Origin of the sequence: Hansschlegelia plantiphila (assembly GCF_027922265.1) — a bacterium.
Lineage (GTDB): Bacteria > Pseudomonadota > Alphaproteobacteria > Rhizobiales > Methylopilaceae > Methylopila > Methylopila plantiphila.
Window position 1 is genome coordinate 554140 of sequence record NZ_BSFI01000007.1, and the last position, 57671, is coordinate 611810.

At 68.6% G+C, this 57671-nt stretch carries 47 protein-coding genes, 1 tRNA gene and 1 other RNA gene (2 of these 49 only partly in view); 25 read left to right on the top strand and 24 right to left on the bottom strand.

The window, feature by feature from the left end; all coding sequences use genetic code 11:
• The 4 genes from PKE75_RS09045 to PKE75_RS09060 all read right to left on the bottom strand — a co-directional run.
• Window positions 1-4020, bottom strand: partial view of an apolipoprotein A-IV repeat region-like domain-containing protein gene (locus tag PKE75_RS09045; protein WP_271168382.1) — the 5' portion only. 2787 nt of this gene lie to the left of the window's left edge; the window shows 4020 of its 6807 coding nt (coding positions 1-4020); the start codon lies at window positions 4018-4020; the stop codon falls past the left edge of the window.
• Window positions 4021-4377: 357 nt separating this feature from the next.
• A complete protein-coding gene (locus PKE75_RS09050) occupies window positions 4378-5406 on the bottom strand; it encodes an NAD(P)/FAD-dependent oxidoreductase (RefSeq protein ID WP_271168542.1) in 1029 nt (342 codons plus the stop codon).
• 136 nt (window positions 5407-5542) lie between these two features.
• Complete coding sequence (locus PKE75_RS09055; protein ID WP_271168383.1) at window positions 5543-5863, bottom strand: 2Fe-2S iron-sulfur cluster-binding protein; 321 nt, start codon at window positions 5861-5863, stop codon at window positions 5543-5545.
• Between the two features lie 129 nt (window positions 5864-5992).
• The gene (locus tag PKE75_RS09060) at window positions 5993-6370 is read right to left on the bottom strand and encodes an Hpt domain-containing protein (protein WP_271168384.1); all 378 of its coding nucleotides are present in this window, start codon (window positions 6368-6370) and stop codon (window positions 5993-5995) included.
• Between the two features lie 339 nt (window positions 6371-6709).
• On the opposite strand from PKE75_RS09060, the gene PKE75_RS09065 reads away from it, so the two are divergent.
• From PKE75_RS09065 to PKE75_RS09075, 3 genes are read left to right on the top strand one after another with little or no spacing between them, the layout of a single operon-like run.
• Window positions 6710-7237: a SixA phosphatase family protein gene (locus PKE75_RS09065; RefSeq protein WP_271168385.1), complete on the top strand. Its 528-nt coding sequence runs from the start codon at window positions 6710-6712 to the stop codon at window positions 7235-7237.
• Entirely contained in the window at window positions 7234-8706 is a 1473-nt protein-coding gene (locus PKE75_RS09070) for a YcjX family GTP-binding protein (protein WP_271168386.1), read from the top strand. The genes PKE75_RS09065 and PKE75_RS09070 overlap by 4 nt, the downstream gene beginning before the upstream one ends.
• A gap of 10 nt (window positions 8707-8716) precedes the next feature.
• Window positions 8717-9799: a YcjF family protein gene (locus PKE75_RS09075; RefSeq protein ID WP_271168387.1), complete on the top strand. Its 1083-nt coding sequence runs from the start codon at window positions 8717-8719 to the stop codon at window positions 9797-9799.
• A 188-nt stretch (window positions 9800-9987) separates the two neighbouring features.
• On the opposite strand, the gene aroC is transcribed toward PKE75_RS09075, so the two are convergent.
• A complete protein-coding gene (gene aroC / locus PKE75_RS09080) occupies window positions 9988-11073 on the bottom strand; it encodes a chorismate synthase (protein WP_271168388.1) in 1086 nt (361 codons plus the stop codon).
• A 122-nt stretch (window positions 11074-11195) separates the two neighbouring features.
• Here aroC and PKE75_RS09085 point away from each other — a divergent pair, with 122 nt between their 5' ends.
• A complete protein-coding gene (locus tag PKE75_RS09085) occupies window positions 11196-11729 on the top strand; it encodes a 3'-5' exonuclease (RefSeq protein WP_271168389.1) in 534 nt (177 codons plus the stop codon).
• Window positions 11730-11797: 68 nt separating this feature from the next.
• Here PKE75_RS09085 and PKE75_RS09090 read toward each other — a convergent pair whose 3' ends face one another.
• From PKE75_RS09090 to PKE75_RS09135, 10 genes are all read right to left on the bottom strand, one after another.
• Window positions 11798-12757 carry an alpha/beta hydrolase gene (locus tag PKE75_RS09090; RefSeq protein WP_271168390.1) on the bottom strand — a complete coding sequence of 320 codons (960 nt, stop codon included), beginning with the start codon at window positions 12755-12757 and terminating at the stop codon, window positions 11798-11800.
• 115 nt (window positions 12758-12872) lie between these two features.
• Window positions 12873-13823, bottom strand: a complete 951-nt coding sequence (locus tag PKE75_RS09095; RefSeq protein ID WP_271168391.1) for an alpha/beta hydrolase — start codon at window positions 13821-13823, stop codon at window positions 12873-12875.
• An 89-nt stretch (window positions 13824-13912) separates the two neighbouring features.
• A tRNA-Leu gene (locus PKE75_RS09100) sits at window positions 13913-13997 on the bottom strand.
• Window positions 13998-14049: 52 nt separating this feature from the next.
• Window positions 14050-14793 carry a competence/damage-inducible protein A gene (locus PKE75_RS09105; protein WP_271168392.1) on the bottom strand — a complete coding sequence of 248 codons (744 nt, stop codon included), beginning with the start codon at window positions 14791-14793 and terminating at the stop codon, window positions 14050-14052.
• A 136-nt stretch (window positions 14794-14929) separates the two neighbouring features.
• On the bottom strand, window positions 14930-16354 hold the full coding sequence (locus PKE75_RS09110; protein WP_271168393.1) for a DEAD/DEAH box helicase: 1425 nt from the start codon (window positions 16352-16354) through the stop codon (window positions 14930-14932).
• Window positions 16355-16588: 234 nt separating this feature from the next.
• Complete coding sequence (gene pgi, locus PKE75_RS09115) at window positions 16589-18238, bottom strand: glucose-6-phosphate isomerase (protein ID WP_271168394.1); 1650 nt, start codon at window positions 18236-18238, stop codon at window positions 16589-16591.
• A 168-nt stretch (window positions 18239-18406) separates the two neighbouring features.
• Window positions 18407-20215: a phosphogluconate dehydratase gene (gene edd, locus PKE75_RS09120; protein ID WP_271168395.1), complete on the bottom strand. Its 1809-nt coding sequence runs from the start codon at window positions 20213-20215 to the stop codon at window positions 18407-18409.
• A gap of 61 nt (window positions 20216-20276) precedes the next feature.
• Window positions 20277-20984, bottom strand: coding sequence for a 6-phosphogluconolactonase (gene pgl / locus PKE75_RS09125; RefSeq protein ID WP_271168396.1), 708 nt, complete (start codon window positions 20982-20984; stop codon window positions 20277-20279).
• Entirely contained in the window at window positions 20981-22465 is a 1485-nt protein-coding gene (gene zwf, locus PKE75_RS09130) for a glucose-6-phosphate dehydrogenase (protein WP_271168397.1), read from the bottom strand. The genes pgl and zwf overlap by 4 nt, the downstream gene beginning before the upstream one ends.
• A gap of 132 nt (window positions 22466-22597) precedes the next feature.
• Window positions 22598-23404, bottom strand: a complete 807-nt coding sequence (locus PKE75_RS09135; protein WP_271168398.1) for an enoyl-CoA hydratase/isomerase family protein — start codon at window positions 23402-23404, stop codon at window positions 22598-22600.
• A gap of 190 nt (window positions 23405-23594) precedes the next feature.
• On the opposite strand from PKE75_RS09135, the gene wrbA reads away from it, so the two are divergent.
• Window positions 23595-24194, top strand: a complete 600-nt coding sequence (gene wrbA / locus PKE75_RS09140; protein ID WP_271168399.1) for an NAD(P)H:quinone oxidoreductase — start codon at window positions 23595-23597, stop codon at window positions 24192-24194.
• Window positions 24195-24198: 4 nt separating this feature from the next.
• Here wrbA and PKE75_RS09145 read toward each other — a convergent pair whose 3' ends face one another.
• Window positions 24199-25338 (bottom strand): FAD-dependent monooxygenase, encoded by a 1140-nt coding sequence (locus PKE75_RS09145; RefSeq protein ID WP_271168400.1) that lies wholly within the window; start codon window positions 25336-25338, stop codon window positions 24199-24201.
• Window positions 25339-25345: 7 nt separating this feature from the next.
• On the bottom strand, window positions 25346-25594 hold the full coding sequence (locus tag PKE75_RS09150; RefSeq protein ID WP_271168401.1) for a zinc-finger domain-containing protein: 249 nt from the start codon (window positions 25592-25594) through the stop codon (window positions 25346-25348).
• 168 nt (window positions 25595-25762) lie between these two features.
• Between PKE75_RS09150 and PKE75_RS09155 the strand changes: the two genes are divergently transcribed.
• The 3 genes from PKE75_RS09155 to PKE75_RS09165 all read left to right on the top strand — a co-directional run bounded on the left by PKE75_RS09155 (window position 25763) and on the right by PKE75_RS09165 (window position 30489).
• Window positions 25763-26515 carry an alpha/beta fold hydrolase gene (locus tag PKE75_RS09155; RefSeq protein ID WP_271168402.1) on the top strand — a complete coding sequence of 251 codons (753 nt, stop codon included), beginning with the start codon at window positions 25763-25765 and terminating at the stop codon, window positions 26513-26515.
• 118 nt (window positions 26516-26633) lie between these two features.
• On the top strand, window positions 26634-27458 hold the full coding sequence (gene cysE, locus PKE75_RS09160) for a serine O-acetyltransferase (RefSeq protein WP_271168403.1): 825 nt from the start codon (window positions 26634-26636) through the stop codon (window positions 27456-27458).
• 88 nt (window positions 27459-27546) lie between these two features.
• Entirely contained in the window at window positions 27547-30489 is a 2943-nt protein-coding gene (locus tag PKE75_RS09165; RefSeq protein ID WP_271168404.1) for a bifunctional [glutamine synthetase] adenylyltransferase/[glutamine synthetase]-adenylyl-L-tyrosine phosphorylase, read from the top strand.
• 19 nt (window positions 30490-30508) lie between these two features.
• Here the strand turns inward: PKE75_RS09165 and PKE75_RS09170 are convergent, their stop codons facing one another.
• The 4 genes from PKE75_RS09170 to htpG form a co-directional block, all read right to left on the bottom strand.
• A complete protein-coding gene (locus PKE75_RS09170; RefSeq protein WP_309298810.1) occupies window positions 30509-32698 on the bottom strand; it encodes a PAS domain-containing sensor histidine kinase in 2190 nt (729 codons plus the stop codon).
• A 296-nt stretch (window positions 32699-32994) separates the two neighbouring features.
• A complete protein-coding gene (gene pepN, locus PKE75_RS09175) occupies window positions 32995-35634 on the bottom strand; it encodes an aminopeptidase N (RefSeq protein WP_271168406.1) in 2640 nt (879 codons plus the stop codon).
• Window positions 35635-35713: 79 nt separating this feature from the next.
• Complete coding sequence (locus PKE75_RS09180) at window positions 35714-36445, bottom strand: isochorismatase family protein (protein ID WP_271168407.1); 732 nt, start codon at window positions 36443-36445, stop codon at window positions 35714-35716.
• A complete protein-coding gene (gene htpG, locus PKE75_RS09185) occupies window positions 36445-38343 on the bottom strand; it encodes a molecular chaperone HtpG (protein WP_271168408.1) in 1899 nt (632 codons plus the stop codon). The genes PKE75_RS09180 and htpG overlap by 1 nt, the downstream gene beginning before the upstream one ends.
• 430 nt (window positions 38344-38773) lie before the next feature.
• On the opposite strand from htpG, the gene PKE75_RS09190 reads away from it, so the two are divergent.
• The 5 genes from PKE75_RS09190 (at window position 38774) to PKE75_RS09210 (ending at window position 42734) form a co-directional block, all read left to right on the top strand.
• Complete coding sequence (locus PKE75_RS09190) at window positions 38774-39082, top strand: hypothetical protein (protein ID WP_271168409.1); 309 nt, start codon at window positions 38774-38776, stop codon at window positions 39080-39082.
• A 170-nt stretch (window positions 39083-39252) separates the two neighbouring features.
• The gene (locus PKE75_RS09195; protein WP_271168410.1) at window positions 39253-39567 is read left to right on the top strand and encodes a hypothetical protein; all 315 of its coding nucleotides are present in this window, start codon (window positions 39253-39255) and stop codon (window positions 39565-39567) included.
• A 212-nt stretch (window positions 39568-39779) separates the two neighbouring features.
• Window positions 39780-41411, top strand: a complete 1632-nt coding sequence (locus PKE75_RS09200) for a S8 family serine peptidase (RefSeq protein ID WP_271168411.1) — start codon at window positions 39780-39782, stop codon at window positions 41409-41411.
• Window positions 41412-41499: 88 nt separating this feature from the next.
• The gene (locus tag PKE75_RS09205; protein ID WP_271168412.1) at window positions 41500-42060 is read left to right on the top strand and encodes a sigma-70 family RNA polymerase sigma factor; all 561 of its coding nucleotides are present in this window, start codon (window positions 41500-41502) and stop codon (window positions 42058-42060) included.
• Window positions 42057-42734, top strand: a complete 678-nt coding sequence (locus PKE75_RS09210; protein ID WP_271168413.1) for a hypothetical protein — start codon at window positions 42057-42059, stop codon at window positions 42732-42734. The genes PKE75_RS09205 and PKE75_RS09210 overlap by 4 nt, the downstream gene beginning before the upstream one ends.
• Window positions 42735-42887: 153 nt before the next feature.
• Here PKE75_RS09210 and ssrA read toward each other — a convergent pair.
• Window positions 42888-43243, bottom strand: a transfer-messenger RNA (tmRNA) gene (gene ssrA, locus PKE75_RS09215).
• Window positions 43244-43426: 183 nt separating this feature from the next.
• The gene (locus tag PKE75_RS09220; protein ID WP_271168414.1) at window positions 43427-44689 is read right to left on the bottom strand and encodes an MFS transporter; all 1263 of its coding nucleotides are present in this window, start codon (window positions 44687-44689) and stop codon (window positions 43427-43429) included.
• 194 nt (window positions 44690-44883) lie between these two features.
• Here PKE75_RS09220 and thyA point away from each other — a divergent pair, with 194 nt between their 5' ends.
• A complete protein-coding gene (gene thyA, locus PKE75_RS09225) occupies window positions 44884-45738 on the top strand; it encodes a thymidylate synthase (protein ID WP_271168415.1) in 855 nt (284 codons plus the stop codon).
• Window positions 45739-45742: 4 nt separating this feature from the next.
• Here the strand turns inward: thyA and PKE75_RS09230 are convergent, their stop codons facing one another.
• A complete protein-coding gene (locus PKE75_RS09230; protein WP_271168416.1) occupies window positions 45743-48031 on the bottom strand; it encodes an FdhF/YdeP family oxidoreductase in 2289 nt (762 codons plus the stop codon).
• Window positions 48032-48307: 276 nt separating this feature from the next.
• Here PKE75_RS09230 and PKE75_RS09235 point away from each other — a divergent pair, with 276 nt between their 5' ends.
• The 11 genes from PKE75_RS09235 to PKE75_RS09285 all read left to right on the top strand — a co-directional run.
• Complete coding sequence (locus PKE75_RS09235; RefSeq protein WP_271168417.1) at window positions 48308-48679, top strand: hypothetical protein; 372 nt, start codon at window positions 48308-48310, stop codon at window positions 48677-48679.
• Window positions 48680-48741: 62 nt separating this feature from the next.
• Complete coding sequence (locus tag PKE75_RS09240; protein ID WP_428979123.1) at window positions 48742-49194, top strand: dihydrofolate reductase; 453 nt, start codon at window positions 48742-48744, stop codon at window positions 49192-49194.
• 164 nt (window positions 49195-49358) lie between these two features.
• Entirely contained in the window at window positions 49359-50606 is a 1248-nt protein-coding gene (hflK, locus tag PKE75_RS09245; RefSeq protein WP_271168419.1) for a protease modulator HflK, read from the top strand.
• Window positions 50603-51499 carry a protease modulator HflC gene (gene hflC, locus PKE75_RS09250; RefSeq protein ID WP_271168420.1) on the top strand — a complete coding sequence of 299 codons (897 nt, stop codon included), beginning with the start codon at window positions 50603-50605 and terminating at the stop codon, window positions 51497-51499. Before hflK ends, hflC begins: the two co-directional genes overlap by 4 nt.
• A complete protein-coding gene (locus tag PKE75_RS09255) occupies window positions 51496-51681 on the top strand; it encodes a DUF2065 domain-containing protein (RefSeq protein WP_271168421.1) in 186 nt (61 codons plus the stop codon). Before hflC ends, PKE75_RS09255 begins: the two co-directional genes overlap by 4 nt.
• 79 nt (window positions 51682-51760) lie before the next feature.
• The gene (locus PKE75_RS09260) at window positions 51761-53215 is read left to right on the top strand and encodes an NAD-dependent succinate-semialdehyde dehydrogenase (protein ID WP_271168422.1); all 1455 of its coding nucleotides are present in this window, start codon (window positions 51761-51763) and stop codon (window positions 53213-53215) included.
• Window positions 53216-53229: 14 nt separating this feature from the next.
• Window positions 53230-53964 (top strand): ribose-5-phosphate isomerase RpiA, encoded by a 735-nt coding sequence (gene rpiA / locus PKE75_RS09265; protein ID WP_271168423.1) that lies wholly within the window; start codon window positions 53230-53232, stop codon window positions 53962-53964.
• Window positions 53961-54461 carry a DUF2059 domain-containing protein gene (locus PKE75_RS09270; RefSeq protein WP_271168424.1) on the top strand — a complete coding sequence of 167 codons (501 nt, stop codon included), beginning with the start codon at window positions 53961-53963 and terminating at the stop codon, window positions 54459-54461. The genes rpiA and PKE75_RS09270 overlap by 4 nt, the downstream gene beginning before the upstream one ends.
• A 25-nt stretch (window positions 54462-54486) precedes the next feature.
• Window positions 54487-55848, top strand: a complete 1362-nt coding sequence (gene gor / locus PKE75_RS09275; RefSeq protein WP_271168425.1) for a glutathione-disulfide reductase — start codon at window positions 54487-54489, stop codon at window positions 55846-55848.
• Window positions 55849-55883: 35 nt separating this feature from the next.
• Window positions 55884-57317, top strand: coding sequence for an MFS transporter (locus PKE75_RS09280; protein ID WP_271168426.1), 1434 nt, complete (start codon window positions 55884-55886; stop codon window positions 57315-57317).
• A 116-nt stretch (window positions 57318-57433) separates the two neighbouring features.
• A protein-coding gene (locus tag PKE75_RS09285) for a class II 3-deoxy-7-phosphoheptulonate synthase (RefSeq protein WP_271168427.1) crosses the window boundary here: on the top strand, window positions 57434-57671 show its 5' end (the start). It continues 1148 nt past the right edge of the window; the window shows 238 of its 1386 coding nt (coding positions 1-238); it begins with the start codon at window positions 57434-57436; the stop codon falls past the right edge of the window.

Consider the following 57671-nt stretch of genomic DNA (forward strand, 5'->3'; position numbering starts at 1 on the left):
CTCCAGCCGCGAGCCGAGCGCGTTGTCGAGCGACGAGACGCTGACGTCGAAGGCGCCGAGGCGCTCTCCAATGACGCGGTCGAGCGTCGCGATCTTGCCGTCGATCCGGCCGATATGCGCGCCGACGGTCTCGTCGATAGCGGTCACCTTGGTGTCGAGCGTCGCCACCCGTCCGGCGAAGGCGCCGTCGAGCCGGCTGATCTGGTCGTCGATCGCCGTCACCTTGTCGCCGAACGCGCCCATACGCGCGGCGATCGCCTCGCCGATCTGCTCGACCCGCTGATCGAGCGACTCGACATGACTGCGCGACGCTTCGTCGAACGCGCCGATGCGGCCGGCGATCTCCTGACCGATGCGCTCCGCGCGCTGGTCGAAGGCGCCGACATGCGACTGAGAGGCCTGCTCGAAGGCGGCGAGGCGAGCCGCGATCTCCTTGGCCGCGCGGGATGCGCTCTGCTCCAGCGCGCCGACATGGGCCTTGGAGGCTTCTTCGAAGGCGCCGACGCGAGCGGCGATCTCCTGACCGACCGTTTCGATGCGCTGGTCGAGAACACCGACATGAACGCGCGACGCTTCCTCGATCGAGCCGACACGGGCGGCGATCTCCTCGCCGACGCGGCCCAGCCGCTCGTCGAGGGTCTCGACATGGCCGCGGGCGGCGTCGTCGAAGGCGGCGAGCTTGCCGTCGAAGGCGCCGATGCGCTGGTCGAGAGCCGTGGCGACCCGGCCGCTTTCCGCCGCAAGCCGGCGTTGGGCCTGGCCGAGGCGTTCGGCGACGGCGTCGGCGAACTTGCCGCCTTCGGCGCCGAGGCGCTCGACAAGCGCCGGTCCGCGCTTGTCGAAGGCTTCGTCGAGCAGGGCGAGCTGGGTCGACAGCTGCTCGCTGAGCGCGCCGCCGCGGGAGGCGATCGCGTCGCTGAAGGCTTCGGCTGCGCCGGCGAGCGCTTCCCCGACCTTCTCGCCGCGGCGCGCGACCGACTGCTCGATCTCGCCGACGATACGGTCAAGCTGCTCGCGGATCGCCGCGACCCGGTTGTCCATCAGGCCGCCGAAGCTCGCGACCGAGCCTTCAAGCGTGGAGCGGGCGGCCGCGGCGCCTTCCTCGAGGCGCTCCGCGACATGGGAGGCCGCGTCGCCAAGCATGCGCTCGGCGCTGGTGATCTCGCCGGCCAGTCGATCGCCGAGCGTCGCGCCGGCGGCGTCGAAGCGCTTCTCGAACGCCTTGATGCGCTCGTCGAAGACGGCGCCCGAGCGTTCGTCCGCCTTGGCGAAGGCTGTCTCCGCCGCGATCGTGCGGTCGCCCAGCGCCGTGACGAGGCGGCTTTCGGCGGTCGCGATCCGCTCTTGCAGGTCGCCGCCCCGCACCACGATCGCGTCGTGAATGCGTTCTGCGGTGTCGGCGAGCGTGACGGTGAGCTGGCCGCCGCGGTCGGCGATGATCTCGGCGACGGAGGCGCCCGTCGAGGAAAGCCGCTGCTCGAACTCCCTGAGCCGGTCCTCGACGCTGGCGTTGATGCGGCCGGTGGCGGCGTCGAGTGCGGACTCGGCGGCGACCGCGCGGGCGTCGATCGTCTCGCCGAGCCTGTCGCCGCTCGATTTCAGGCGGTCTTCGAGGTCGCCGCCGCGGACGACCACGACGTCGTGGATGCGTTCGGCGACGTCGCCCAGCGTGTTCAGCAGGATGGCGCTGCGCTCCGACAGGACGTCGGCGATGGTGACGCCGGCCGTCTCGATCTGGTCGCGGGCTTCCGTCGCGCGGCCGTCGATCGCCGCCACAATGCGGGCGCCAACCTCGTCGAACACCTGCTCGACCTTCTCGCCGCGTCCGACGATCGCTTCGTGGACGCGGTCGCTGGCCAGCGTGATCCGGGTCGCGACGTCCTCGCCGCGCTCTTCCAGCAGGCCGGCGATGCGGTCGCCGTTCTCGCCGAAGCGGCGCTCGAGTTCGGCGCCGTGGACCACGATCGCCTCGTGCATCCGCGCGCTCGCCTCGGCCAGCCGGTCGGACAGATCGCCGCTACGCGTCGCGACCTCGTCCACCAGCCGTCCGCCGGTCTCGTCGATCCGCTGCGCGAGTTCGCCGCCGCGCGCCGAAAACGTCTCGGCGGACCGGTCGGCCGCCGCCTTCAGCGTCTCGGTCACTTCGGCCGTGCGGGCTGCCAGCGCTGTCTCGATGTCGGAGCCGATCACGCGGAGCGTCGCGGTCGCGCTGTCGGTGTTGTCGGTGATCGCGCGGACCACGATGTCCGCCCGGTCCACGAAGGTCTCGGAAAGCCGCGAGCCGGTCTGCTCGAGCCCCTCGGTGAACAGCGCGCCGCGCGAGGCGAAATCGCCCGTCACGCGCGACGCTGTGGAGGCGAAGCGCTCGATGGCGTCGTCGCCGCGCGCGCCGAAATCCTCGGTGACGGAGGCTGCAGTCTCCGAAAGGGTCTCGGCGAGCTCGCGCGAGCGTTCGGCGATCGCTTCCACCAGCTCCCGTGCGCGGCTCTCGATCGAGCCATGGAACTGCGCGCCGGCTTCCGACAGCGCTTCCGCCATCTCCTGCGAACGGATCGCGAGCGTGTCGAGAATTTCCCGCGAGCGCTCTCCCAGGCCGCGATGGAAGTCCGCGCCCGCGGCGTCGAGGGCGGCCGTGACCTCGCCGGCGCGGCCGGAGAACGAGTCGGTGAGGTGCGAACCCGTGCGGTCGAGATGTGCGGTGATGGTCTCGGAGCGCTCGGCCAGACGGTCTGCGATCTCGGCGCTGACCCGGCCAAGCTCGGAGACAACGGCGTCGCCGCGCGCGCCAAGCGCATCGGCGGCCTCCGCGCTGGTGCGGGCGATGCGGTCGTCAAAGTCGGCGCCGGTCGCGGCCATGCGGTCGGCGAGCAGCGTGGCCCGCTCCTCCAGAGACCGGATGATCTCTTCGCTTGAGGTCGCGAGCGCGTTGCGCGCCACGTCCGAGCGCGCCGCCAGCGCATCGGCCAGCTTACGGCCGGTCTCGTCGATGTCGCGGGCGACGTCGGCGCCGCTGGAGGCCAGCCGCTCGATCATCTCCACGCCGCGGCCGCCGATGGCGGCGAGCATGTTCTCGCCGGCCCTCTGGATGGCTTGCGCGATCTCACCGCTCTTCTCGTTGAGCTCGTTCGCCACGCGTTCGCCGGCCTCCGTGACGTTGGAGCCGAGCAGGGTGGCGGCGGCGTTGAGGTCGCGCGCCAGCAGGTCGTGGGCGCCGGCGATGGTTTCGCGCAGACGGTCGGCGTTGCCGTCGATCGCCTCGCGCTGCGCCTGGATCTCGCCGATCAGGGTGCGGACGCGAACCTCGTTGTCGTGGAAGGAGCGCTCGAGAGAAGACACCTCGCCGCGGACCATCGACTCCAGGTCGCCGGCGCGGGCGACCGCGCGCTCGACGCCGTCGCCCATCGCGGCGACCTCGCGCCGCACCGCTTGACCAAGCGAGGCGACAGCCTCCGAAGAAGTCGTGTCGGGCTCGGCCAGCCGCAGCGCGACTTCGGTCATGGAGCGCGCGACGAGACGCATCTCCTGCGAGCGCCAGGACATCATGGCGAGCAGGTAGAAAAACACGATCGGAGCCGCGACGCCGAGGAATACGGCGGCGAGCTGGGCCTGCACGGCGCGGTCGGCGAAATCGATGTCGCCGCGGCCGACGCCCATCACGCCGAACAGATAGACCGCGCCGAGCGCCGCCCACGCCAGCGAGGCGACGGTGGCGAGGACGAAGGGCGCGCGGGAGGGTTTGCGCTGGAGGGCGTAGACAATGTGGGCGAAGGAGCGGGCGTCGTCGTTGGCGGGGGCGCGGCGACCGGAGCGGTCGATGGCCGCGCTCCGATCGGGACCTGCGGGAATGGTCAGCGCAGGTTCGGGCGGCCTGTTCGCAGCCGCTGGCGTCGCGTCAATTCCGGGGGCGGACCTGGCCGGCTCGACCGTGGCGTCCGCTTTCGGAGCCACCAGGTTGAGCGCTTCTTCGATCGCGGAAAGAGCGGCTTCCGCCGGATCCCTAGCTTGATTGACGTTAGCCATTGTCACTCGCCTCGCGTCCGTACGCTTTACCAACCGGTCGCTGCAGAGAGTCCCATCCGCCATCTCGCGCCGCGAACACCGGCGTTAGATCATTGTGCAGACAGGCGAAATCCCCCTGACGATCGTCCGGAAACCCTGGCTTGCGACACATCGCGCCCCGGGATTTTCACTCCGCGGGGCGATGCTATCGGCTGGGCCGCCTCTAGAGAACCGTGGAATCCGCCGATTAGCAAACGTCGTTAACGGCTTGTTCACCATCTTCGTCGCGACGGGCCGAATGTCGGGCGCTCTTGGTCGCGCGGCGTCCCGAAGCGGGACGAGGCCTGTGGACGGCGGACGGGCAGCAGGGAACGCGCGTCAGGCGACGCCGAGCTTCTTCTGCAGGCTGGTCGAAGACGTCGTGTACTGGAACACGACTCGCCGCTCCGGATCGATGCGCCGGGCGGCCGCCTGCGCCATCAGCGCCGCTTCGTGGAAGCCGGATAGGATCAGCTTCAGCTTTCCCGGATAGGTGTTGATGTCGCCGATCGCGAAGATCCCGGGCGTCGTGGTCTCGAACTTCTCGGTGTCGACCGGCACGAGATTTTCGTGAAGCGCGAGGCCCCAGTCCGCGATCGGGCCGAGCTTCATGGTGAGACCGAAGAACGGCAGCAGGGCGTCCGTCGCGATCTCATGAGTCGAGCCGTCGTCGCGCTTGACCTTCACCGCCTCCAGCACGCCGTTTTCGCCGATCAGTTCCGTGACCTGCCCGATCGCAAGGTCGACGACGTCTGCTTCCACCAGCGCCCGCATCTTGTTGACGCTGGCGGGCGCCGCCCGGAAAGCGTCGCGGCGGTGGATCAGCGTCACGCGCGCCGCGACCTGAGCCAGGTTGATGGTCCAGTCCAGCGCGGAATCACCGCCGCCGAGGATCGTGACGCGCTGTGCGCGGAACGCCTCCATCTTGCGGACCGCATAATGAACGGACTTGCCGTCGAACGCCTCCACGCCGGGGATCGGCGGCCGCTTGGGCTGGAAGGAGCCGCCGCCCGCGGCTATCACGACGACCTTGGTCTCGAACGTCTCGCCGCCGTCGGTCTTCAGCCTGAAACGACCGTCCGGCAGATGATCGAGGCTCGTGATCATCTCGGAGAAGTGGAAGGTCGGCTGGAACGGCCTGATCTGCTCCATCAGGTTGTCGGTGAGCTGCTGTCCCGTCACGACGGGAAGCGCCGGAATGTCATAGATTGGTTTTTCCGGGTAGAGCTCGGCGCACTGACCGCCCGGCCGGTCGAGAATGTCGACGACATGGGCGCGTATATCGAGCAGGCCCAGCTCGAAAACCGCGAACAAGCCGACAGGGCCGGCCCCCACGATGACGACGTCGGCGCTGATGTGCTCGGTCATGGCGTCCTGATGCATGGGCGCCGTCGGCCGCCTCGGGACGCGCCGGCGCAGGCGGCCTGAACCGCCTGTCTAGTCCATCGTCGACGGGGTGAGAAGCGTCAGGCCGATCAGCGAACGGTCCAGGCGCGGGCAGGCTTCAGCCCTGGCGCTCGGGGGTCGTGACGGTAAGCCCGTCGAGTTCGGGCGTCACCCTGATCTGGCAGGAAAGGCGGCTGTTGGCGCGGACGTCGAAGGCGAAGTCCAGCATGTCCTCCTCCATAGGCTGGGGGGGGCCGACCTTCTCCAGCCAGTCTTCGGCGACATAGACATGACAGGTGGCGCAGGAGCAGGCCCCGCCGCAGTCGGCGTCGATGCCGGGGATATCATTGCGGATGGCCGCCTCCATCACGCTCGAACCGGCGGCGGCCTCGACCGTGCGCGCTTCGCCGGACTGGTCGATGAAGGTGATGTTCGCCATGAGCGCCGCCGGGTTCGTAAGGGACGTGCGCGCATCGAGCGGCGCGGTCCGACGCCGGCTGTTTAGAGCGTTTCTGATGGACGCGCCAGAATAGGGCGCGCCGGCAAACCTATTCGGGCGAACCCGGGATCAGCTGTCGAGACCGAACCGGAGTTCGATCGCGGAGGTGACTTCGGCGATCGATTCTGCGAGCTCGGCCAAAGCGCGCCCGGTCGGCTCGCCGGACTTGGCGGCGCGCTCGAGCTCGTCGGCCGCGAAAGCGACGCGGTTGGCGCCGACGCCGCGGGCCGACCCCTTGAGCGTGTGCGCTACGTCGGCGCGCTCGGCCGGGTTGGTCAGGGCTTCGAACCGGAAGAGGAGGATGCGGGCCTGGCGCCGGAAGAGCTCCAGGACTTCGTGCTCGAGGGCGCGATCGCCCATCGTCTGGCGGTTGAGGTGGACCACGTCGATCGCCGAGGCGAAGGACGTGCTCGCACGTTGTTCGTATTGTTCCATGATGCTCGACATGATGACTTCACGCTCCGATCCCGCTTCAGTTACGCTGCGGGACGCCTCTTCGTTACTGCTGCGCCCTGTTGTCGAAACTGGGGCGCAAATGGTTCAACATTCGCCACGGTTATTTTCTTCGGCTTTACCGTGGCTATTAGGCCACGCTTGCCAGAATGAAGGCCTCGCGTTGAACTCCCGCGGAACGGTCGGTTCATCGGGCGTTCATTGCATCGCACAATGACCGTGGGCTCAGATCGGTTACCGAGCGATGAAGAAACAGGGTTGAGAAAGCCCTGATCACCCCCCACCTCGGTCGGGACGCGGCGCGCTTCAGCTTCGCCGACCACCGGGAGCCGCATGCGCCGCTTGATCCTCTTCCGCCACGCGAAAGCCGATCTGCCGACAGGCGAGATCGACGACCATGATCGCGCGCTGGTGCCCAGAGGCAGGCGTGCGGCGGGGCCGATGGGCGCCTGGCTCGCAGGCCGCGGCTTCCGGCCCGATCTCGTGCTTTGCTCGACCGCCCTGCGGGCGCGCGCGACATGGGAGATCGCCGGTAAGGCGTTCTCGCCGGCTCCCAAGGAGCAGTTCGAGCAGGGCATTTATGGAGCTTCCCCCGGCACGCTCCTAGATCTCGCGAAGCGCGCGCCGACAACTGTTCAGACGTTGATGATCGTGGGCCACAATCCGGGTCTCGAACAATTCGTCAAACTACTTGCGACGAAAGGCGATCCGGAGGCGCGGCGCGCGATCCGCGAGAAGTTTCCGACCGCCGCCATCGCTGTGCTCGACTTCCCGGCGGACGACTGGGCGAGCCTGGCGCCGGGGGCGGGCAGGCTGGACCGTTTCGCGACGCCGCGGGCGCTCGGGATCGTCGATCCATGAACTTCGAAGGGCTGCTCGAAGAGGCACGGATCGTCGCGCGAAGCCTCGCGGACGCGGCGGCCAGCACGCTCGACCCGACGATCCGCCTTGGCGTCACCGGCCTTTCGCGCGCCGGCAAGACGGTGTTCCTTACGGCTCTCGTCCAGGCTCTCGTTCATGGCGGCAGGTTGCCCGCCTTTCGCGCGTACGCGCAGGGACGGATCGCCGGGGCGCGGCTCGCCCCTCAGCCGGACGACGCGGTCCCGCGCTTCGAGGTGGAGACGCATCTGCGGGCGCTGACCGGGCCTGACCGGACGTGGCCGGAATCGACGCGCCGCATCTCGGAACTGCGGGTCGTCGTCGATTTCGAGAGCCGGGGCTTCTTCAGCGGCACGCGCCCCGGACGAAGGCTGACCCTCGACATCGTCGACTATCCCGGCGAATGGCTGCTCGACCTCGCCCTGCTCGGACAGGATTTCCGCACATGGTCGGCGCGCACCATCCTGTCGAGCGATGGGCCGACGCGGACGCCGCTTGCGGGGCCGTGGCGGGCGCATCTCGCGACGATCGATCCGCTTGCCGCGGAGGACGAAAGCGTCGCGCGCGAGGCCGCCGCGCGCTTCACAGCCTATCTCCGCGCCGGCCGCGCCGACCGGGTCGCGCTGTCGACCCTGCCGCCCGGTCGTTTCCTGATGCCGGGCGACCTCGAGGGCAGCCCCGCGCTCACCTTCGCGCCGCTCGAGATCCCGGCGGAAGGCGACGCGCCCTCAGGCTCGATGTGGTCCATGATGGAGCGGCGTTACGAGGCCTATCGCTCGCATATCGTCCGTCCGTTCTTCCGCGACCACTTCGCCCGTCTCGACCGTCAGGTCGTGCTGGTGGACGCGCTGGCTGCGCTGAACGCCGGGCCGGAAGCGGTCGCCGATCTCGAAGCGGCGCTGACCGACGTGCTCTCCGCGTTCCGCCACGGCCAGAACTCCTGGCTGTCGAGCCTGTTCCGCCCGCGGGTCGACCGTCTGCTGTTCGCGGCGACGAAGGCCGATCATCTCCACCACACCAGTCATGACCGGCTCGAGGCGATCCTGCGCCGGCTGGTCGGGCGCGCGATCGAGAAGGCCGAGTTCAGCGGGGCGGCGGTCGACGTCGTCGCGCTCGCCGCGGTCCGCGCGACCCGTGAAGGGACCGTCCGCCAGGGACGCGAAGAGCTCCCCGTCATCATCGGCGTGCCGGAGCGCGGCGAAGGTTCGGGCGGACAGAGCTTCGACGGCGACGAGGAGATCGCCGTGTTCCCCGGCGACCTGCCGGCAGATCCGGAGATCGCGCTGCGCAGCGGAGGCTATCGCGGACGCGCCGTCAGCGAGGCGGACGGCGACCTCCGCTTCGTCAAGTTCCGCCCGCCGCTGTTGAGCGCCACCGACCGGCCCGCGACGCTGCCGCATATCCGGCTCGACCGCACGCTCGAATTCCTGATCGGCGACGCGCTGACATGACGGCTCGGCCATGACCACAGAAACGCCCCGCAGGCCGGCGGCCTTCCGGCTTAACGACCCATCGGTGACCCTCGCCGGAAGCGACGAGACAGTGACGGCGTCCCGCGGCGGCGTGGTGCTGACGCCGCAGCCGGACGCCTTCGAGGACGTGCTCGATCCCGCGACCGTCCCCGTGAAGCCGCGTCGGAAGCGCTTGTCGCTCGGCGGCCTGTTCTGGAGCGCGCTGGGCGGTCTGGGAAGCTTGGCTGTCGGACTCTGGGCCACCCGGGTCGTCGAGGATCTGTTCGCGCGCTCCGATTGGCTGGGGTGGGTCGCGCTCGGGCTCGCAGGCGTCGCGGCGCTGGCGGCGCTCGCGATCGTCGGCCGCGAATCGCTTGCGCTGATGCGGTTGAACAAGATCGAGGATCTGAGAACCGCAGCCGCCGAGGCGCACCGCGCCGATGATGACGTCGAGGCGCGCAAGGTGATCGCGGACGTCGTCGCGATCTACGCCGCCCGGCCCGAGACGGCCCGCGCACGGGCGGCCGTCGCGAGCCACAAGGACGAGATCATTGACGGCTCCGACCGGCTGCGGATCGTCGAGCGCGAACTGATGGAGCCGCTCGACCTCGAGGCGCGGCGGGCGATCGCGGCCGCCTCCAAGCGCGTGTCGGTGGTGACCGCCGTCTCGCCGCGCGCGCTGGTCGACCTCGCGATCGTGCTGGTCGAGGCGATGCGCCTGATCCGCCGCATCGGCGCGATCTATGGCGGCAGGCCGGGGACGCTCGGCTTCCTCAAGCTCGCAAAACATGTCGGCGCGCATCTCGCCGTCACCGGCGGCATGGGCGTCGGCGACGGTCTCCTTGAGCAGGCCCTCGGCCACGGTCTGGCGGCCAAGATTTCGGCGCGGCTGGGGGAGGGCGTGCTGAACGGGATTTTGACGGCGCGCGTCGGCCTCGCTGCGATGGCCGTCTGCCGCCCGATGCCGTTCGTCGAGCGCCGGCCGCCGACCGTGCGGGAGGTCGCCGGGAACCTGTTCGAGAGCGCGCCCAAACCCCGACCCGCGGGCAAAAAAAGACCGCCGACGCGGGACTGCATCCGCGCCGGCGGTTGACTGAGTCTTGCAGGTGACGCGGGCGCGGTTGGGCGTCCACGTTCTGGCGGAAGATACGGGCCATCAGCCGGGTCGGATTTCAAGCCCGAACTTCGGTCCGAGACGATTTTTCCTATAAGACGTCTAACTTTAGTCGATCTTCCGGGCGCCGCCGCCGGCCCCGTGGACCTTCGGGGCGGGGACCGTCGTCATCCCACCTGGCCGCGGTGCCGCAGCACGTGGTCGGCGAGGACGATCGCCATCATCGCCTCGCCCACCGGCACGGCGCGGATGCCGACGCAGGGGTCGTGCCGGCCCTTGGTGGAGACGTCGACTTCGGCGCCCGTCTGGTCGACGGAGCGGCGCGGCGTCAAGATCGACGAGGTCGGCTTCACCGCGAATCGCGCGACGATCGGCTGTCCGGTCGAGATGCCGCCGAGAACTCCGCCGGCCTTGTTCGAAAGGAACACCGGCCGGCCGTCGTTTCCGGCGCGCATCTCGTCGGCGTTCTGCTCGCCGGTGAGGCGCGCGACCTCCATGCCGGCGCCGATTTCGACGCCTTTCACCGCATTGATGCTCATGAAGGCGCAGGCGAGGTCCGCGTCGAGCTTGCCGTAGATCGGCGCGCCGAGCCCGGCGGGCGCGCCTTCCGCGACGATCTCGATCATGGCGCCGACCGATGAGCCCGACTTCCGGATCCCGTCGAGATAACCTTCCATCTTCTTCGCCGCGACGGGATCGGGGCAGAAGAACGGGTTGTTGTCGATCTCGCTCCAGTCCCAGCGCGTCCGGTCGATCTCGATCTCGCCCATCGCGACCAGCGCTCCCCGGATCGCGACCCGTGGGGCGACGAGCCGCGCGATTGCGCCGGCTGCGACCCGGCTCGCAGTCTCGCGGGCGGAGGAGCGGCCGCCGCCGCGGTGGTCGCGAACGCCGTATTTGACGTCGTAGGTGTAGTCGGCGTGACCGGGCCGGTAGCTCGTCGCGATGTTCGAATAGTCCTTCGAGCGCTGGTCGACGTTGCGGATCAGCAGCGCGATCGGCGTTCCGGTCGTCGTCAGCGTCCCGTCCTCGGCCTCGATCACGCCCGAGAGGATCTCGACCTCGTCAGGCTCCTTGCGCTGGGTGGTGAAGCGCGACTGGCCGGGACGGCGCTTGTCCAGCGCAGCCTGCACGTCCTCGCGGCGGAAGGTGAGCCGCGGCGGGCAGCCGTCGACGACCGCGCCGATGGCGGGGCCGTGGCTCTCGCCGAAGGTGGTGACGCGGAAGAGGTGGCCGAAGCTGTTGTGGGACATGGTCCGGAGCCTATGCCACGGCCTATCCCCGCCGAAAAGCCGGCCTTTGCGGAACTCTCGGGATTGCGTAGGAATTGCGGGCTAATCTCTCGGTCCCGCCGCGATTCCCTCAAGGCCCGAAAATGTCGACGCCTCTAGAAAGCATCGCCGCCGGCGAGACGCCTTACGTGTTCTTCGATCTGGAGACGACGGGGCTGACGCCGAAGCGCGACCGCATCATCGAGATCGCCGCGCTGCGCTTCGACCGCACCAGCGGCGAGATCGAAACCTTCCAGACGCTGGTGAAGCCCGACCGGCCGATCCCGGCCTTCGTACGGGCGATGACCGGGCTCGACGACGCCGCCTTCGCCGAGGCGCCCGAGCCCAAGGACGCGCTCGACCGTTTCTTCGCCTTCGTCGGCGACGACCCGCTGGTCGCCTACAACATCGGCTTCGATCACGCCTTCCTGGTCGCTGAAGCCGAGCGTGAGGGCCTGTCGGCGCCTCCGACCACGGTCTGCGCCATGCGCTTCGCCCAGTCGCGCATCAAGGACGTCCCGAACCATCGGCTCGAGACGGTCGCCAAGGCCCTCGATTGCCCGCGCCCTCGCGCCCGCCGGGCGATGGAGGATTGCCTGACGGGTTTGACGGTGTTCGAAAAGACCCTGGAGCTCTGAGGGCGCTGGTCGCTTCGAAAGCGGCGGACGGCCCTCATGGAGCGCGGGCCTAGGCGCGCCTCATTTTCTCAATGTTCAAGTTCGGTCGCCGCCTGCTGCGTCTTCACGGCGGCCACCGGCTGGCCGCAGGTTGGGTCGAGGCGTGGGCCGAGCCATGCGAGCGACGGGCCGAGCTCGCGCTTCCAAAGCGCCCATTCGTGACGGCCGTCGACAATCCGCAGCGTGCTGTCGACGCCGCGGCGGAGCAGCGCGAGATGGAGCGCCGTCGTCCCCTGAATGATGCCGCCGAGGTCCTTGTCGCCCGCGTCAAGATAGACGGCGGGCTTCGGCGCGCCGCCGAGGCCAAGCTGCGGCACGCGCGGAAACAGGTTCCAGGCGTTGAAGCGCGAGGCCTTGAACGGCGCGCCGAACGCCTTGTCGTAGAAGTTCATCGCGCGCTTCAACCGCGACGTCATCTGCGGATGGATCGGCGTCAGGATGCTTCCCGACAGGCTGATCGCCGAACCGAACTCGCGCGGATGGTCGAAGGCGTAGAGCAGGGCGCCGTAGCCGCCCATCGACAGCCCAGCGACCGCGCGCCCTTGCCGGCAATCCGCAGTCGGCAGCTTCGCGTCGATCGCGTCGACGAGATCGCGGGTGAGCGCGGTGGCCATCATGCCCTCGCCGGTCGCATCCGGATTGTTGACGTACCAACTGTTCCCCGCGATCGGCATCACCACGACGGTCGGCGGCATCTGATGGGCCGCGATCGCCTTGTCCATCGTTGCGGCGAGACCGCCCGCGTCCAGCCAGTCGGCCTCGCCGGGCCCGCCGCCGTGCAGCAGATAGAGCACCGGCCAGCGCTCGCCGGGCGGCGGCGTTTCGGCGGGCAGATAGAGGCTGTACTTGATCGGGCGTCCGAGTGCGTGGCTCGGCGCGGTCAGGTTGCGCTGCACAATGCCGCCGTCCCGCGCCGAAGCCGCTGGGGACAACACTGCGGCGCAGAAGGCGGCCGCGCCGGCGGCTAGAGAAAGGCGGACGAACGACATGATGCGACGCTCGCGACTGGCGGTTCGGAGCGGCTGGGCCGGCGGCGAGGCCGTCGTCGGAGAAGCCTGAGCGAAGTCTAACGCTGCGACGCAGCGGACGTCACGCGTGAAAACGTCACGGCATGATCAGAGATTGTTCGCCCCCGCGTCGGCGCGGCCTCTCGGCGACCTGCTGCTCGCATGTCGGATCGAGTTTCGGGCCGAGCCATCGCAGCGCGTCTGCGAACTGGGCGCGCCAGGTCTCCCAATCATGACCGCCGGGTCCGACGCGCAGCGTGCTGTCGGCGCCGGCGCGGAGCAGCTCGATGTGAAGCCGGGTCGTCGCCTGCAGCAGGCCGCCGCGGTCGCGGTCGCCGACCGCAAGGTAGAAGTCCGGCTTCGGGCCGCCGCCCGTCTTCAGCGTCGGGAGCCGGGTGAACAGGTTCCACGCGTTGAAGCGCTCGCGCGAGATCGGACGCCCGAAGGCGCCATCGTAGAATGGGTTGGCGCGCTTCAGGCGCTCCGGGTCGTTCGCCTCGATCGGCGGGGCGATCGCTCCGGAGAAGCTCGCGGCGGCGACGAACTCGTCGGCGCGGTCCATGCCGAACAGAAGGGCGCCGTAACCGCCCATCGAGAGGCCGCCGACCACGCGGCCCGTGCGGCAGGCCGCTGTCGGGTAGCGGGCGTCCACCGCTGCGATGAGGTCGCGGGTGAGCGCGGTCCGGACCATGCCCGCGCCGCCTGGATCGGGATTGTCGACGTACCAGCTGAACGGCGCCTGCGGCATGACGATCAGCGAGGGCGGAATCACGCCCTCTTCGACAGCGCGATCGACGACCTCGTAGACCGAGCCCATATCGAGCCAGCCGTCGTCCGCCGGCCGGCCTTCCAGCAGGTAGATCACCGGCCAGCGCTCGCCGTCGCGCGGCTCCATCAACGGCCGGTAGACGTTGAACGTCATCCGCCGGTTCAGCGCCTCGCTATAGGCCGTCTGCCCGCGCTCGACGACGCCGACCTGCGCTGACGCAGGGGCCGCCGCGAGAAAAGCGGCGACGAGCAGGGCGGCGCAAAGACGTGCTGACGGCATGGGCGATCGTTGAGCTGGTTTGATCGACCGACAATAGCGCGATCGCAGCGCCGCGAAGACCGGCGACGGTCAGGATGTCGTGAAGGAGCTGGTGCGGACGGCGGGACTCGAACCCGCATGCCTTGCGGCGCAAGATTTTAAGTCTCGTGCGTCTACCGGTTTCGCCACGTCCGCCCGGACCGGTCGTATGGCATGAAAGCGGCGCGTTCGAACAGGCCGGGCTTCGCTAGCCGCGCGGCAGGTCGCGCAGCATCGCCTCGACCGCGGCGGTCGCCGCCGCCAGGCCTGCGGGGTCGCGGGAGCGCAGCACGATGTTGGTGTTGAAGCCGGTCTCGTCGACATAAGGGTAGCTGCCGATCGCGACGCCGGGGTGGGCCTTCTGGACGGCGGCGAGCGGCAGCGCGATGTCGCCTTCCTTGGCGTCAGCCCGGATGGACGCGCTCTCGATCCTCACCCCCTGGCGGAGAGTCGGGCCGACGACGTCCATCATCGCCTGCATGATCGACGGCACACCGGCCATCACCATGACGTTGCCGATCCGAAAGCCCGGCGCCTTCGAGACCCGGTTCGCGATCAGGTCGGCGCCGAAGGGGATGCGCGCCATGCGCAGGCGGCCTTCGTTCAGATCCGCCGGGTTCGCAAACCGCTCCCGCAGCATGGCGACGGCGCGCGGATCGTGGTCGATGCCGACGCCGAACGCCCGCGCGATCGCGTCGGCGGTGATGTCGTCATGGGTCGGGCCGATTCCGCCCGTGGTGAAGACATAGGTGAAGCGGGCGCGGAGGGCGTTCACCGCCTCGACGATGGCGTCCTCGTCGTCGGGCACGACGCGGACCTCACGGAGGTCGACGCCGATATTGGTGAGATAGGACGCGATGTAGCCGCTGTTGGCGTCCCGGGTGCGTCCCGACAACACCTCGTCGCCGATGACGAGGACGGCTGCGGTGACGGCTTCGGTTTCGGCGGGCATCAGGCGACCTCGTGTGCGGCCGCGACGCTAGAACATCACGGGGCGCAGCGGAACAGGCTCCGGCGGAGCCCGAGCCTCCCAAAAGGAAGGGCGCGAACCTTGCGGCCGCGCCCTTCGCTCGGAAGTTCAGACCAGCTCAGCCGCGGTCGGCGGAGCGCCGTTCGCCCAGCGGGCGGCCTTCGCGACGCTTGCCGGAGGGCTTGTTCTGCATGAACGGCATCCCGCCGAGCTCGCCGTCGGCGCGGCTGCCGTCAGCGCGGCGGCCGTCCGGACGGTGCCGGCCTTCGCCGCCGCCGTTCGGGCGCGCGCCGCGGCCCTGCTGGGGCCGTCCGCCGCCGCCGTTCGGGCGCTGCTGGCCCTGGGGCCGGCCGCCGCCGCGGTTGTTCTGCTTCTGCGAAGCTGCGCCGTCGCCTTCCGGCTCGCGCATGCCGGCCTCGGAGCGCCGGTCGGTCGAGGGAATGGACTGCTTGATCAGCCGCTCGATGTCGCGGAGGTAGGCGCGCTCGTCATTGGCGACGAGCGAGATCGCGAGGCCCGCCGCGCCTGCGCGCGCCGTGCGGCCGATGCGGTGGACATAGGATTCCGCCACATTCGGCACGTCGTGGTTCACGACGTGGCTCACCCCGTCGACGTCGATGCCGCGGGCGGCGATGTCGGTCGCGACCAGGATCTTGATGTGTCCGGTGCGGAAGGAGCCCAACGCCCGCTCGCGCTGCGCCTGGCTTTTGTTGCCGTGGATCGCAGCCGACTGGATGCCGGCCTCGTCGAGCTGGCGGACGACCTTGTCGGCGCCGTGCTTGGTGCGCGTGAACACCAGCGCGCGGCTGACGTCTGCAGAGCGCAGGATCTCGGTCAGCACGGCCTTCTTGCCGGACTGCTCGACGAAGATCACGCTCTGCTCGACGCGGTCGGCGGTCTTGGCGACCGGGGTCACGGCGACCGTCTCCGGGTTCGTCAGGATCGTGTCGGCGAGCTCCTTGATCGTCTTCGGCATGGTGGCCGAGAAGAACAGGGTCTGGCGACGCGCCGGCAGCATCGGGACGACGCGGCGGATGGCGTGGATGAAGCCGAGATCGAGCATCTGGTCGGCCTCGTCGAGGACGAAGTGCTCGACCTGGTCGAGGCGCAGCATCTTGCCGTCGACATGGTCGAGCAGGCGGCCCGGCGTCGCGACCAGGATGTCGACGCCGTTCGCGAGCTTGCGGACCTGCGGGCCGGCGGCGACGCCGCCGAACACCACGGCGATCGAGAGCCGGACGTTCTTGGAGTAGGAGCGGAAGCTCTCGGCGATCTGGCTGGCGAGCTCGCGGGTGGGGGAGAGCACGAGCACGCGGCAGCCGCGACGGGGGGCCATGCGCGGGTTCTTGAGGAGCTGCTCGATGATCGGGAGCGCGAAGGCGGCGGTCTTGCCGGTGCCGGTCTGCGCGATGCCCATCAGATCCTTGCCGGCGAGCACGATCGGAATCGCCTGCGCCTGGATCGGGGTGGGGGTCTCGTAGCCGTCGGTCGCGAGCGCCTTGAGGATGGGCTCGGAGAGGCCGAGGTCTGTGAATTTGGTCAAGTGTGGAGTCTTTCGGGTGCAGCCATGCGGTCGCGCTCAAGCCACAAAAGGGCGCGCGACGACGGCGGGTGCGTTAAGACGCGCCCCGCGTGATCTGGGCTGTCGATGGTGGTTCGTGGGCGTCCGGGCAGGTCCGGCTCTAGCCGGCGTCACGCGGCCTGGACGCGAGGGTCGCTTGGGAGCGATGGCCAGTATGTGCAGGTGCGAAGAGGAAAAGTCAAGTCCAATCTGTAGTTAGGGGCGCCGATTGGACGCCAGCGCCGCGATATGCGCGATCAGCCCCCTGGTCGAGCCGTCGAGCGCCTCGGTCCCGGCGTCGCCCTTCACCACCGGAATGAGCCGCGACGCGAGTTCCTTGCCGAGCTCGACGCCCCATTGGTCGAAGGAGTTGATTCCCCAGATCACGCCTTGAATGAACACCTTGTGCTCGTAGAGCGCGATCAGCCGGCCGAGCGTCCGCGGATCGAGCGTGCGGTAGACGATAGCGCAGGTCGGGCGGTCGCCGGGGAAGGTCTTGTGCGGGCTCAGCGCATCCGCCTCTCCGGCGCTCTTTCCGGCCTTGATCAACTGCTCGGCGGCCTCCGCCGTGGTGCGGCCCCTCATGAAGGCCTCGCCCTGCGCAAGCGCGTTCGCGAGCAGCACGGCGTGCTGGTCGCCGACATGCTCGTGCGGGACGGCGGCCATCAGGATGTCCGCCGGCACGATGTCCGCGCCCTGGTGGAGCAACTGGTAGAAGGCGTGCTGGCCATTGGTGCCGGGCTCGCCCCAGACGATCGGGCCGGTCTTCATCGAGACCGGCTGGCCGCTCCGCGTCACGCTCTTGCCGTTCGACTCCATGTCGAGCTGCTGGAGATAGGCCGCGAAGCGCGACAGCCGCTGGTCGTAGGGCAGCACGGCGTGGGTGTCGTAGCCCCAGACGTTGCGATGCCAGATGCCGATGAGCCCCATCAGGGCGGGTATGTTGGTCTCGAGCGGCGCCGTGCGGAAGTGCTCGTCGATTTCGTGGCCGCCGTCGAGGAAGGACTGGAAGGCGTCGGGGCCGATCAAGATGGTCAGCGACAGTCCGACGACCGACCAGATCGAGTAGCGGCCGCCGACCCAGTCCCAGAAGCGGAACATGCGGTCCTCGCTCATGCCGAAGGCCTCGACCGCCTCGACATTGGTGGAGATCGCCGCGAAGTGGGCGCCGACGGCCTCCTCGCCGAGAGCCCCCACCAGCCATTGGCGCGCCGCGTGGGCGTTCGACATGGTCTCGAGCGTGGTGAAGGTCTTCGAGGCGACCAGCACCAGCGTGCGCGCCGGATCGAGCGGGCGCAGCACGTCGGTCACGTGCGCGCCGTCGACGTTCGAGACGAAATGGCCGGTCAACCCGTCCTGAGCATAGGGGCTCATCGCGATCGCGGCCATCGCCGGGCCGAGGTCCGAGCCGCCGATCCCGATGTTGACGATGTCGGTGAACTTTTCGCCGGTCGCGCCGAGAAGCGCGCCGGAGCGGACCGCTTCCGCGAAGTCCGCCGCTTTGGCCCGTTCGGCGAGCACGTCCGGCATCACGTCGCGGCCGTCGACGAGGATCCTCGCGCCCGCCGGCGCGCGCAGCGCGGTGTGCAGGACCGCACGGTCTTCTGTGGTGTTGATCTTTTCGCCCGCGAACATCGCGTCGCGCCGTCCCTCGACGTCGCAGGTTCGGGCGAGGGCGACGAGCAACGCGACGGTCTCGGCTGTCACGCGGGTCTTGGAGTAGTCGAACAGCAGGTCGTCGAGCGTCACCGAGAAGCGCTCGAACCGGCGGGAGTCGTCGGCGAAGAGCCGCCGCATCGAGACGCCCTCGATCGCGGCGCGATGCGCGGATAGCCGGTCGAGCAGGGCGTCGCGGGCGGCGGTCATTCAGGTCTCCGAACTATGACGAGAACCTTGTCATGGTCCGGCTTGACCGGACCATCCATGCCGGGCGTCGAGCGCCCCGTTTGACCATGGGTCCTCCGGGCGGGCCGGAGGACGACGGGTTCTAGCCTGTAATCGCTCCGCATGTCGCAGCGCGGAAGGTTCGCATCATCATATCGCGCTCGCGCCCTGTTCGGCGGAGCCGACGGCCGCGCGGAAGGCAGCGAACAGGTTGCGGCCCATGCCGAACTGCGGCTCGGTCTCAAGCGTGGCGTTCTCGCGCGCCGCGAACTCTTCCGCGCCGACCAGGATCTCCAGCACGCCGCGCTCGGCGTCGACCCTGATCACATCGCCGTCGTGAATGCGGCCGATCGGGCCGCCATTCGCCGCCTCCGGCGTCACGTGGATCGCGGCCGGCACCTTGCCGGAGGCGCCGGACATGCGCCCGTCCGTCACCAGCGCGACCTTGTGCCCGCGCTTCTGGAGCACGGCGAGCGCCGGCGTCAGCCGGTGGAGCTCGGGCATGCCGTTCGCCTTCGGACCTTGGAAGCGCACCACCGCGACGACGTCGCAGTCGAGTTCGCCGGCGCGGAATGCGGCCTCGAGATCGTCCTGGGTCGAGAACACCCGCGCCGGCGCCTCGATCACCCAGCGGTCACGCTCGACGGCGGAGACCTTGATCACGGCGCGGCCCATATTGCCGTCGAGCAGGCGCAGGCCCCCGTCGGACTGGAAGGGCGTCGCGACCGGGCGAAGCACGCTCTCGTCCCCGCTCGACGTGTCGGATTCGCGCCACACGATCTCGCCGCCGACCAGAACCGGCTCCTTCTCGTATTCCGCGAGACCCGGTCCCATAACGGTCAGCACGTCGTCGTGCAGCAGACCCGCGCCGCGGAGCTCGCGGATCAGGAACTGCATGCCGCCGGCGGCATGGAAGTGATTCACGTCCGCCGAGCCGTTCGGATAGATTCGGCAGAGCAGGGGGGTCGCGGCGGACAGCCTGTCGAAGTCGTCCCAGGTCAGCGTGATCCCGGCGGCCTTCGCCATGGCGACCAGATGGATCGCGTGATTGGTCGAGCCGCCGGTGGCGTTCAGACCGACGACGCCGTTCACGAAAGCCTTCTCGTCGAGGATCTGGCCGATCGGAGCATAGCCGTTCCCGGCGCGGGTGATCGCGAGCGCCTGGGTGACGGCGGCCTGGGTGAGCGCATCGCGAAGCGGCGTGTTCGGGGGCACGAAGCTCGCGCCCGGCAGATGGAGGCCCATGATCTCCATCAGCATCTGGTTCGAGTTCGCCGTGCCGTAGAAGGTGCAGGTCCCCGGCGAATGGTAGCTCGCGGCCTCCGATTCCAGCAGCTCGGCGCGGCCGACCTTGCCCTCGGCGTAGAGCCCGCGGATGCGGCCCTTCTCGTCGTTCGACATGCCCGTCGGCATCGGACCTGCGGGCACGAACACCGCCGGCAGGTGCCCGAATGCGAGCGCGCCGATGACGAGGCCGGGCACGATCTTGTCGCAGATGCCAAGAAACAGTCCGGCGTCGAACATGTCGTGGCTGAGCGCGACAGCCGCCGACAGCGCGATCACGTCGCGCGAGAACAGGCTGAGCTCCATGCCGGCGCGGCCTTGCGTGACGCCGTCGCACATCGCCGGCACGCCGCCCGCGACCTGCGCCACCGCGCCCGCCTTGCGCGCAGCCGCTCGAATGATCTCGGGGTAGCGCTCATAGGGCTGATGCGCCGACAGCATGTCGTTGTAGGCGGTGACGATCCCGATGTTGGGCACGACCTGGCCCTTGAGCGCCGCCTTGTCGTCCGCGCCGCAGCCCGCGAAGCCATGGGCGAGGTTGCCGCAGGCGAGCGCCGCCCGGTGAGGCCCGTCAGCCGCCGCCTTGGCGATGCCGTCGAGATAGCGCGCGCGGCCTTCGCGGCTGCGGGAAACGATCGCCTCCGTGACCTCGGCGATGCGGACGTCGAGACTCATGCTGGGTCTCCAACAGGTTCAATTCCGTCTGAACGATAATGGTCGCTCAGAACCGTCGGCGTCACGGCGCCCAGAAGACGTCGAGCGGCCTGGCCGCATTGGCGATGACGGCGCGGATCGGCATCTCCAGGGGATCGTCGCCTGCCAGCGCCTTCTCCAGGACCGCCATCTTGCCGTCGCCCTCGATATGCAGCGCCAGCGATGTTGCGGCCACCAGCACGGGCAGGGTCAACGTTATGCGCGGCTCGATGGCGGCCGGCGCGCGCATCGGGACCACCAGCAGCTTACCGGTCATGTCGATCGCGTCCTTCAGCCGGTCGCCGCCGGGAAAGAACGAGGCGGTGTGGCCGTCGTCGCCCATGCCCAGGATGGCGACAGTTAGCGGGCTGGGCAAATCGGCGACGCGCTTCTGCGCCTCCATCAGTCCGCCCTCCGGCGATCCGGCGTCGGTCACCAATGGCACGAAGGGCGCCGCGGCGGCCCGGCCCTGGATGAGGTTCTCCTTCACGAGCTTGGCGTTTGAGCGATCCTCGGTGTCCTTGACCCAGCGCTCGTCGACGAGCGTCACCGTCACCGACTCCCAGTCGAGCTCCGCCTGCGACAGCTGGCGGAAGAAACGCTTCGGCGTCGATCCGCCGGAGACCGCGAGCGTCGCGGCGTTTCCGGTCCCGATCGCGGCGCGGAGAGCGTCGGCGGTCTCAGCAGCGAGGGTCTCGGCCAGCGCCGTTCGGTCCGGAAAGGTCCGAAGGTTGATGTGCGGCTCGCTCACGACGGGTCCTCGTGCCAAGTCGCGCCGTCGCGCTCGATCAGCGCGACGGCGGCGGAGGGGCCCCAGGTCCCCGCGGTGTAGCTCGCCGGTTTCTGGCCGAGCCGCGACCATGCTTCAAGGATCGGATCAGCCCAGACCCAGGCGGCCTCGACCTCGTCGCGGCGCATGAACAGCGCCTGGTTGCCGCGGATCACGTCCATCAGCAGGCGCTCATAGGCGTCCGGATTCGGGCCCTTGAACGTCTCAGCAAAGGAGAGGTTGAGCGGCACCTCTCGGAACCGCATGCCGCCGGGACCCGGATCCTTGATCATGAGATAGAGCTTCACGCCCTCGTCCGGCTGCAGGCGGATGACGAGGCGGTTCGGCGCGAGAAAGCCGCCGGCCGATCCGAAGATCGACAGCGGCACCTCGCGGAACTGGATGACGATCTCAGACACCCGGCTCGGAAGGCGCTTGCCGGTGCGGAGATAGAACGGCACGCCCGCCCAGCGCCACGTCTGCACCTCGGCCTTCAGCGCCACGAAGGTCTCGGTGGCGCTTTCCGTCACGCCATCTTCGAGTTCGTCGAGATAGCCGGGCACCGACTTGCCGTCGATCGCGCCGGTCCGGTACTGGCCACGCACGGTGAGCGTGCGGACGTTGGTCTCGTCGATAGGCTTGAGCGCGCGCAGCACCTTCAGCTTCTCGTCGCGCAGCGCGTCCGCCTGCATGGTCGACGGCGGCTCCATCGCCACGAGGCAGAGGAGCTGGAGCATGTGATTCTGGATCATGTCCCGCAGCGCGCCGGAATGATCGTAGTAGCCGCCGCGGCCTTCGACGCCGACCTTCTCAGCCACCGTGATCTGCACGTGCCGGACATGGGCGGAATCCCACACCGGCTCGAACAGCACGTTGGCGAAGCGGAGCGCCATCAGGTTCTGCACGGTCTCTTTGCCGAGGTAATGGTCGATCCGGTAGATCTGGCTTTCGGGCAGGACGTCGGCGACTGCCGAGTTGATCTCCTGCGCGGACGCCAGATCATGGCCGAGAGGCTTCTCCAGCACGACGCGGGTCTTCGGCGTCAGCAGACTGTGCTTGGAGAGCCCGTGCGTGATCGCGTCGAACAGATTGGGCGAGGTCGCGAGATAGAACGCCCGCACGCGGTCGAGTCCGTCGGCGATGTGGGCCTTCAGATCCTCCCAGCCGTCGTCGCCGGTGGCGTCGACCGCGACATAGTCGAGCCGGGCGAGAAAGCGTTTGACGATCGCCTTGTCGAGTTCTTCTTCGGGAACATAGGTTTCCAGCGCCTTCTTCACGTCAGCGCGGAAATGGGCGGCGTCCATTTCGCGACGCGAGACGCCAATGATGCGGCTCGGTTCGCTGATCTGGCCGTCGTGTTCCCGTCGGAATAACGAGGGAAACAGCTTTCGGTGCGCGAGATCGCCGGTTCCGCCGAAAACGACGAGATCGAATGGATCGACGGCGACGATACGGCTCGTCATCGGCGGGCGACTCCCGAACGCATATTCACTTTTCGCTTCATATTGTGCGCCTGCGAGATGATAGCGCGCCGACGCCGCTGTCAAACGCGCGATAAGCATCTGGCCGATGCGCGTGATCGCCTTGGCGGATCGTCACCCCGCCGACCTGCGCCACGTGAAGCGGGGCGAACGTTTGTCAAGGAAGGCCCTCGCGCCCTCGACGAGGTCTTCGCCGGCGAAGCCGCCGCGCCAAAGCGCCTCGAGCCCCGCCTCGTCGACGTCGCCATCGGAGATCGCGTCGATGGTGCGTTTGGCGGCGGTGACGGAATAGCGGGAATTCATGGCGATCCTCTCGGCGAGGGCGCGGACTTCTCCGTCGAGCGCGTCGTGCGGCACGACCTTGTCGATGAGGCCGATCGCAAGCGCCTCGCCTGCGTCGATCAGCCGGCCCGTGAACAGCAGGTCCTTCGCCGCCGACCGGCCGATCGCCGCGATCAGCCGTCGGGTGCTGACGACGGGGTAGACGATCCCGAGCTTCGCCGGCGTCACGCCGAAGCGCGCCCCCTCGGCTGCGATCCTGAGGTCGCAGGCGAGCGCGATCTGGCACCCGCCGCCGACGCAGGGACCCTCGATCGCGGCGATCGTCGCCTGCGGCATGCGCGCCACCGCCTCTTCACCGCCCCGGACGGCGTCGGCGAAGTCGTTCCGCCGCTTGTCGTCTGCTGTCGTCAGCGCGACGAACTCGGCGATGTCGGCGCCTGCGCTGAACGCGCCGCCCGCGCCGCGCACCGTGACGACCGCGATCTCGGGATCGGCCGCCACGTCGCTCGCGACCTCCACGAAGGCGCGCCATGTCGCTTCGTCGAGCGCGTTCTTCTTCGCAGGGCGGTCGATCAGGATCGTGGCGCGGTCGCCGTAGCGGCTGAGCGCGAGCGAGCCGTGGCGTGTCTCTGTAGGCATTCGCGTCTCCTCCGCCGTCCGGCCGATCCTATCGCCTGCCGGAGTGCAGGCGCGCAACGATCGCTGCGATCGAATTTGCTTTTGTGCAAACGGACCTTCGCGCGGGATCGGGTTGTCAGTCTCCGCCGCCGGGATCAACTTCTCGCTCGATTTCAAGAGGCTAGACCTCGAACGACGACGGGAGCCGGTGATGGCGAAAGTTCTTGTGCTCTATTATTCGACCTATGGTCACATCGAGACGATGGCGCAGGCCGTCGCCGAAGGCGCTCGCGAGGCCGGCGCCGACGTGGTCGTGAAGCGCGTTCCCGAAACGGCGCCGGACGACGTCGCGCGGCAGAACCATTTCAAGCTCGATCAAGCCGCTCCGGTTGCGACCGTCGAGGAACTGCCGGAATACGACGCCATCATCTTCGGCGCGCCGACCCGCTTCGGTACCGTGGCCTCGCAGATGCGCTCCTTCGTCGACCAGACCGGCGGGCTGTGGTTCTCCGGCGCGCTGGTGGGCAAGGTCGGCTCGATTTTCACGTCGACCGCCACTCAGCATGGCGGCCAGGAGTCGACCATCCTCGGCTTCGTGCCCACGCTGCTGCACCATGGCATGGTCGTCGTTGGGCTGCCCTACGCCTTCGCCGGCCAGATGAACATGGACGAGATCACCGGCGGCTCGCCGTATGGGGCGTCGACTCTCTCCAAGAGCGACGGCTCGCGCCAGCCGAGCGAGAACGAACTCGCCGGCGCCCGCTTCCAGGGCAAGCACGTCGCCGGGATCGCGGCCAAAATCGCGGGTTGACTGGTCAGTCGTCCCGCCACCCGTAGATCCAATCGAGTCCTCCCAGCAGCACACTGGCGGGGGTCGCGGCCAGCGCGAGATTGCGCGCGCGGGCCGCGAGCCCCGACAGGTGATCGATCCTGATCTGCCGGCGCGAGCGCATCTGGAGCTTCGCGCAGCGCATCAGCCGGGCGCGCTCATAGGCGGCGAACGCGTCCGGGCCGCCCTCGGCGACGAGGCGGGCCAGCGTTGCGGCGTCCTCGATCGCAAACGCCGCGCCCTGCGCAAGCGACGGCAGCGTCGCGTGAGCGGCGTCGCCGATCAGGGCGATGCGCCCGTGCTGCATCCGGGCGTCCGGCGCCCGGTCGTAGAGCGGCCACGGCGTCCACGAGGAGCAGGCCGCCACCGCGTCCCGCGCGGGCGCCGCCCAGCCGACGACGAGATCGGCGGGCGTCTGGATTCGGTCGTCGCCGATCAGCACGAGGTTGGCCTCGCGGCCGGCGCGGACGGGATAGACCACGAGATGCGCCCCCGGCCCGAGCCACACGCTCACGCGTCGGATGCCGAAAGCCTCGGGCAGGGCGCCTGCCGGCAGCACCGTGCGCCACGCTCTCAGCCCCGTCGCCTGGACGGTCGCCGGCAGCTTGACCGCGCGGCGGACCACCGAACGCAGCCCGTCGGCGCCTGCGAGCCAGCCGCCTTCGATCATCTCGGCGGCCCCGTCTTTGGCGATTTCGACCGCAGCGCCGAACGTCGTCTCCCGCGCGCTGAGGATCTCGGCCCCGAGCGTAAGCTCCACGCCGGTTTCGCCGCGCGTGGCTTCGAGCAGGATGGCCTGCAGGTCGGAGCGGTGGACGACGCGGTAAGGCGCCCCCCAGCGCCGCTCCGCTTCGGCGCCGAGCTGCAGCGTCTTCAGCGCCCGGGCGGAGACACCGTCGGCGATCGTCACGGCCTCGGGCCGGGTCGCCACAGCGTCGAGCGCCCGGCCGAGGCCGAGCGCGTCCAGGATCCGGCTGGCGTTGGGGGAGAGCTGAACGCCGGCGCCGGTCTCTTCGAGCGCTGCGGCGCGCTCGACGATCTGGGACGGAATCCCGCGGCGGGCGAGGGCGAGGGCGAGCGTCAGGCCGCCGATTCCGGCTCCGGCGATCAGCGCGCGGCCGGGCATGGCCGCGTCAGACCGGGGTGAGCGCCTTCCAGAGACAACCGGCCGGGTCGCTTTCATCGGCGTGCAGACCGGCGGTGAAGCGGTAGAGCGTCGAGCAATAGGGACAGATGATCTCGCCGTCCGACCCCATGTCCAGGAAGACGTGCGGGTGATCGAAAGGCGGCGTCGCGCCGACGCACATGAACTCGCGCGCGCCGATCGAGATGATGGGGACGCCGGCGTCGTTGGCGAAATGCGGGATCGCGTGGTCGGCCATGACGGCTCCCTTCGGGCTGATCTGCCCTTTCACGCGATACGAAGTTTGCAGGCGCCGGGCAAGCGCGGCGCGCGCGGCGGCTGCCCGCAATCGCCGTGGCCGCACGGCTTCCGTCTCGCGCGCCGCACGGCTAGGGTCGCGCCGCGACACGCCCTGCGCGGAGACTCTATGCCGACCTTTCAATCAGACGGTCTGGAACTCGCCTATCGCGACGAAGGCGAGGGCGCCCCGATCCTGCTGATCCACGGCTTCGCGTCCTCGATCGACGTCAACTGGTCCGGCACGGGCTGGATCGAAACGCTGAAGAAAGACGGCCGCCGGGTCATCGCGATCGACAATCGCGGTCACGGAAACAGCGAGAAGCTCTACGATCCCGCCTTCTACGGCGCGGACGTGATGGCCGGCGACGCGATCGCGCTGCTCGATCAGCTCGACATCGATCGCGCTGACGTCATGGGCTATTCCATGGGCGCCCGCATCACGGCCCTGCTCGCGATCCGCAAGGCGGAGCGGGTGCGCTCGGCGATCCTCGGCGGCATGGGCGAAGGGCTGCTGCACGGCGCGCCCTCGGCCGACGCGATCGCAGAGGGGTTGCTAGCGCCGTCCGTCGAAGACATCACCAACCCGATGGCGAAGATGTTCCGCCGCTTCGCCGAGGCGACGAACTCCGATCGCCGCGCGCTCGCCGCCTGCATGCGGGCGCAGCGCTCGCTGGTCGACGCCGGGATGCTGGGAACCATCAAGGTTCCGACGCTCGTCGCCGTCGGAACCGAGGACGAGGTCTCCGGCGACCTCGATGCGCTGGTCAAGCTGATCCCGGGCGCCGAGGCGCTGCCGATCCCGCGGCGTGACCACAACCGAGCGGTCGGCGACAAAGTCTACAAGGAGGGCGTCTTGTCTTTCCTGTCCAGGCGGCCTTAATCGCTTTGTCGAAATGGCGCCTTTTTCTCGAAGGCGCGTTTACCCACATCGGGTAGGATCGCGGAAACAGAGTTAGGGCCGACCGGGCCCCAGATCCGGCGGCGGAGAGATTTCGCAGATGAGCAAGCTGGCGCGTCTCGAGACGCACAATCTCATGACGCTCGACCCGACCTGGGCGCGCATCCGCGCCGAGGCCGAGGACGTCGTGCGGCGCGAGCCGGAGATCGCGAGCTTCGTGATGAGCACCGTGCTCAACCACGAGCGCCTCGAGCAGGCGGTCGGCCATCGCGTCGGTTCGCGGCTCGGCCATATCGACGTGCCGAGCGCGCTGATCGCGCAGGCGTTCGACGAGGCGGCGGCGGCCGATCCGACGATCGGACAGGCTGTGCGCGCCGACCTGATGGCGGTCGTCGAGCGCGACCCGGCCTGCACGCGGGCGATCGAGCCGCTCCTCCACTTCAAGGGTTTTCATGCGATCCAGAGCCACCGGCTGGCGCATTGGCTGTGGGGCCAGGGCCGTCGCGACTTCGCGCTCTACATTCAGAGCCGATCGTCGGCGGTGTTCCAGGTCGACGTCCATCCGGCGGCGCCGTTCGGCCGCGGCGTGTTCTTCGACCATGCGACGGGCGTCGTGATCGGCGAGACCGCCGTGATCGAGGACAACGTTTCGCTGCTCCATGGCGTGACGTTGGGGGGAACTGGGAAAAGCACCGAGGATCGGCATCCCAAGATACGCCACGGCGTGCTGATCGGCGCGGGGGCCAGCATCCTCGGCAATATCGAGGTCGGCCACTGCTCGCGCGTCGCCGCGAACTCGGTCGTCCTGCGCGACGTGCCGCCGAACGTGACCGTCGCGGGAGTGCCAGCCAGGATCGTGGGAGCATCGCCCTGCGCGGAGCCGGCGCGGGCGATGGACCAGATTTTCTACGACGCCGGCCTCTGAGCCGCCGCCTCAGGGCTGCAGACCCCGTCTTTCGGCCGTCTTGCTTCGCTTCGCCCGATCGCCCAAACCCGGATCGGGAGGACGGCCGATGGCGGAGCTCAAATCCAGACGGCGCCCGCCCTCGCTCGCCGCCCGCCTGAGCGCGGTCCTCGCGCCTGCGGACGCCGAGGCGGCCCGTCGGAAGGTCAACGAACTCCTAGAAAACTCTGAAGCAAAGCCGCTCGCCACGGTCGCCGTCGGCGGTCCGGCGCGGGCGCTGCTCGAAAGCGTCGCGGACGGGTCGCCGTTTCTCTGGGGGCTGATAGAGCGGGAGCCGGAGCGCGCAGCGCGGCTTCTGGCGGGCGATCCCGAAGCCCGACTCGCTGCGCTGACCGCTGAAATCGGGAGTCACGGCTCCAATCGAGCCTCGCTCGCGGCTGCGCTGCGGCAGGCCCGCTCGGAAGCCGCGCTGCTGATCGCGATCGCCGACATCGGCGGCGTCTGGGACTCAGGCCAGGTCACAGCCGCGCTGTCGGATTTCGCCGAGGCCGCGATCCGCGCCGCGACCTCGGCCGCCCTGCGCGAGGCGCACGACGCCCGCCGCATCACGCTGCCCGATCCGGACAGGCCGGAGCAAGGTTGCGGCTTCTTCATCGTCGGCATGGGCAAGCTCGGCGCCCGTGAGCTCAACTATTCGTCAGACGTCGACCTTATCGCGTTCTTCGACACGCAGGTCGTCCGCGTATCGGAGGAATCCGACGCGACCTCGACCTTCGCTCGCGTCACACAGACCATGGCGAAGCTGCTGCAGGAGCGCACCGCCGACGGCTATGTCGCGCGCGTCGATCTCAGGCTGCGCCCTGATCCCGGCTCGACGCCGGTCGCGATCTCGCGCGACGCCGCGCTCTCCTATTACGAGAGCGTGGGGCAGAACTGGGAGCGGGCCGCGATGATCAAGGCGCGCATCGTTGCCGGCGACGCGGCGGCGGGCGAGGCGTTCCTCACCGAACTCCGCCCCTTCGTCTGGCGCCGCTCGCTCGATCACGCCGCCATCTCCGATATCCATGCGATGAAGCGGCAGATCCATGTTCATAAAGGCCATGGAGAGATCGCCGTCGAAGGGCACAACCTCAAGCTCGGTCGCGGCGGGATCCGCGAGATCGAATTTTTCGTGCAGACGCAGCAGCTTGTCGCCGGCGGCCGCGACCCGGCCTTAAGGACGCGCGGCACTGTCGAGACGCTGAACGGGTTGGTCGACGCCGGCTGGATCGACGGCGGGGCGCGGGATGAACTGGCGGAGGCCTACGGCTTCCTGCGCACCATCGAGCATCGGCTGCAGATGGTCGACGACGTGCAGACCCACAGCCTGCCGGAGGACGAGGCGGCGCTTGGCCGCTTCGCGCATTTCGCGGGCTTTTCCGGTCGCGTCGCCTTCGCCAAGGCGCTGCTCAAACGGATGAAGATCGTCCAGCGGCATTACGCTCGCCTGTTCGAGGACGCGCCGCCGCTGTCCGTAGATATCGGCAGCCTCGTCTTCACCGGCGAAGACGACGATCCGGAGACGCTGCTGACGATCGGACGCCTCGGCTACGCGGAGCCGTCGTCCGTCGCCCGCACCATCCGCGAATGGCATCGCGGCCGCTATCCCTCGATGAAGACAAACAGGGCGCGCGAGTTGCTGACCGAGCTTACGCCGACGATCCTCGACGTATTCGCGCGCTCGGACCGGCCGGACGCGGCGATCAATGGCCTCGACAAGGTGCTGGCGCGCACGAGCGCCGGAGTCGGGCTGCTCGCGCTGATCCGCGCCAATCCTCAGGTTCTGGAGCTCCTGGCGGGTGTGCTGGGCGTCGCTCCACGGCTGGCCGAAACGCTGGCGCGCCGCCCCCGCGTCCTCGACGCGCTGCTCGATCCCGCCTTCTTCGGCCATCTGCCCGACCGCGCGGAGCTCCACGAGCGCGTCGCGCAGGCGCTGGGCGAGGCGCGCTCCTATGAGGACGCGCTCGAGCGCGCACGTATCGTTGGCCAGGAGATGAAGACGCTGGTCGCATTGCGCGTCGCGGCGGGGGCGGCGGCGGCCGACCAGGCGGGGCCGGCCTTCGCGCGCACTGCGGACGTGCTGATCGCCGCGCTGTTCCGGATGGCCGAGAAGGAGCTCGCCCGCGTCCACGGCCGCATTTCCGGCGGCATGGCGTCCGTCGTGGCGCTCGGCAAGCTCGGCGGCGAGGAGATGACGGCCGCGTCCGACGTCGACCTCATACTGCTCTACGATCATCCTGACGACGCCGCCGAGAGCGACGGCCCGAAGCCACTCGCCCCCAGCCAGTACTACGCCCGGCTCACCCAGCGCCTGCTCGCGGCGTTGTCGGCGCCGACGGCTGAAGGCGTCCTCTATGAGGTCGATTTTCGGCTGCGGCCGTCGGGGCGCGCCGGTCCGCTCGCCACCCGGCTTCGCGCGTTCGAACTCTATCAGGCCGAAGAAGCCGAGACCTGGGAGCACATGGCGCTGTCCCGGGCGCGGGTGATCGCAGGGCCGAAAGCGTTCGTCAGGAAGGTGGGCCGCGCGATCGGCGAGGTGCTGCTCGCGCCCCGCGCGCCCGCCAAGGTCGCGAAGGACGTCGCGGCGATGCGGATGCTGCTCGACAAGGAGAAGGGTGCGGGCGGTCCCTGGAACCTCAAGCATGCGCCGGGCGGCCTCGTCGACGTCGAATTCGCCGCGCAGGCGCTTCAGCTCGCCTACGCCTCGACGCATCCGAAGATGCTGTTCACGGCGACCATACCGGCGCTGGACCGAGCCCATGCGGAAGGCCTGCTCGACAGGGAAAGCTGGGCGACGCTGCGCTCCGGCGCCCGCCTGCAGCAGGACCTGACCCAGGCGCTGAGGCTCGCGATCGACGGGCCGTTCGATCCGAAGGAGGCGGGCGAAGGCTTGAGGCGTCTGCTTGCCCGGACCGGCGAGGCGCCGGACTTCGCCGTGCTGACCGCGACGCTCGCCGACCGCCAGAAGGAGGTGCGCGCGGCGTTCAGGGCGGTGCTCGCCGGAATGAAATGAGGGGCGCGGCGCGGCCCTTTCAGGCGATCTTCTCTTCGTAGATCTCTTCGTCAGCGCGCACCGGCAGACGCACCAGAACCACGGTCCCGACGGCGACGGTCGAGCGGATCTTCATCGAGCCTCCATGGAGCTCCGTGAGCGACTTCGCGATCGCGAGGCCGAGGCCGGAGCCCTTGTGGCTCTTCGAGAACTGGTTCTCGACCTGCTCGAACGGCCGGCCGAGCTTGTCGATGGCGTCCTTCGGAATGCCGACGCCGGTGTCCTCGATGTAGAGGTTCATCGCGCCGCCGACTGCGCGGGTGCGGATGGTGACGCGGCCGCCGGCGGGCGTGAACTTCACGGCGTTCGAGAGCAGGTTCAAAAGGATCTGCTTGAGCGCCCTGCGGTCGACCTCGACGGTCACGCCGCAGGCGGCCTCGGCGCGCAGCGCGATCGACTTCTCCTCGGCTCGCGGCGTGATCACGCGCATGGCGTCGAGCACCACCTTGTCGATGTCGATGGACTCGCGGGTCAGCCTGAAGCGCCCCGCCTCGATCTTCGCCATGTCGAGCACGTCGTTGATGACGTCGAGCAGATACTCGCCGCTTTCGCGGATGTCGCGGAGGTACTCGACGTATTTCTCGGAGCCGAGCGGACCGAACAGGCCGGACTCCATGATCTCGGAGAAGCCGAGGATGGCGTTCAGCGGCGTGCGAAGCTCGTGGGAGATGTTGGCGAGGAATTCCGACTTCGCCTGGCTTGCGAGCTCGGCGTGACTTTTCTGCTCGGCGTATTTCTCGGCGAGGTCGGCGAGCTGCTGGGCTTGAACCTCAAGCGTCTGGCGCGATTTGCGCATGTCGGCGACGTTCGCCATCAGCGCCTTCTCGCTGTCCATCAGCCGCTCTTCCTGGCGCTTGAGCGAGGAGATGTCGGTGCCGACCGAGACGAAGCCGCCATCCTTGGTGCGGCGTTCGTTGATGCGCAGCCAGCGACCGTCCTCGATCTGCGCCTCGTAAGACCGCGCGCCGTCTTCGACCCGACCGTCCGGCCGGACCGAGTTGACCACGGCGGGCTGCCGGCCTGCGGCGATGATCTCCTCGCGCGGCGTGCCGGGCAGGACGGCCTCGTCCTTCAGCTCGTAGAGCTGCTGGAACTTCGAGTTGCAGGTTACGAGGCGGTTGGCCGCGTCCCAGAGCACGAAGGCCTCGGAGATCGTCTCGATGGCGTCGCGCAGGCGCATGTCGGCGGTCGCCGTGCGCTCGGCCAGCGTCCGGTGCTCGGTGACGTCGACGCAGATGCCGATGAGGCGCAGGCCATCCTCGTTCTTGTTGCGGACGGCTTCGGCGCGGGCTCGCAGCCACTTCCATTCGCCCTTGGCGTTCTTCACGCGGAAGATGCGGTCGATGTTCAGCGTCTGGCCGGCCGCGACCTCGTCGGCGAGCGAATAGAGATCGACGTCTTCGGGGTGCACCAGCGCGTTGAACTCGCCGAACGAGACCAACTGGTCGCGTGGGGGATAGCCCAGCAGCTCGAACAGCGAGCGCGACCAGAAGATGCGGCCGCGCGCGATGTCCCAGTCAAACAGTCCGCAATGGCCGCGCGACAGCGCGGTCTCGATGCGGATCTGGACGCGGTCGTAGATGTCGTCGGTGCGGCGCGCCCGGCCGGACTGCCAGCGGAAAGCAAGGCCGAGCAGCGTCAGCACGAGGGCCGTCGAGGCGTAGAGCGCGACGGAGGAGCGTGTGCTCGCCCGCCACGGTTCGAGCGCGTCGTCGACGTTCTGCACGAAGGCGACCTGGCCGGGACGCCCGGATGGCGCGTTGCGCACGGTGGCGAGCGCGGCCGCGCCGTCGGGAAGCGTCACGATCATCACGCCGGCGCGCTCGGCGAAAGTGGTGAGCGGCTGGGCGGGCCCGAGCAGGGTGATGAGATCGGCCGGCGGCTGCCCCTCGGGCGCGCCGCGAACGGCGACGATGCGGCCGGACTCGTCCGCGACATAGATGCGCCGGCCGCGATCGGCGGCATTGCCGGGAAGGCCCGTCGCAAGCATCTGCCGGAGATCCGCGGGGTCGCGCGCGCCGTTCATGTTCGGAAGCTGAAGAGCGGCGATCGAGGCGAGCGTCGCCATGTCGTCCGACGCCGTGCGCAGGGCCGAGTTTCGCGCATCCAGCGTCTGGAGAACGACGCCGCCGCCGAGCACGGCCAGAAACAGCACGATCAGGCAGGGCACCAACTTCCGAAGGAAGGGCTCGGCCGCCTGAAACCGACGCAGGACAGGAGCGGCCCAGGCTTTCGCCGTCGAGTGCGGCGCGGCACGACGCAAAGGCATCCCTGCCACGGTGGCGCGCGCCATCGCTCTGTCCTTCCAGACGGATGTGAAGTGAAGTCGATCCGAGAACCCCGACGCGTCGAATCAACTTGGATATTAGAATCAATTCGCGGGGCTGCTGTCCAGCGAGAATTAATGCATCGTTAAATACTTAACGAGGGCGTTCCAAAAAGTTGAGTCAGCAGAGTCACTTGCGCCTAGGCCGCCAATGCGCGGCGGACAATGTCTGCGACGTCCGCCGACAGCCGCGGCATGTCGGCGAGGCCGCGAAGCGCCGCCTCGGCCTTGCCGCGCCGCTGGGGCTCGAGCGAGCGCCATGTCCGGAAGGCGCCGAGCAGGCGCGCGGCGACCTGCGGATTCGACGCATTGAGCTCTGCGACCACGCCTGCGACGAAGGCGTAGCCCCGCCCGTCCGGCCGATTGAACTGGGTGGGGTTACCAGCGCCGAACGTGCCGATCAGCGACCGCACGCGGTTCGGGTTGCGGATGTCGAAGCCTGGCGAGGCCATGAGCGTTTCGACGCGGTCGATCGTGTCCGGCAGCGGGGCCGACGCCTGGATGACGAACCATTTGTCGAGCAGCAGCGGATCTTGGCCATAGACCCGCGCGAAGTCGGCCAGCGCGTCTTCGCGCTCCGGCGAGGCGTGGAGCGAGAGCACCTGAAGCGCCATCACGCGGTCGGTCATGTTCCGCGCACCGGAATACAGCGCGTGGGCGCGTGCGATGCCGTCCCGCTCGCCGCCGGCCGCCAGAAGGTCGAGCGCCGCCACCTTCAGCGCCCGCCGGCCGGCGGATGCGGCGTCGGGGGAGTAGGGACCGGTCTCGGCCAGCCGCTCGTAGGCGGCGAGGAGTTGCGGCCCGAGGCGGCGGCGCATCGCCGATTTCAGGAAACCGCGCGCGGCGTGGATCGCGTCGGGATCGACGTCCTCGCCGAGTTCGCGGGCGACGTCGCCTTCGCTCGGCAGGGCGGCGATCTGGGCGGCGTAGGCGCAGTCGCTCTCGGCGGGGTCGAACGCGCGCGAGAGGGCTTCCGCAAGGCGCGGCTCGTCGGCGGGCTCACGGCCGGAGCGCACGGCGGCGACGGACGCGACGAGATGCCGGAGCGCCACCGTCTGCGCCGCCTGCCAGCGGTTGAACGGGTCGCTGTCATGGGCCGCGAGGAACAGCAGGTCGTCGTCGGCGATGTCGGACACCACCTTCACGGGGGCCGAGAAATTGCGGAACAGCGAGGGCGCCGGCCGTTGCTCGACGTTCTCGAAAACGATCCGCGTGGTCTCGTCCGTCAGCGCGAAGACCGGGCCGGCGGGCGCGCCGCCGACGACCAGCGGCATGTCGCGGCCGTCGGGGCCGACGAGGCCGAGAGCGAGCGGGATGACGACCGGAAGCTTGGTGTGCTGGCCTGGCGTCGCCGGCGTGCTCTGCGCAGCGTCCAGCGTGAAGGTCCTGGCCTCCGCGTCGTAGGCGGTGGCGATCCGGACCTCCGGCGTGCCGGCCTGGCTGTACCAGCGCAGAAACTGCGAGAAATCACGGCCCGAGACCTCGGCGAAGCAGGCGATGAACTGCTCGATCGTGCAGGCCTGACCATCGTGCCGGTCGAAATAGAGGTCCATGCCGGCCCGGAAGGCGTCTCCGCCGATCCAGGTCTTCAGCATGCGGATCACCTCCGCGCCTTTCTCGTAGACGGTCGGCGTATAGAAGTTGTTGATCTCGGCGTAGACCTCGGGGCGGACGGGATGCGCGAGAGGCCCGGCATCCTCAGCGAACTGCACGGAGCGCAGGCCGCGCACGTCCGAAATGCGCTTCACCGGCCGCGACCGCATGTCGGCGGTGAACTCCTGGTCGCGGAACACGGTCAGCCCTTCCTTCAGGCAGAGCTGGAACCAGTCGCGACAGGTGATGCGGTTGCCCGTCCAGTTGTGGAAGTATTCGTGGGCGATGATCGCCTCGATGTTGGCGTAGTCGCCGTCCGTCGCAGTCTCTGGGCTCGCCAGAACGTACTTGTCGTTGAAGACGTTGAGGCCCTTGTTCTCCATTGCGCCCATGTTGAAGTAGGACACGGCGACGACCATGAACACGTCGAGGTCGTATTCGCGGCCGAAGGCCTCTTCGTCCCAGCGCATGGAGGCCTTGATCGACTCCATGGCGTGGACGGCGCGATCCTCCTTGCCGTGCTCGACGAACACCTTCAGCGTGACCTTGCGGCCGCCCATGGTCACGAACTGGTCCTCGACCACGCCCAGGTCTCCCGCGACCAGCGCGAACAGATAGGAGGGCTTCGGGTGCGGGTCATGCCACACCGCGAAGTGTCGGCCCTCGCCGGCGGCGCCGGTCTCCACAAGATTGCCGTTCGACAGCAGGACGGGATTCTCGGCCTCCGACCCCTCGATGCGGATCGTGTAGACGGCGAGGACGTCCGGCCGGTCGAGGAAATAGGTGATGCGCCGGAAGCCCTCGGCTTCGCACTGCGTGCAATAGGCGCCGTTCGAGCGGTAGAGCCCCATCAGCTTGGTGTTGGCCGAGGGGTCGACCAGCGTCGTGACAGTTAGTTCGAAAGGCCGGCGCGGCGGGTTCGCGATGGTGAGCGAGGAAGGCGAGACGTCGAGATCGTCGACCCGCAGCGGATCGCCGTCGATCGCCGCCGAGACGAGGTTCAGGTCGTCGCCGTCAAGCGTCAGGGCGGCGTTGTCGCGCCCTGCCGGGTTGGGCCGCAGGCGAAGCCGCGCGGTGACCCGCGTCGCCGTGGGATCCAGCATGACGTCGAGCTCGACCGCGTCGATCAGAAAGTCGGACGGACGGTATTCGGCGAGACGGACGGGACGGGGATCCTCGGCGCGCATGTCTGCTCCGGCGGATTGAGGGGGATTCGATGAGCCCGGTTTAGGCCCGCGGGGAGGGCGGGCGCAAGGCGGGCGCGGCTCAGCCGAGAAGCGCGTCGGCGATCACGGCGCCGCGGGCCTGCATGACATAGAGGCCGATGTGGTGCGTCTCGTCCTGCGGATGGTGGGCGGTGCCCGGCAGGCCAAGGGCCTCCACCGCCGTCTCCGGCAGATGGTAGGTCGCGCAGCCCGGCTCATAGACCACGACGTCCTTCAGGCGGCCCAGCATCGGCCGGCCGTCCAGGTGATGGTTGCGGGCCGACAGCAGCGAGGAGACGAGGTCGAGATTGCAGATGTCCGTGCAGATGCCGACCACGACGACGCTCTCAAGCTCGTTCGCGCGGATCCATTCGACCAGCACGTTGGAGCCGTCCGGCCGGATCGAGCCGACGAAGCCGTCGATCACGTCTTTTTCGACCAGCTTCGCGCCGGGCTCGTTCTCGAGGAACGCAAGCGCCGGAACGAGGGTCTCCTGTCCGGTTCCGCGCTCGCAATGAGGCGGGTAGGGCGGCTCCGGCCGACCCGGCTCGTGGGTGTCGAGCAGCGCGAGCACCGGCCGCTCGTCGCTCAGGAAGTCGCGAGCGAGCGTGGCGATCGCAGCCACCATCGCGTCGATCTGCGCGTCGGGCGCCATGGGCGCGAGCGGCCCCGCGCCCGGCGTGCAGAAGCCGTTGACCACATCGACGATCAGCAGGCCGGTGCGCTCAGGAGGCCGGTACTCGCGGGCCGCCACCGGGAGGCGGGCCCGGAGCTCCTCGAAGAACGAGACCATCAGCGCAGAGCCCGCTCCAGCACGCGGGCGAGACGGCCGGAGAACGCCTGCGGGTCTGCCGGCCGCTCGCCGTCGAGGATCTTGGCCTCGTCGAACAGCAGCGACACTGCGTCCTCGCGGAACGCCTGATCGTCGGCGCCCTTGGCGGCCAGCGCGACGACGAGACCGTGCGTGGGGTTGATCTCGAGGATGGGCTTGGCCGAGGAGCCGGCGCGGCCCGAGCTTGCGAGGATCTTCTCGAGCTGACGGTCGGGGCCGAAATCCGGGGCGACCAGGCAGACCGCGCTTTCGGTCAGCCGGTCCGAGGTCCGAACGTCCGCCACCGCGTCGCCGAGAGTGGTCTTCGCGAACGCGATGAAGTCGGCGACCGAAGCCGCGGTCTCGGGCGCAGGCTCGCTGTCGCCGTCGAGCTTGGGGATCAGCGCGAGCTCGGCCGCGCCCTGGGTGATCGACTTGAACGGCTTGCCCTCGAAATCCGCCGCCGACGTGACCCAGAAGCTGTCCACGGGATCGGACAGCAGCAGCACCTCGACCCCACGCGCGCGGAAGCCTTCGAGATGCGGAGAGGACAGCAACTGCTCCGGCTTGCCGCCGGCGAGATAATAGATCGCCGTCTGGTTTTCCCGGAGCCCGGCGACGTAGTCCTTCAGCGTTCGCCAGTTTTCGCCCGACGTGGTCGTCTTGAAGCGGGCGAGCTTGAGCAGTTGCTCGCGGCGCTCGAAATCCTCGTAGAGACCTTCCTTGATGACCGGGCCGAAGGCGTCCCAGACCGTTTCGAAGGTCGCCTTGTCGTTCTCGGCGAGCTTTTCGAGGTCGCCCAGCACACGGTTGGTCAGGCCCTTGCGGATCGCGGCGAGGACCGGGCTTTCCTGGATCATCTCGCGCGAGACGTTCAAGGGCAGATCGTTGCTGTCGACCAGGCCGCGCACGAACCGCAGCCAGCGCGGCAGCAGGTCGGCCTCGTCGGTGATGAACACGCGCCGGACATAGAGCTTCATCCGGCCCTTGCGGTCGGGGTCGAACAGGTCGAACGGCTGGGCGGAAGGCACGAAGGCGAGCGCGGTGTATTCGTGGCGCCCTTCGGCGCGGTAGTGCACCGTCATCGCCGGGTCGTCATAGGCGCCCGCGAGGCTTTTGTAGAACTCGGCGTAGTCCTCCTTCGAGATCTCGCTCTTCGGCTTGGTCCACAGCGCTGCGCCGTCAGCGATCTGCGTGGGCTCGGCGCCGGGCTTCTCAACGAGCGAGATCGGCACCGGCACGTGGCCGGACTGCGCCTTGACGATGCGCTCCAGCGTCCAGCGCTCGGCGTAGGATTTCGCATCCTCCATCAGATGGAGGACGACGCGGGTTCCTCGCGCGGGAGCCTCGGCGAGATCCGCCTCCGCGACTGTGTAGGCGCCCTGGCCGTCGGACGACCAGACCGCGGCCTCGTCGGAGCCGGCGCGGCGCGAAAACACGTCCACGCGGTCGGCGACCATGAAGGCGGAATAGAAGCCGACGCCAAACTGCCCGATCAGCTGCGCGCCGTCCTTGGCCTGAGCCGCGTCGAGCCGCTCCATGAAGGCCTTGGTGCCGGAGCGCGCGATGGTGCCGAGCGCCTCGATCATCTCATCGCGGCTCATGCCGACGCCGTTGTCCTCGATGGTGAGGAGACGAGCGTCTTCGTCGGCCGAGATCAGGATGCGCGGCTTCGGGTCGTCGCCGAGCAGGGCGGGCGTAGAGATCGCCTCGAAGCGCAGCTTCTCGCAGGCGTCGGCCGCGTTCGAGATGAGCTCGCGCAGGAAGACGTCCTTGTCCGAATAGACCGAGTGCACCATCAGGTGCAGAAGCTTGGCGACGTCCGCCTCGAAGACGCGGTTTTCCTGCGGCTTCGGCGCGGTCTCGGTTTCGGTCGTCATCGGTCCGTTCTCCCCATTCGAGTTCGGTCGACGAGATGGCCGGACCGTCGCCGAAGTTCAAGAGACCGTTACGCGGGCGGCTCCATCACGTCGGACAGGGGACGTCGGCGCCAGCTAGCGTCGGGGCGCGCGACCGTCACGCCTACCAGAGCGACGATGACCTCCAACGCCAGGCGGCTCATGAAGCTATGGGCCGGCGCCATCGCCGCGGCTCCAACGACCAAAGCATGAGAGGGAAGAACGGATGATTCGAGGCGATGAAGGCCCACCTGAGCTTCATGCGCCGTTCATTAACGACCAAGTAGCTCTACGCAGCGTTCGCGTCTTTTGAATGAACCGCTTCGCATGGTAAGTGTAGCCGGGCATCTGTTAGGCTGAGGCAGCAAACTGGCGGGCGCTAAGCGTCGCGCCGACGAGAAAGGACTTTACCGTGTTGCAGAATTCCGTTCGCACCCGCGTCGTCGCCGCGGCCGTTCTCAGCGCAGCTGTCTTCGGCGCCGCTCTGGCCCCGTCCGCCGCGCAGGCCGACCGCTGGCATCGTAATCACTATTACGGCCACCATCACGGCGGCGGCGGGACCGCTGCGGCCATCGTCGGCGTCGGCGCGCTTGGCCTGCTCGCCGGCACGGCGATCGCCAACTCCAACGCCCGCCGCGACGACGAGTGCAGGATCGAACGTCGGCGTTACGTCGACCAGTACGGCCGCAGCTACTTGAAGCGCATCGAAGTCTGCGATTGATCGCTCTTCTTCGACGCCCGGCCGGACCCTGGGTCTTCCCATGGTCCGGCCGGGCGTTTTCTTTTTGAGACGGGCTTTCCGGAGATTCTTTTCCGCCGGTTTGAATCTGGCGTGCGGCCGCGACGAAGGAACATAAGGGCCGCGCAGGGCGGTCCCCAGGACCTTCAGGGATGACCGCCATGACCATGCTCTCGACCCGCGGCCGCAAGATCTTCGCCGGCCTCCTCACCGCCTCCGTCCTCGGCGCCGCCGTTGCGCCGACCGCCGCCTCCGCCGGTCCTTACGGCCATCATCACGGGCGTCATGGCGATCACTGGGGGTATGGCGCGGCCGGCTTTGGCGGCGGCCTCCTGATCGGCGCTCTCGCAGCGAACGCGGCTTCCGAGCGCGAAGTCGTCTATGAGCGCCGCTGCTGGGTCGAGCGCCGCCGGATCTATGACGATTACGGCAATCGCTACATCCGTCGGATCCGCGTTTGCGACTGAGCGGAAGGGTGGCCTGACAGGAGGCGGGGCTCTCTCCAGGCGCCGCCTCCTGCGTCTCAACTCTGCTCGTTGACGTTGTCGGCGCCGTTAGGCCACAATCTGCCGTCCGAACGCTCGATCCGCACGGCGACGACGATACGGTTGGGGGACCGATCGCCTGCTGGAGCGACCTTTCGGCCAGCGGGATTTCGGCGGCGGCCTGGGGAACCGTGATGAAATCGCCATTCAGGAAGACCGCGCGGCGTGACGGCGTGACGACGTCGCTCGGCATGCGCCTCGGCGCCGTCTTAGCTGCGGGTCTCCTTCTGGTGGCCGCCCCGGTGGGCGCGCAGGAGAGGCCGAACGAACCCGGCGAGCACGATCCGGGCCGTTCGCATGGCGGCAAGAAATTCACGATTCCGGTCGAAGTCGTCGTGCCGCTCGTGGCGCTTGGCGTCCTGCTGATCGGCGCTGCGGTCCGCGCGGAGGCGAGGAAACCGCCGCGCACGACAGAGCCGTCCCGCACGCCGCCGCCGCCCGTCGAAGTCCGTTCGGGAGCGGACTCCGCGCCGCCTCGTAAAGCGAAGCCGAAGACCGCGAAGGCCGCGGGCGGCCGCAACGGTTCGAACGCTCGCTCCGCCGGCGGCGACGCGGGGGCGCCGCGCGGCGCCGCTCAGGCGGACGATCCGGCCGTCGTCGTTCCGGGCGAAGTGCTGTTCGAGGTCAAGGCCGGCGTCTCCGACCTCGACGTCACGGCGATCGCGCGCCGCGCGCGGCTCGACCGGATCTCGTCGGAGAGGTTCGAACTCACCGGGTCGACGATCTACCGTTACCGCATCCGCGGCGATCGCAGCGTCGCGGCCGTCGTCGCGGCCCTGAGAGCCGATCCTCAGATCGAAGCCGTCCAGCCGAACCACGTTTACAGCCTGAGCCAGGAGGCGACGTCCGAGCTCTCACGGACGCAATACGCCGTCGTCAAGTTGCGTCTGAAGGAGGCGCACGCCTCTGCGACCGGGCTGAACGTGCCGGTCGCGATCATCGACTCAGGCGCGGATGGAACCCATCCAGCCCTCAAGGACGCGATCGTCGAAAGCTTCGATCCGGTCGGCCCGCCGGCTTCGGCGCATCCGCACGGCACTGCGATCGCTGGGCTGATAGCCGCGCGCGGCGATCTCGCGAGCCCGGCGCCGGCGGCCCGGATCCTCGCGATCCGCGCCTTCTCCGGCGCCAAGCGTCCGGCGAAGCCCGGCGCTGAGGGTACGACCATGCACATCCTGCGCGGCCTCGATTGGGCCTCAAAGCAGGGCGCGAAGATCGTCAATATGAGCTTCGCCGGCCCGAAGGACGACAAGATCTCTCAGTTCATCGCGGCCGGCGTCGCGAAAGGCCAGATCTTCGTCGCCGCCGCCGGCAACGCCGGCGCGTCATCGCCGCCGCTCTACCCCGCGGCCGATCCCGAGGTCATCGCGGTCACCGCCGTCGACGACGCCGACAAACTGCTGGCCGTCGCCAATCGCGGGCCGCATCTCGCGGTCGCCGCCCCCGGGGTCGACGTCGTGGTCGCGGCGCCCGGCGGCGGCTACAGCTACATGTCGGGCACTTCGATGGCGGCGGCGGAGGTCAGCGGCGTGATCGCGTTGATGGTCCAGGCGAATCCCTCGTTGACCGCCGCCGAAGCTCGCGCGGCGTTGGTCAAGTCGGCCGTCGACCTCGGGGCGCCCGGCGTCGACCCGGAGTTCGGGGCCGGCCAGACGGACGCCAAGGCCGCGGTCGACGCAGTGTCCGCCGCACCGTCCGTCTCCGCCTCGCCGCAGGCGACTCCGGTCTCCGCGCCGGTGGAGACCACGATCTCGCCACGACCGTGAAATACGCGCGCCATGAAAAAAGCCATCCGGCGTCTGAACCTTTCCGCGTTCCAAAGCGACTGATGGTCAGGTCGCCGCAACGCGCGCCATGACCGAGGCCTCCGACGAGGCCTTGATCGGGCGCATTGCGGCTGGCGACCGGGCCGCGATGCGAATTCTCTATGGGCGTCACTCGACGCGCACCCTGAGGTTTCTGATCCGGCTCGTCCGTAACGAAGCGACTGCGGAGGATCTCATGAGCGACGTCTATTTCGACGTCTGGCGGCAGGCGGAGCGTTTCGAGGGACGGTCCAGCGTTTCGACCTGGATACTCTCGATCGCCCGGTTCAAGGCTCTGTCCGCCCTCCGCCGCGTTACGGAGCGTCCGCTCGAGCCGAAGACCGCAGACGCCGTCGAGGACAGTTCGGACACGCCCGAGACCACGGCGCTGAAGGCGAGCAAGGCGGACGCGATGCGCCGCTGCCTGGCGGCGCTGTCCCTCGAGCATCGCGAGGTCATCGATCTCGTCTATTACCATGAGCGCAGCGTCGAGGAGGCGAGCGATATCCTCGGCGTCCCGGCGGCGACAGTGAAGACCCGGATGTTTTATGCGCGCAAGAAGCTCTCGGATCTGCTGTCCGCCGCGGGCGTCGACAGGGGCTGGCCGTGAGCGCCTCCGTGAACGGGAGCGCGGAGTCGGGGGAGGGCGACCTGCTCGCTCCGTGGCGCGCGACCGACAGGCTCGACGCCAAGGACGCCGCGCTGTTCGAGCGGCTGATGGCGGAGGACTCCGAAATCGCCCGACGGCTCGCCGTCGCCTGCGAGGAGCGGGATGCGGCGATCGCGCTCAACGAGGCTTTGCCGACGCCGTCGGCGGCGGCCCGCGAAAAACTGTTCGCCCGAATCGACGCGCATGAGGCGCAGCGATCGCCGGGTCGTGCGTGGGGCGCCGTCCGCCGCTTCGGCGAACGGCTCGCCGCTCTCTCGCCGAACGCGCTCGCATGGGGGGCCGCGGCCGCCGCGCTCCTCATCGCGGTGCAGGGCGGGCTTTTGACGAAGGCTTATCTCGGGAGCGGCGAGGCCCGCTACGAGACGGCGTCGGACGGTCGGGACGCGGTCGGCGGCGGCCAGCACGTGCTGGTCGCTTTCACGCCGACGGCGACGGCGGAGGCCATCGCCTCGTTGCTGAGCGAGACGCAGGCCGAGATCGTGGCGGGTCCGAAGCCAGGCGGCGTGTTCGTGCTGAGGCTCGCCGACAGGGCGATGGGAAAGCCGGAGTTGGAGGCGGCCGTCGAACGATTGAAGGCGCGAATCGGCGTCGTGCGCTTCGTCGTCGCGCAGTAGAGCGCGGGCGAACAGGCAGACGCGGAGACGGCGAGGCGACCCCGGCCGTCTTCGCCCATCGCCACGCTGCTGCGATCGGTCGTGCCCACCGCCGGACCGGCTGAGAGGGCGAGGCCGAAGTCGTCCCGGAGGGGAACCAAGACAGAAAGGGAAAGTGGAGGCTTCTGTTGCCAGGCGCCTCCGGGCCCCGCCTAACGGAAGCTAGCCCGTTAGGACTTTAGAATGGTTTTTCTAACCGCTCACGCGGCCAGAGCAACCGAGCTGTAGTTGTCGTTGGCAACTATAGAATGGCCCGATAACGGTGGAGCCATGCCGGGCAAAAGCCCACCCTTTACGCCCCCGTCGATCCTATTTCGCCCCCGCCGAAACCCGCGGCTCGCGCGGATTTTGGTGGAGGCGCCGGGTACTGCCCCCGGGTCCGAAGGGTTTATTACGGCGGACGTTTATCACCATAGCCGGGTATCCCCGACGCCCCTGATATAGGGCATGCGGCGCGGCTGGAAAAGGCCCTTGGCCCGCTTGCACACCGAGCGCCTCAGCCAGGACATGACTGAGATGCAGATCGCCGTCAGCCATGCAGGCGCCGGCGCATCGGACGTGAATTCCGCGGCGGGCGAACCCGGCGCCGGTCGGCCCGGCTCGAGCGGGAGCTGGAAGGCTTCCTCAACGGCGTCCGGGCCGCCTGAGGGCTCTCAACGCAGGACGGCCGCCTCGGTGACGCCGCGATCGCGGGCCTCGAGGCGGAACGATATCAGCAGCACGACGAGGCCAGCCGCCGCGAGGGCCGCTCCGACGATCCCCGGCGACGTCCAGCCGAATCCGATCGCGATCGCGACGCCGCCGAGCCAGGCGCCGAGCGCATTCGCCATGTTGAATGCGGAGTGGTTGAGCGCGGCGGCGAGCGTCTGAGCCTCGCCTGCGACGTCCATCAGACGGGTCTGCAGGGCGGGGCCCATCGCGATGCAGCCGCCGATCAGGAACAGGTTGATCGCAGCGAGCCAGGCGGAGCCCGACGTGAAGGCGAAGGCGCCGAGGACCACGCCGTTCCACACCAGCGCGCCGATCAATGTGGCCTTCAGGGCGCGATCGGCGAGCCATCCTCCGATGACGTTTCCGACGATCATGCCGAGCCCGAGCACCGAGAGCATCGGCGGGACCATGCCGAGACTGACGCCGGTCACCTCGGTCAGCGTCGGCGTGACGTAGCTGTACACCGCGAACATGCCGCCGAAGCCGACCGCCGCGACGCCGAGCGTCAGCCAGACCTGCGGCAGCCGGAATGCGCCGAGCTCCCGCCGCGCGCCGGCGCCGGCCGCCGGTATGATCACCGGCGTGAACGCGCGCACCATGGCTGCGGTCAGCAAAGCGAGGACTGCGACCGCCAGAAAGGTCGCCCGCCAGCCGAAGGTCTGCCCGAGCCAGGTCGCGAACGGCACGCCGACGACATTCGCGATGCTCAAGCCTAGCAGCACGTTGCCGGCGGCCTGCGCCCGGCGCTGCGGCGGCACGAGGGATGCGGCCGTCAGCATCGCGACGCCGAAATAGGCTCCGTGGGGCAGTCCCGCGATGAAGCGCGCGGCGACGACGCCGTGATAGCTGGTCGCGAGGGCGCTCAGGATGTTGCCGAGCGCAAACACCGCCATCAGCCCGACCAGCAGCCCGCGCCGCGGCGCCTTGGCGAGCGCGACGGTGATCGCCGGCGCGCCGAAGACGACGCCGAGGGCGTAGGAGCTGATCATGTGCCCGGCCTCGGGAATCGAGACTCCGACGTCGGTCGCGACCGAAGGCAGGATGCCCATCGAGGCGAATTCGCCGGTGCCGATCGCAAGCCCGCCGACGGCGAGCGCGACCTGCGCCCAGCCTGCGCCGAAGGGCGCTGAGAGCGGCTTCGCGGGCAGGTCCTGTTCGGATATGCCGAGCTCTTCGCAATCGGCCGCGACGCTGGAAGCAGTCATCAAGTCTCTCTCGGACGGTCGCTTAGGGAGCGGCAAGCTGGGACGGCGGGCGGCATGTTGCAACGCAACAGCTCTGCATGACCGTCATGCGGGCGCGCAAGTTTTCTGTGCGTGGCGTTGCGAAGCCGTCGTGGATCGCCGCCTGAACCGCTATAATCGCTCGACCGACGGAAGAGCCTGCAGGATTTCAGAGCATGGCGGCGAGCAGCGCGTCGAACCTCGACTTTAGCGAGACGGCCGGATCGGCGCATCCGGAGGGGCAGTATCTCGACCTGCTGCGCGAACTGCTGGACGCTGGCGACCATCGTGCGGACCGCACGGGGACGGGCGCCTATTCGCTGTTCGGCCGCCAGATTCGATTCGACCTCCAGCAGGGCTTTCCGCTGCTGACGACCAAGCGGATTTTCTTTCGCGGCGCTGTCCACGAGATGATCTGGTTCCTGAGCGGCGACACCAACGTCCGCTATCTTCGCGACAATGGCGTCACGATCTGGGACGAGTGGGCCGACGAGAACGGCGAACTCGGCCCGGTCTACGGCCGGCAGTGGCGCGCATGGACGGGGCCGGACGGCCGGGTGCACGATCAGATCGCCGACCTCGTCCACGGCATTCGCACCAATCCTGCGAGCCGCAGGCTGCTGTTCACCGGTTGGAACGTCGGCGAGCTCGACCGCATGGCGCTCCCGCCCTGCCACATGACCTACCAGTTCCATGTGGCCGGAAACCGGCTTTCGGGACTGGTCTTTCAGCGCTCGGCGGACGTGTTTCTCGGCCTCGGCTGGAACATCGCGGAGGGCGCGTTGCTGATCCACATGCTGGCGCAGCAGTGCGACCTCGAGGTTGGCGACCTCGTCTGGATGGGCGGCGACGTCCACCTCTACGCCAATCACCTCGAGCAGGCGCGTCAGCAGCTTCAGCGCTCGCCGCGTCCGTTCCCGAAGCTTGAGCTGCTCCGGCGGCCGGACGATCTGTTCTCATACAGGATCGAAGATTTTTCCCTGACCGGCTACGACCCGCATCCGTCGATCGCGGCGGCGGTCTCCGTCTGATCTGTCACCGCGCCGACGGCGTCACCCGCACCGGGATCGATTTCGCCGCCGGGGTCTTGGCCTGCTCTTCGTGGTGCCACAGCGGGATCAGCACGTTGAGCTCGGGATAATACCCGGCGCAGTTGCCCTCCGGTATGTTGTAGGAGACGACGCGCAATCCCTTGACCTCGCGGATGAAGCCGTCGTCGCAGAAGGTCGCGACGTCGACGTTGTCGGCGTCCTTCAGCCCCAGCCGCTCGATGTCGTTGGCGTTCATGAACAGGATCTCGCGGGTGTTCTTCACCCCACGGAAGCGGTCGTTGTAGCCGTAGATCGTGGTGTTGAACTGGTCGTTCGACCGCAGCGTCATGAGGTCGAGCACGTCGTGGCGGTCGGTCGCGACGTCGGGGTCCGGCTCAAGTCCGTCAGGCGCGATGAAGTTGGCCTTGCCCGTCTTTGTCTCCCACTTCCGTTCGCGGGCGGGCAGGGGCTTGCGGATGCCGCCGGGCTGGAACAGCTTCTCGTTGTAATCCTTGAACTTGTCCGGATAGGTCTCGGCGATCGCCTCCCGTACGGTCGCGTAGTCCTCCACCCAGGCGTCCCAGTTGATCTTCGGGTTCGGCGCCAGCGTCGCCTTGGCGAGCGCCGCGACGATCCAGGGCTCCGACCTGACCTGATCCGACACGGGCCGCACCACCCCGCGCGAGCCGTGGAAGCAGGAAGTCGAATCCTCCATCGACACCGCCTGCGGTCCAGTCGCCTGCTGGTCGATCTCGATCCGGCCGAGGCAGGGCAGGATGTAGGCCTTCTCGCCGCGGATGAGATGGGAGCGGTTCAGCTTGGTCGAGATCTGGACGGTGAGCTTCAGCCCGCCCCAGGCCTCCTCCATCCGCTTGGTGTCGGGGATCGCACGGACGAAATTGCCGCCGAGGCCGATGAAGGCCTCCACCTCGCCCGAGAGAACGCCTTCGCAGGCCTCGACCGTGTTCAGGCCCTTCCTGCGTGGGGGCTCGAAACCGTACTGCCTCGCGATCACGTCGAGCGGCACCAGCTCCGGCTTTTCGGAGATGCCGACCGTGCGCTGGCCCTGGACGTTGGAATGCCCCCGCACGGGACAGATGCCGGCGCCGGGTTTGCCGATGTTGCCGCGCAGCAGCAGCAGGTTCACCAGCATCTGGATGCTCTGCACGCCCTTGCGGTGCTGGGTCAGTCCCATGCCGTAGATCGCCATCACGGCGCTGGAGCGGGCGTAGACGGCGGCCGCCGCCTCCAGCGCCTCGCGCTTCAGGCCGGAGCGCTTTTCCAGCGCGGCCCAGTCCTGCTTGTCGCAGAACGTCACGAAGTCCCGGAAGCCGTGCGTGTGGGTCTCGATGAAGTCGAGATCGAGGATGCTGGGGAGACCCGCCGTCGCGGCCTGCTTGTCCGCGGCGAGCAGCGCCTTGCATATGCCCGTCAGCGCCGCGAGGTCGCCGCCCGCTTTGACCTGGTGATACTGCGTCGAAATCTCGGTGGAGGCGCCCGTCGCCATTTCCACCGGATTCTGCGGATTGGTGAAGCGCTCCAGCCCGCGTTCGCGCAACGGATTGAAGGTGATGATCGGCGCGCCGCGCTTCCGCGCGTCCTGCAACTGATGCAGCATCCGGGGTGAATTCGAGCCGACGTTCTGACCGAAGAACATGATGAGGTCCGTCGCCTCGAAATCGTCCAGCGAGGTGGTGCCCACCGGCACGCCGATGGACTGCGGCAGGGCTACCGACGTCGGCTCGTGACACATGTTCGAACTGTCGGGCAGGTTGTTGGAGCCGTACATCCGGACGAACAGCGCATACATGTAAGAGGTCTCGAGCGAGGCCCGGCCCGAGGCGTAGAAGACGACGGATTTCGGATCGAAGGTCTTCAGTTCGGCGCCGATCTCGGCGATGGCGTCGCGCCACGAGATCGGGACGTACCGGTCGGTCTGCGCGTCGTATTTCAGGGGCTCGGTGAGGCGCCCCTTCTCCTCGAGCGCGTAGTCGCTCCAGCCGAGAAGCTCTGCGACCGAATGTTCGGCGAAGAAGTCCGGGCCGACGCGATGTCGGGTCTGCTCCCAGGCGGTCGCCTTCGCGCCGTTCTCGCAATATTCGAACATGCGGGGCTCGGCAGGCTTGGCCCAGGCGCAGGACACGCACATGAAGCCGTCCGGCTTGTTCTGCTTGGCGAGTATCCCAGGGCCGGAGACCGCGAGCTTCTCGCGCGTCAGGATCTCGACAAGGGACCCGGCGGAGCCCCACCCGCCGGCGGGCGCTTCATAGTCCGTGATCTTCGGCTCCGACATCTCGGGGCTCCTGAGTTCGATCTGCACGATCTCGTCAACGCCGGAACGTCACGGGGCCGCGCACGTTCCCGGTCCGCCACCCGCGCCAGGGCGGCGTTCCGCCGCGCGCCGGCCTTTCGGGACCGCCGCCCACAGGAAGGTGGAGTTGGTGAGAGCTCCGAGCCGTAGCGATCGAGCGCTGGACGGTGTATCGCGTGAAATGAGCGCGCTCGCGCGACTCGACGGGTTTCGGGCGGTGTCTGCGCACAGGCGCAGCGGGGACGAGGACGGATGACTATGACGTTCAGGATTGCGGCGGCCCTGTCGGTCGCCTTGGCGGCGGCGGGCGCAGGCGTGGCGCACGCCGAGAGCACTGGGGCCGTGTTCACCCAGACCGAGCAGGCGCTTCGGGCGAAGCTCAAGTCGGCTTACGCCGGCCAGCCGGCGCGCTTCGGGTTCGAGAATTTCAGGCGACGCAGCAACGGCGCCGAAGAGGCGGTCTGCGGCCAGGCCACGATCTACATCGGCCGCGATAAGCCGAGCCTCGTGCGTTTCGTCTACCGCTACAATTCGGGAGACGCCGCGATCGAGACGCTGAGCTCCGCCGAGACCGCGACGGTCCAGAAGCTGTGGAATCCGCTCTGCCTCCGCGGACGGGTCATCGAGTGAGGGCTCCGATCGCTATCGTCGCGGCCGTTGCAAAGAATCGCGTCATCGGCCGCGACAATGGAATGCCCTGGCGCCTTTCGAGCGACCTCAAGCGCTTCAAGGCGCTGACCTGGGGCAAGCCGCTGATCGTCGGTCGCCGCAGCCATGCGGCGATCGGTCGGCCGCTGCCGGGACGCGAGACGATCGTGCTCACCCGCGACAAGGCCTTCCGGGAGGAGGGCGTCCATGTCGCCCATGAACTCGCCGACGCGCTCGGTCTCGCCGAGGCGCTGGCCGAGGAGATGGACGCAAGCGAGATCATCAGCGTAGGCGGCGGCGAGATCTACAGGCTCACTTTGCCGATCGCGACCCGCATGCACCTCACCGACATCGACGCGGAGCCCGACGGAGACGTGCTGTTTCCTGATTACGACCCGACGCAGTGGAAGGAGACCTCCCGCGAGCGTCACGAAGCCGGCGTCCGGGACGATTACGCCTTCACCTTCCGCGATCTCGTGCGAATTCGACGCTCATAACAGGACGTGATCGGCGCAGGCGGGTTTCGCTGTTGACGCTGGGGTCCCGGCGCCTCACTGCCAGACGCCCGCTTTGAAGGCGGGAGCGTCGTATCTATATCAGGCGGCGCCCGACATGCAGCGGCCCGCCCGGGCCTTCGGACGCCGACCGGCGAGGAGCATTGATGCCCTGGAGCAACCAGAGTGGCGGCGGCGGCGGTCCGTGGCGCGGCAATCAGGGCGGCCCGTGGGGACAAGGTCCCCAGCAGCAGGGTCCCACCCCGCCTGACCTCGAAGATCTGCTGCGCAGGGCCCAGGAACGCTTCCGCGGCATGCTGCCCGGCGGCGGCTCAGGCAACAAGGGCATCCTCGTGCTGGTGGTCGTCGCCCTGATCGGCTGGGCGATCTCGGGGTTCTACCGGGTCGAGGCCGACGAGGAAGGCATCGTGCTTCGTTTCGGCGAGTACGTCCGGACCACGCAGTCGGGCCTCAACTATCATCTGCCCTATCCGATCGAGTCGGTCCTGACCCCCAAGGTCACCACGCAGAACTCGATCGAAGTCGGCATGCGCTCAAGCGCGGGCGGCGCCCGCGCCGTGACGTCCCGCGAAGTGCCTCAGGAAAGCCTGATGCTGACGGGCGACGGCAACATCGTCGACGTCAACTTCTCCGTCGTCTGGGTCATCAAGCCCGCCGACGGCGCGACCGGCAGGCCGAGCGGCGCCGCGAACTATCTCTTCAACCTCGAAGATCCCGAGGGGACGATCAAGGCCGTCGCGGAGAGCGCGATGCGCGAGGTCGTCGGCCGCTCGAAGCTCCAGCAGATTCTCACGGAGGGCACGCCGGACGCCGACGCGCAGCCGACGACGCCGGGCGCGCCGCCCGTCGAGCCCGTGTTGCCGAAAGCCGAGACGCAGAACCCCGAAGTGACGGCCGCCGCGGTGCGCGACCTGATGCAGAAGACGCTCGACAGCTACCAGTCGGGGGTCGACATATCTTCGGTCCAGCTCCAGAAGATCGCGCCTCCCGGCGAAGTCATCAGCGCGTTCCGTGAAGTTCAGGTGGCCCAGGCCGATCGCATCCGTCTGACGAACGAGGCGCAGTCCTACGCCAACCGCGTCGTCCCGGAAGCGCGCGGCAAGGCGACCCAGACCGCCCAGGCGGCCGAGGGTTACAAGGCCTCCACCGTCGCCGACGCCCAGGGCCAGGCCTCGCGCTTCAGTCAGGTGGTCGCCGCCTACAAGATCGCGCCGCAGATCACCCGCGAGCGCCTGTTCATCGAGACGATGGAGCGGGTGATGGGGGCGGTCGACAAGGTCATCATCGATCCCAAGGCGGGCGGCCAGGGCGTCGTGCCGTTCCTTCCCCTCGATCAGGTGCAAGGCGCCGGCAGCCGCGCTCCGCGCCAGAACCAGACGGGAGCCGCACAGTGAACCGCAGCATCTTCGGCGGCTTCGTCGCAGCTCTCGCCGTGCTGGCGCTGTTCGCGGCTTACAGCGCTCTCTACGTCGTGCACCAGACCGAGCAGGTCATCGTGCTCCGCCTCGGCCAGCCGGTCGACACCGTCACCGCGCCCGGCCTGCACGTGAAGGTTCCGTTCATCGAGAGCGTCACGCGCATCGACAAGCGCATCCTCGACCTCGACATGCCCGAGCGCGAGGCGACCGCGAACGACAACCAGCGCCTCGTCGTCGACGCGTTTTCGCGCTACCGGATCATCAACCCGCTGCGGTTCCGGCAGGCTGTGGGCACGGTCGAGCAGGCGAACGCCCGGCTCACCAACGTGCTGACCGACGCGCTGCTGGAGGCGATCCGCTCCAACAGCTTCGAGCAGATCGTCCGCGACCGCCGCGACGTGATCATGGCCCGCATCCGCGACCAGGCGAACCGCGAGGCCGACCGCTTCGGCATCCAGATCGTCGACGTCCGCATCCGTCGCGCCGATCTGCCGGACCAGAACTCCAAGGCGGTGTTCGAGCGTATGCAGTCCGAGCGCGCGCAGGAGGCGGCGCAGATCCGCGCCCGCGGCGCGGAGCAGGCGCAAGGCATCCGCGCCCGCGCCGACCGTGACGCCCAGGTGATCATCGCCAACGCGAATCGCGACGCCGAGACCATCCGCGGCCAGGGCGAGGCCGAGAAGACCCGGATCCTCGCCGACGCCTTCGGCTCCGATCAGGAGTTCTTCTCCTTCTACCGGTCAATGCAGGCTTATGAGCAGTCGATGAAGGCCGGCACGCGGCTGGTTCTCGCTCCGGACAGCCCGTTCTTCCGGTTCTTCGAGCAGCCGGGCGGCCTGCCGGCGGCGGGCCCCACGCCCGCTAGATGACGGACTTCTTCGCAGCCCTCGGTCTCGTGCTCGCGATCGAGGGCTTGTTGTTCGCAGGGTTCCCCGCCGGCGCGAAGAAGGCGAGCGCGAACATCGTCGGAACGCCGGACCAGACCCTTCGCGTCGTCGGTATCGTTTCGGCGATCGTCGGCGTCCTGATCGTGTGGGCGGTTCGCGGCTGACCGCCGGCGAGGTCTGGCCGGGCCCGCCCCGGCCGTGCTAAACCGCCGGCCTCAACCTCATCCGACGATTGGTTTGATCATGGACGGCCCGTCCACTCCTTCGCTGCTTCTTCTCCAGGCCTATATCGACGGCGCATTCGTCGGCGAGCCGACGGTCGACGTCACGGACCCGGCGACGGGCGAACTCGTCGGCCGGGTTCCCGACCTCGGCGCGGCGGAGGCCGTCCGCGCGGTCGAGGCCGCCCATCGGGCGTTCAAGCCGTGGGCCGCGAGGACCGCGAAGGAGCGCTCGACCGTCCTGCGACGCTGGTTCGACCTGATCATCGCGAACAAGGACGAACTCGCGCTCATCATGACCCGCGAGCAGGGCAAGCCCCTGGCCGAGGCCAAGGGCGAGATCGACTACGCCGCGTCCTTCGTCGAGTTCTATGCGGAAGAAGCCAAGCGCATTTCCGGCGACACGCTGCCCTCGCACCGCGCCGACGCTCGCATCATGGTGCTTCGCCAGCCGGCGGGCGTCGTCGCCGCGATCACGCCGTGGAACTTCCCCGCCGCGATGATCACACGCAAATGCGCCCCTGCGCTCGCCGCCGGCTGCACCTTTGTGGTCAAGCCCGCGATGGAGACGCCGCTGACCGCTCTTGCGCTGGCGCGGCTTGCGGCCGAAGCCGGACTGCCGGACGGCGTGTTCAACGTCGTGACCGGCGAGGACGCGCAGGCGATCGGCGAGGTGTTCACCTCGCATCCGGCGGTGCGGATCGTGTCGTTCACGGGCTCCACCGAGATCGGCAAGCTGCTGATGCGCCAGTGCGCCTCGGGCGTGAAGCGCGTCGCGCTCGAACTTGGCGGCAACGCCCCCTTCATCGTTTTCGACGACGCAGACCTCGACGCGGCCGTCGAAGGCGCGATGGTCTCGAAATATCGCAACATGGGCCAGACCTGCGTCTGCGCGAACCGCATCTATGTCCAGTCCGGCGTCCACGACGCCTTCGTCGAGAAGCTCGTGACGGCCGTCGGCCTTCTCAAGGTCGGCAGAGGGACGGAAGAGGGCGTCACCCAGGGCCCGCTGATCGCGATGGACGCGATCGAGAAGGTCGAGCGGCACGTCGCCGACGCGACCTCGAAGGGCGCGCAGGTTCTTCTTGGCGGCAAGCGCCACGCTCTCGGCGGCGGTTTCTTCGAGCCGACCGTTATCTCCGGCGTGACGCAGGACATGGCGGTCGCACGCGAAGAAACCTTCGGCCCCGTGGCGCCGATCTTTCGTTTCGACACCGAAGATGAAGTGGTCGGATACGCGAACGACACGGAGTTCGGTCTTGCGGCATACTTCTATGCGCGGGACGTGGGTCGGATATTCCGTGTCGCCGAAGCACTTGAATACGGCATGGTCGGCATCAACTCAGGTCTGATTTCGACCGAACTGGCGCCGTTTGGCGGCGTCAAGGAAAGCGGTCACGGCCGCGAAGGTTCGCAGCGCGGCGTCGACGAATTCGTCGACATCAAATATCTGCTCGTCGCCGGTCTCGCCGGCTGAAAGGACGGGACGTCTTGACCACCGAAGATTTCAAACGCGTCGCCGCGGAAGCGGCGCTCGCGCATGTCAAGCCGGGCATGAAGCTCGGTCTCGGCACCGGCAGCACGGCGTCGATATTCCTCGAACTTCTGGGCGAGAAGGTCGCGGCGGGACTCGACGTGGTCGGGGTCCCGACGTCTGAGGCGACCCGCGAGATCGCGGAGCGTCACAACATCCCGCTGACGACGCTGAAGGACGATCCGGCCCTCGACATCACAATCGACGGCGCCGACGAGATCGATCCGCAGCTTCGGCTGATCAAGGGCGGCGGCGGCGCGTTGCTGCGTGAGAAGATCGTGGCGTTCGCGAGCAAGCGGATGATCGTGATCGCGGACGCCAGCAAGCGGGTCGAGACGCTTGGCGCGTTCCCGCTGCCGATCGAGGTGGTGCCGTTCGGCAAGGAGCCGACGCTGCGCGCGATCCGCGAACTGATCGGCCGCCTTGGTCTGACCGGGGATGTCGTTCTGCGCCGCGCCGAGGACGGCTGCCCGGTCGTCACCGACAGCGGACATGTCATCCTCGACGGCCATTTCCATCGCATCGACGATCCGGGGCGGCTCGCCGCGTCGCTCGTCGCCATTCCCGGCGTCGTCGAGCACGGCCTCTTCATCGGCATGGCCGACATCGCAATCATCGCCGGCCATGACGGCGTCGTCACGCTGGAGCCCGAAGGCCAAGCCTTCGCCGAAGCCTCGAGGAAGACCGCATGACGCCGACAACCAGCCTGCGCCGCCTCGCCGCGGTGGCCGTCCTGACGCTCGCTGCGACGCCCGCCTTCGCCCAGGCTCCGGCGGAAGCCCAGCTCAAGGCGGCCCGGGAGGTCGTCGACGACTCGGGCGTCGCCAACAGCATGAACGACATCGTGCCGATCTTCCTGGACGAGGCGAAGCGCACCTTTCTGCGCACGGATCCAGCCTTGTCGAAGGATCTCGACGATTGCATCAAGATCCTGACGCCCGAATTTCAGAAGCGTCGCGACGAGCTGATGAACCAGATCGCCGCCATCTACGCCGACAAGTTCTCGGCGGACGAGCTGGCGCAGATCAGGACGTTCTACCAATCGCCGGTCGGCGCGAAGCTGGTGAAGGCGATGCCGAGCATCCTTCAGGCGAGCTACGACAAGACCAACGCCTGGAGTCAGCAGATGAGCCAGGATGTGATCAGCCGGCTGCGCGCCGAAATGAAGAAGAAGGGCCACGACATCTGATCGTGGCTAGCATGGCGGAACCGACTTGAGCCAGTACGACCTCGACCTTTTCGTCATCGGCGGCGGCTCCGGCGGCGTGCGGGCGGCTCGGATCTCCGCCCAGCACGGCGCGCGGGTCGCGATCGCAGAGGAGTTCCGTTTCGGCGGCACCTGTGTGATCCGCGGCTGCGTCCCGAAGAAGCTGCTGGTCTACGCCAGCCGCTTCCCCGACGCGTTCGAGGACTCCGCGGGCTTCGGTTGGAGCATTCCGGAGAAGCCCACTTTTTCGTGGGCGGACCTGATCGCGGCCAAAAACGCCGACATCACGCGCATCTCCGGCTTTTATGAGGAGAATGTCGCGAGGGCCGGCGTCACGGTCCACCATCAGCGGGCGGTGATCGAGGATCCGCATACCGTCCGTCTCGCCGACGGAGCGAAGATTACTGCGGAGCTGATCCTGATCGCGACCGGCGGCGCTCCGGCGTCGATCGACTTTCCCGGCGGCGAGTTCGCGATCTCCTCCAACGAAGCGCTCGATCTTCCCGAACTGCCGAAGCGGGTCATCGTGCAGGGCGGCGGATACATCGCGCTCGAGTTCGCCTCGATCTTCGCAGGTCTCGGCGCCGAGACGACGCTGATCCACCGCGGCCACAAAATCCTGCGCGGCTTCGATGAGGACGTGCGCGACGACGTGCAGACGGGCCTCGCGCATCGCGGCGTGAAGTTCGTCATGAGCGACCACGTCGTCGGGATCGAACGCGGGCAGGGGGGCAAGGTCGTGCGCACCCATTGCGGCGAGACGATCGAGGCGGACGAGGTGCTGTTCGCAATCGGCCGGCGGCCTCTGACCCACGGGCTGGGGCTCGAGGCCGCTGGCGTCGAATGCGATCACCACGGGGCGGTCGTCGTCGACGAGGTCTCGCAGACCAGCGCGCCCTCGATCTACGCGATCGGCGACGTCACCAACCGGATGAATCTGACCCCGATCGCGATCCGGGAGGGTCACGCCTTCGCCGACAGAATGTTCGGGGGCCAGTCCGCCCGGATCGACTACGCGAACGTGCCGACCGCGGTCTTCACGACGCCTGAGGCCGCCACCGTCGGCCTCACCGAGGAGCAGGCGCGCGAGACGGGCGGAGCGGTCGACATCTACAAGACCCGCTTCCGTCCCATGAAGGCGACCCTCTCCGGCCGTCAGGAGCGGACGATGATGAAGCTGGTGGTCGATGGCGACAGCCAGAAAGTCCTCGGCGTCCACATCGTCGGCGAGGACGCGGCCGAGATGGTCCAGATGGCTGCGATCGCGGTGAAGATGGGCGCGACCAAGGCCGACTTCGACCAGACCGTCGCGCTGCATCCGACCGTTGCGGAGGAGATCGTGACGCTCAGGACGAAATGGACGGGTTGAGGTCGACGGCCGGTTCTGACGTCGCGGCTTCGGTAATGGGCGGTCCCGTGACCCAGATGGCGCCTGCGCTCGACGAGGCGCGCAAGCGGCAGATCATCGTCGGCGTGCTGACGGCCATGCTGCTCGCCGCCCTCGACCAGACGATCGTGGCGCCAGCGATGACCACGATCGGGCGCAGCCTCGGCCATTTCGAGCATCTGCCCTGGGTGATCTCCGCCTACCTCATCACTGCGACGGCTGTGACGCCGCTCTACGGTAAGCTCGCCGACATCCACGGGCGGCGGAGCGTGATCTTCGTCTCGGTGTCGATCTTCATTGCAGCTTCCGTGCTCTGCGCGCTGGCTCCCAACCTCTGGACGCTGATCGGCGCGCGGGCGCTGCAGGGACTGGGCGGCGGCGGACTGATCGCGCTGGCGCAGACCGTGATGGGCGACCTGGTGCCGCCGAAACAGCGCGGGCGCTACGCCGCGCAGATATCCGCCGTCTGGGCGGCGGCGAGCGTCGCGGGTCCCGTGGTCGGCGGCGTGTTCGCCGAGCATCTGCATTGGTCGCTGGTGTTCTGGATCAACGTGCCGCTCGGCGCCGCTGCGCTTGCGATGATGTACGGGCCGCTCAAGGATCTGCCCTTCGTCCCGCGTCACCACCGGCTCGACGCGCTGGGCGCGGGGCTGGTGGTCATCGGCACGTCGCTCGCGATGCTCGCTCTGTCGCTCGGGCGCATGAGCGGCCATTGGGGGTCGCCGACCGTGCTTGGCCTTGCTCTTGTGGCGGTCGTCGCGATCGTGCTTTTCGTATGGCGTCTCAACGCATTCGATGCGCCGCTTATTCCGATGCAGGTGCTGCGCGATCCGGTCGTTCTGCGCGGGACGCTCGCGGTCTCGCTGGGGATGGGCGGCTTCGTCGGGCTGACGACGATCGTGCCGATTTTTCTCCAGCTCCAGAGCGGCCTCGGCCCCGACGCGGCGGCGCTCGGCCTGATCGTGATGGCGGCTGGAAGCGTCGTCGGGGCGTTGGTCGTGGGCCGCGCCATTCCAAAGCTCGGGCGCTACCTGCTGCCTGCGATCGGCGGCCTCGCCTTGGCGTGTCTCGCGCTTGGCGGCCTCGCGGCGACCGTGACCGCGCCGTTTTTGCCGCTTACGGGATTCCTTCTGTTCCTCTACGGCCTCGGCCTCGGCCCGATCTTTCCGACGGCGACCGTCAGCGTGCAGAACGCCGTGGCGCGGTATGACCTTGGCGCGGCCACCGGGCTGCTCGCCTTCATGCGCTCGCTCGGCGCGGCGTTCGGAGTGGCGATCCTCGGCGCCATCGTGCTGGGCGCCGGCAAGGGCGGCGCGGCGATCGATCCTTCGAGCTTCCGGCTCGCCTTCCTCGCGGCGCTTGCAGCCACCGGCGGCGCCTTCGTCCTGTTCGCGGGCATGCCTGCGCGGCCGCTGCGCGACGGTCCGGAGCCGGTCTCCGCTGAATCCTGACGGTGGCGGCCTATATCTTGCGGTGATAGAAGACCCGCGCACGAGCGGCCGGCGACGGCCGGGCGACGCATAGCTGTCGCCGCAATCGCCGCTCGTGGACGCGAATGGAGCGAGAGATGTCGGAGCGTTGGAGCCCATCCAGCTGGCGTGACCTGCCGATCGAGCAGTCGCCGGTCTATCCGGACCTGGGCGCGCTCGCCGCGGCCGAGGCCCAGCTCGCCACGTTTCCGCCGCTCGTCTTCGCCGGCGAGGCGCGCAAGCTGAAGCGCCAGCTCGCCAAGGTCGCGATGGGCGAGGCGTTCCTGCTGCAGGGCGGCGACTGCGCCGAGAGCTTCGCCGAGCATTCGGCCGACA

Coding starts and splice junctions, on each gene's coding strand:
- PKE75_RS09050 (WP_271168542.1), bottom strand. CDS start 5,406: ATGACCGAGCACATCAGCGCCGACGTCGTCATCGTGGGGGCCGGCCCT.
- PKE75_RS09055 (WP_271168383.1), bottom strand. CDS start 5,863: ATGGCGAACATCACCTTCATCGACCAGTCCGGCGAAGCGCGCACGGTC.
- PKE75_RS09060 (WP_271168384.1), bottom strand. CDS start 6,370: ATGTCGAGCATCATGGAACAATACGAACAACGTGCGAGCACGTCCTTC.
- PKE75_RS09065 (WP_271168385.1), top strand. CDS start 6,710: ATGCGCCGCTTGATCCTCTTCCGCCACGCGAAAGCCGATCTGCCGACA.
- PKE75_RS09070 (WP_271168386.1), top strand. CDS start 7,234: ATGAACTTCGAAGGGCTGCTCGAAGAGGCACGGATCGTCGCGCGAAGC.
- PKE75_RS09075 (WP_271168387.1), top strand. CDS start 8,717: ATGACCACAGAAACGCCCCGCAGGCCGGCGGCCTTCCGGCTTAACGAC.
- aroC (WP_271168388.1), bottom strand. CDS start 11,073: ATGTCCCACAACAGCTTCGGCCACCTCTTCCGCGTCACCACCTTCGGC.
- PKE75_RS09085 (WP_271168389.1), top strand. CDS start 11,196: ATGTCGACGCCTCTAGAAAGCATCGCCGCCGGCGAGACGCCTTACGTG.
- PKE75_RS09090 (WP_271168390.1), bottom strand. CDS start 12,757: ATGTCGTTCGTCCGCCTTTCTCTAGCCGCCGGCGCGGCCGCCTTCTGC.
- PKE75_RS09095 (WP_271168391.1), bottom strand. CDS start 13,823: ATGCCGTCAGCACGTCTTTGCGCCGCCCTGCTCGTCGCCGCTTTTCTC.
- PKE75_RS09105 (WP_271168392.1), bottom strand. CDS start 14,793: ATGCCCGCCGAAACCGAAGCCGTCACCGCAGCCGTCCTCGTCATCGGC.
- pgi (WP_271168394.1), bottom strand. CDS start 18,238: ATGACCGCCGCCCGCGACGCCCTGCTCGACCGGCTATCCGCGCATCGC.
- edd (WP_271168395.1), bottom strand. CDS start 20,215: ATGAGTCTCGACGTCCGCATCGCCGAGGTCACGGAGGCGATCGTTTCC.
- zwf (WP_271168397.1), bottom strand. CDS start 22,465: ATGACGAGCCGTATCGTCGCCGTCGATCCATTCGATCTCGTCGTTTTC.
- PKE75_RS09135 (WP_271168398.1), bottom strand. CDS start 23,404: ATGCCTACAGAGACACGCCACGGCTCGCTCGCGCTCAGCCGCTACGGC.
- wrbA (WP_271168399.1), top strand. CDS start 23,595: ATGGCGAAAGTTCTTGTGCTCTATTATTCGACCTATGGTCACATCGAG.
- PKE75_RS09145 (WP_271168400.1), bottom strand. CDS start 25,338: ATGCCCGGCCGCGCGCTGATCGCCGGAGCCGGAATCGGCGGCCTGACG.
- PKE75_RS09150 (WP_271168401.1), bottom strand. CDS start 25,594: ATGGCCGACCACGCGATCCCGCATTTCGCCAACGACGCCGGCGTCCCC.
- PKE75_RS09155 (WP_271168402.1), top strand. CDS start 25,763: ATGCCGACCTTTCAATCAGACGGTCTGGAACTCGCCTATCGCGACGAA.
- cysE (WP_271168403.1), top strand. CDS start 26,634: ATGAGCAAGCTGGCGCGTCTCGAGACGCACAATCTCATGACGCTCGAC.
- PKE75_RS09165 (WP_271168404.1), top strand. CDS start 27,547: ATGGCGGAGCTCAAATCCAGACGGCGCCCGCCCTCGCTCGCCGCCCGC.
- pepN (WP_271168406.1), bottom strand. CDS start 35,634: ATGCGCGCCGAGGATCCCCGTCCCGTCCGTCTCGCCGAATACCGTCCG.
- PKE75_RS09180 (WP_271168407.1), bottom strand. CDS start 36,445: ATGGTCTCGTTCTTCGAGGAGCTCCGGGCCCGCCTCCCGGTGGCGGCC.
- htpG (WP_271168408.1), bottom strand. CDS start 38,343: ATGACGACCGAAACCGAGACCGCGCCGAAGCCGCAGGAAAACCGCGTC.
- PKE75_RS09195 (WP_271168410.1), top strand. CDS start 39,253: ATGACCGCCATGACCATGCTCTCGACCCGCGGCCGCAAGATCTTCGCC.
- PKE75_RS09200 (WP_271168411.1), top strand. CDS start 39,780: ATGAAATCGCCATTCAGGAAGACCGCGCGGCGTGACGGCGTGACGACG.
- PKE75_RS09205 (WP_271168412.1), top strand. CDS start 41,500: ATGACCGAGGCCTCCGACGAGGCCTTGATCGGGCGCATTGCGGCTGGC.
- PKE75_RS09220 (WP_271168414.1), bottom strand. CDS start 44,689: ATGACTGCTTCCAGCGTCGCGGCCGATTGCGAAGAGCTCGGCATATCC.
- thyA (WP_271168415.1), top strand. CDS start 44,884: ATGGCGGCGAGCAGCGCGTCGAACCTCGACTTTAGCGAGACGGCCGGA.
- PKE75_RS09230 (WP_271168416.1), bottom strand. CDS start 48,031: ATGTCGGAGCCGAAGATCACGGACTATGAAGCGCCCGCCGGCGGGTGG.
- PKE75_RS09235 (WP_271168417.1), top strand. CDS start 48,308: ATGACGTTCAGGATTGCGGCGGCCCTGTCGGTCGCCTTGGCGGCGGCG.
- PKE75_RS09240 (WP_428979123.1), top strand. CDS start 48,742: ATGCCCTGGCGCCTTTCGAGCGACCTCAAGCGCTTCAAGGCGCTGACC.
- hflK (WP_271168419.1), top strand. CDS start 49,359: ATGCCCTGGAGCAACCAGAGTGGCGGCGGCGGCGGTCCGTGGCGCGGC.
- PKE75_RS09255 (WP_271168421.1), top strand. CDS start 51,496: ATGACGGACTTCTTCGCAGCCCTCGGTCTCGTGCTCGCGATCGAGGGC.
- PKE75_RS09260 (WP_271168422.1), top strand. CDS start 51,761: ATGGACGGCCCGTCCACTCCTTCGCTGCTTCTTCTCCAGGCCTATATC.
- PKE75_RS09270 (WP_271168424.1), top strand. CDS start 53,961: ATGACGCCGACAACCAGCCTGCGCCGCCTCGCCGCGGTGGCCGTCCTG.
- PKE75_RS09280 (WP_271168426.1), top strand. CDS start 55,884: ATGGGCGGTCCCGTGACCCAGATGGCGCCTGCGCTCGACGAGGCGCGC.